The sequence below is a fragment of the Geopseudomonas sagittaria genome (genome assembly GCF_900115715.1).
Lineage (GTDB): Bacteria > Pseudomonadota > Gammaproteobacteria > Pseudomonadales > Pseudomonadaceae > Geopseudomonas > Geopseudomonas sagittaria.
In genome coordinates this window covers 1-54,930 of the sequence record NZ_FOXM01000006.1, presented here as the reverse complement: position 1 = coordinate 54,930, position 54,930 = coordinate 1, and the positions used below count along the sequence as shown (strand labels likewise).

Here is a 54,930-nt window from a genome sequence, read left to right as displayed (position 1 = left end):
GTGCATCGGCGGCGGGCAGGGCATCGCCGCGATCTTCGAGCGTATCTGAGCGAATAGCGGAGAAAAGCAGATGAAAGTATTGGTAACTGTCAAACGCGTGGTCGACTACAACGTCAAGGTGCGGGTCAAGGCGGACAACTCCGGCGTCGATCTGGCCAACGTGAAGATGGCGATGAACCCGTTCTGCGAGATCGCCGTGGAAGAGGCGGTGCGCCTCAAGGAAAAGGGCATCGCCAGCGAGATCGTGGTGGTCTCCATCGGTCCGGGCGTCGCCCAGGAGCAGTTGCGTACCGCCCTGGCCCTCGGCGCCGACCGCGCCGTGCTGGTCGAAAGCAACGAGGAACTCGGTTCGCTGGCGGTGGCCAAGCTGCTCAAGGCCGTGGTCGACCAGGAACAGCCGCAGCTGGTGATCCTCGGCAAGCAGGCCATCGACAGCGACAACAACCAGACCGGGCAGATGCTCGCCGCGCTGACCGGTTTCGCCCAGGGCACCTTCGCCTCCAAGGTCGAGGTGAATGGCGACAAGGTGAACGTCACCCGCGAGATCGACGGCGGCCTGCAGACCGTGGCCCTCAAGCTCCCGGCCATCGTCACCACCGACCTGCGCCTCAACGAGCCGCGCTACGCCTCCTTGCCCAACATCATGAAGGCCAAGAAGAAGCCGCTCGACGTACTGACTCCGGACGCGCTTGGCGTATCCACCGCCTCGACGGTGAAGACCCTCAAGGTCGAAGCACCGGCCGCGCGCAGCGCCGGCATCAAGGTGGGCTCGGTTGCCGAGCTGGTGGAAAAACTGAAGAACGAAGCGAAGGTGATCTGATGGCAATCCTGGTACTCGCAGAGCACAACAACGCCGCCCTTGCCGCGGCGACCCTCAACACCGTGGCCGCCGCCCAGGCCATCGGTGGCGACATCCACCTGCTGGTCGCCGGTTCCGGTTGCGCCGCCGTGGCCGAAGCCGCCGCCCAAGTGGCCGGCGTCGGCAAGGTGCTGGTCGCCGACCAGGCTGCCTACGCCAACCAACTGCCGGAAAACCTCGCGCCGCTGATCGCGCAACTGGCTCAGGAGCCGGGCAACGGTTATCGCCACGTGCTGGCCGCCGCGACCACCACCGGCAAGAACGTGCTGCCGCGCGTGGCCGCGCTGCTCGACGTCGACCAGATCTCCGAGATCGTCAAGGTGATCGACGCCGACACCTTCCAGCGGCCGATCTACGCCGGCAACGCCATCGCCACCGTGCAGTCCAGTGCGGCGATCAAGGTGATCACCGTGCGCGGCACCGGCTTCGACGCCGTGGCGGCCGAGGGCGGCAGCGCCGCCATCGAGAGCATCGCCAGCATCACTGACGCCGGAATCTCCGCCTTCGTCGGCGAGGAACTGGCCAAGTCCGAACGCCCGGAGCTGACCGCGGCGAAGATCATCGTCTCCGGCGGCCGCGGCATGCAGAACGGCGACAACTTCGCCCTGCTCTACGGCGTGGCCGACAAGCTTGGCGCTGCGGTCGGCGCCTCGCGCGCGGCGGTGGACGCCGGCTTCGTACCCAACGACATGCAGGTCGGCCAGACTGGCAAGATCGTCGCGCCGCAGCTGTACGTGGCCGTGGGCATCAGCGGCGCCATCCAGCACCTGGCCGGCATGAAGGACTCCAAGGTCATCGTCGCGATCAACAAGGACGAGGAGGCGCCGATCTTCCAGGTGGCCGACTACGGCCTGGTCGCCGACCTGTTCGAGGCCGTGCCGGAGCTGTCTAGTCTGCTTGGCTGATTCGCCAGGCGGCAGCAGGCGCTATTGTTGGCGCCGGCACTCCGCGTGCGCTCGAGGCAATGGGCAACCCATCGGTTGCCCATTTTCCTGTCTGCCGGTTTTCTGCGAAGAAATTTGAGGTCTAGCAATGCAACGCGAATACATGGAATTCGACGTGGTCATCGTCGGCGCCGGCCCTGCCGGACTGTCGGCCGCCTGCCGTCTGAAGCAGAAAGCCGCCGAAGCCGGCCAGGAGCTCAGCGTCTGCGTGGTGGAGAAAGGCTCCGAGGTCGGCGCCCACATTCTCTCCGGCGCCGTCTTCGAACCGCGCGCGCTCAACGAACTGTTTCCCGACTGGAAGGCCCAGGGCGCGCCGCTGCACACCCCGGTCAAGCGCGACGACATCTACCTGCTCAAAAGCGGCGACGCCGCCAGCAAGATCCCCGACTTCGCCGTGCCGAAAACCATGCACAACGAAGGCAACTACATCATCTCGCTGGGCAACCTGTGCCGCTGGCTGGCCCAGCAGGCCGAGAATCTGGGCGTCGAGATCTACCCGGGCTTCGCCGCTCAGGAAGCGCTGATCGACGACAAGGGCGTGGTGCGCGGCATCGTCACCGGCGATCTGGGCGTCGATCACGAGGGCAACCCGAAGGAGGGTTACTACACCCCCGGGATGGAGCTGCGCGCCAAGTACACCCTGTTCGCCGAAGGCTGCCGCGGCCACCTCGGCAAGCAGCTGATCGGGAAGTACAAGCTGGACAGCCAGGCCGACGCCCAGCACTACGGCATCGGCATCAAGGAGCTGTGGGAAATCGATCCGGCCAAGCACGAGCAGGGCCTGGTGGTGCACACCGCCGGCTGGCCGCTGAACGATGAGAACCCGGGCGGCTCCTTCCTCTACCACCTGGAAAACAACCAGGTGGTGGTCGGTCTGATCGTCGACCTGTCCTACAGCAACCCGTACCTGTCGCCGTTCGACGAGTTCCAGCGCTACAAGCACCATCCGGTGGTCAGGCAGTACCTGGAGGGCGGCAAGCGCATCGCCTACGGCGCCCGCGCCATCTGCAAGGGCGGCCTCAACTCGCTGCCGAAGATGGTCTTCCCCGGCGGCGCGCTGATCGGCTGCGATCTGGGCACCCTCAACTTCGCCAAGATCAAGGGCAGCCACACCGCGATGAAGTCCGGCATGCTGGCCGCCGAGGCGATCGTCGAGGCGCTGGGCGCCGGCCGCGAGGGCGGCGACGAGCTGAACAACTACGTCAAGGCCTTCGAGGACAGCTGGCTGTACGACGAACTGTACCGCAGCCGCAACTTCGGTCCGGCGATGCACAAGTTCGGCGCCATCCTCGGCGGCGCGTTCAACTTCGTCGACCAGAACCTGTTCGGCGGCAAGATCCCGCTGACCCTGCACGACAACAAGCCGGACCATGCCTGCCTGAAGCCGGCCGCGCAGTCGCAGCGCATCGAGTATCCGAAGCCGGACGGCAAACTGAGCTTCGACAAGCTGTCCTCGGTATTCCTCTCCAACACCAACCACGAGGAAGACCAGCCCTGCCACCTGAAGCTGGCCGACGCCTCGATCCCGCTGGCGAAGAACCTGCCGCTGTACGACGAGCCGGCGCAGCGCTATTGCCCGGCCGGGGTGTACGAGATCGTCACCCTGGAAAGCGGCGAGAAGAAGTTCCAGATCAACGCGCAGAACTGCGTGCACTGCAAGACCTGCGACATCAAGGACCCGGCGCAGAACATCACTTGGGTGACCCCGGAAGGCACCGGCGGGCCGAACTACCCCAACATGTGATCCGCCCCGCCATCCTCAGCCGCTCCCCTGGCAGCATGCGGTCTCATTGACTGCATGTGCCTGGCCGGTGGCCCGTTCGAGAGGCCCGAGCGGTCGCGGAGCTGCGCGATCCGCAGCCTGCCTCAGCCGTGAATCGCCATGAAAGCCGCCATGACCCGGCGAGCGTGCTGCCTGCGCTCATCCTCGCTGCGCCGTTCGTGCGGCACGCGGTATAGCCCGCGCAGCAGATCGAGCCCCATCACCATCCCCATCAGCATTTCCGCGCTTGCCGCCGGCTCCGGGCAGCGGATCAGGCCACCCTGCGCCGCCGCCTGCAGATAGTCGGCCAGCACCCGATGGGTGTTAGCCGGGCCGTTGCGGTACACCTCGGTCAGATCCTGGGTGTTCTGCGGTATCGAGCCCAGCGCCTGCATCAGGCGTTGGTGATGGTCGCTGCCGATGAAGGCAGTGATCGCTTCGAGCAGCGCACCCAGGTCGGCAAGCAGCTCCTCGCGGCTGGCGGGGAGGCGTCCGAGCGTCTGGTGGATGGTGAACGCCTCGCTGCACACCACGGCCTGCAACAGCTCGTAGCGATTGGCGTAGCGGGCATACAGGGTGACCTTGGAGATACCCGCCAGGCTGGCCACCTTGTCCATGGTCAGGGCCTGCGGCCCCTCGGTGAACACCAGTTCCCGGGCGGCGTGAAGGATGTCGCGGTCTTTCTGCTGATCGGTGGGCCGGCCGGCTTTTGCTGACATGGTTTGCGCCTGTTTCGGATGCTGGATGGGTAAAAATGATTACTGTACATTCGCGTACATTAATCCAGGAAACGGACTCCACATGCGTGTCTCGCCGCTTTTGCTCGCTGTCTGCGTGCTGCTCCTCACCGCCTGCAATGATACCGCCGAGCCGGGTGCGACTGCCGCCCTGCCGCCGCTGGTCAAGACCGTGGCGGTACGCGGCGGCGCGGCGACCACGCTCGGCTTGTCGGGCACGGTGCGCGCGCGGGTCGAGTCGCCGCTGGCCTTCCAGGTCGGCGGGCGCATTGCCCGGCGCCTGAGCGATGCCGGCGAGGCGGTGCGCGCCGGACAGGTGCTGTTCGAGCTGGATACCCGCGACCTCGCGCAGTCGGTCAGCGCGGCTGAAGCGGACCTGGCCGCCGCCAACGCGGCGCTGGCTACCGCCGAGGCCGATCTGGCCCGTCATCGCCAGCTCGAGACGCAGAACTTCGTCAGTGCCCAGGCCCTGGAGCGCGCCGAGCTCGCCCGGCGCGAAGCGCAGACCCGCCGCGACGCCGCCAGCGCCCGCCTGGCCCAGGCGCGCAATGCCCTCGGCTACGGCCGCTTGCAGGCGCCGGCCGCCGGCGTGCTGATCGACGTGACCGGCGAGGCCGGCCAGGTGGTCGCCGCCGGCCAGGCCGTGGCCCTGCTCGCCCAGGCCGAGGCGCGCGAGATCGAGGTGTACTTTCCCGAAGACGTGACACCGCCCGAACACGGCGAGGTCGTGGCCGCCGACGGGGCAAACCTGCCGCTGCGCCTGCGCGAAACGGCCGGCGCGGTCGATCCGCAGGGGCGCACCCGGCGCGCCCGCTATACGGTTCAGGAGCCGTCGGCGGCCCTGGTGCTCGGCGCGGTGCTGCGTACCCGCTTCGCCGCCCAGGACGCCAGCGCCAGCGACTTCGTGGTGCCGATCGGCGCCCTCGACGAGCGCGGCCATGGCCCGCGGGTCTGGCGGCTGCGCGAAGGGCGCGTCGAGCCGGTCGCCATCACGGTGCTGGCGCTGGATGGCGAAACCGCGCGCATCCGCGGCCCGCTGACAACCGGTGACCGCGTGGTGGCGCTGGGCGCCCATCTGCTCAGCGAGAACATGGCCGTGCGGGAACTCGACCGATGAGCTTCCCCAACCTCTCGGCGCTGGCCGTGCGCGAGCGCTCGCTGACGCTGTTCCTGCTGATCCTCGCAGTACTCTCCGGCATCTATGCCTTCCTCGCCCTCGGCCGCGCGGAAGACCCCGCCTTCAGCGTGCGGGCCACGGTGGTCACCGCGGTGTGGCCCGGCGCCACGCCCGAGGAACTGCAGACCCAGGTGGTCGACCGCCTGGAGAAGCGCATCCAGGAGGTGGAGTACCTCTACCGGATCGAAACCACCATCCGCCCGGGGCAAGCCACCCTGCAGATCGAGTTCCACGACTACTCGCCGCAGGCCAAAATCCCCGACCTGCTGTACCAGGTGCGCAAGCGCATGCAGGAAGAGGCCGGCAACCTGCCGCCCGGGGTGATCGGCCCGATCGTCAACGACGACTTCGCCGATGTGTACTTCAGCCTGATCGCCGTCACCGCCCCGGGCCTGCCGATGCGCGAGCTGACCCGCGACGCCGAGGCGATCCGCGACCGCCTGCAGCGCGTCGCCGGCGTGCACAAGGCCATGCTGCTAGGCGAGCGCACCGAGCGGGTGTACCTCGAGTTCGACAATGCGCGGCTGATCAACCTGGGGATTGCCCCGCAGGCGGTGTTCGACGCCATCGACGCCAGCAACCGCCTGCTGCCGGCGGGACGCATGGAGACCGACGGCCCGCGCCTGCATCTGCGCCTGGACGCCGACCTGTCCGACCCCGAGCAACTGGCCGCGGTGCCGGTGCGCATCGGCGAGCGGGTGCTCAAGCTCGCCGACATCGCCACCATCCGCCGCGGCTACGAGGACCCGCCCAGCTACCTGGTGCGCTCGCGCGGGCAGGATGCCCTGCTGCTCGGCGTGGTCATGGCCAAGGGCGAAAACGGTCTGGAACTGGGCGAGCGGCTCGCCGCCTTCCTCGACGCCGAACGCCAGCGGCTGCCGCTGGGCATGGCGCTCGACGTGCTGACCAACCAGGCCGACGCCATCAGCGGGGCGGTCAACCTGTTCCAGATCAAGTTCCTGGTGGCCGTGGCGGTGGTGGTGGCGGTCAGCATGCTGGCCATCGGCCTGCGCGCCGGGCTGATCGTCGGCATCGCCGTACCGCTGACCCTGGGCCTCACCTTCCTGGTGATGATGCTGATGGACATCAATCTGGACCGCATCACCCTGGGCGCACTGATCATCGCCCTCGGCCTGCTGGTCGACGACGCCATCATCGCGGTGGAAATGATGCTGGTGAAGATGGAGGAAGGCTGGGACCGCGTGCGCGCCGCCGCCCATGCCTGGTCGGTCACCGCCGCACCCATGCTCTACGGCACCCTGGTGACGGTGGCCGGCTTCTTCCCCATCGGCTTCGCCCGCTCGAGCGTCGGCGAATACGCCGGCAACATCTTCTGGGTGCTGGCCATCGCGCTGCTGGTGTCCTGGCTGGTCGCGGTGGTGTTCGCGCCCTGGCTGGGCGTGCGGATGCTGCCGGATTTCCCCAAGGCGGATGGCCACGGCCATGCCGGCCTCTATCAGACCCCGCTGTACCGGCGCCTGCGCCGCGTGGTGAGCTGGTGCGTGACCCGGCGCAAGACGGTGGTCGGCGCGACCATCGCGCTGCTGGTGCTGGCCATCGCCGGCATGGCCGTGCTGGTGCAGAAGCAGTTCTTCCCCAGTTCGGACCGCCCGGAAGTGCTGGTCGCCGTCTACCTGCCCCAGGGCAGCAGCGTCGATGCCACCGATCGCACGATCAAGAAGCTCGAAGCCATCCTCGCGCCGCTGCCCGAGATCAAGAGCCTGTCCGCCTACGTCGGGGCCGGGGCGCCGCGCTTCTTCATCAGCGCCAACCCCGAGCCGCCCTCGCCGGCCTTCGCCAAGATCGTCGCCGTGGCGCAGAATCCCAAGGCGCGGGACAAGGTCATGGCCACCCTGCAGCAGCACATCGAGCGGGGCGAGTTCCCCGAGGCGCGGGTGCGGGTCTACCAGCTGCTGTTCGGCCCGCCGGTGATCTGGCCGGTCGCCTTCCGCGTCATCGGCTCCGATCCGCTGGTGCTGCGCGATATCGCCCATCGGGTCCGCACCGTGATGGCGGCCGATCCCCATGTGGTCGATCCGCACCTGGAATGGGACGAGCGCGCCCCGGCGCTACATCTGGCCATGGACGAGGAACGCCTGCGCCTGCTGGGGCTCACCCCGCAGGAAGTGGCGCAGCAGCTGCAGTTCCAGCTCGACGGCGTGCCGGTCACCCAGCTGCGCCAGGACATCCGCAGCGTCGAGGTGATCGCCCGCGGCAGCAGCGGCGGCCGCCGGCTCGACGCCGACAGCCTCGACACCCTGGAAGTGCTGACCCGCGACGGCCGCAAGCTGCCGTTCAGCCAGCTGGGGCAGGTCGAGGTGCGTTTCGAGGACCCGGTGATCAAGCGCTACAACCGCGAGCCGTTCCTGACCGTGCAGGGCGACGTCCAGGGCGCCCAGCCCAACGACGTGACCGCCGCCGTATGGCAGGCGCTGCAAGAGGTGCGCGACCAGTTGCCCGCCGGTTACCGCATCGACACCGCCGGCGCGGTCGAGGAGTCGGGCAAGGCCGATGCCTCGATCCAGAAGCTGCAGCCGGCGATGGTGGCCTTCATGCTGATCCTCATCATGCTGCAGATGCGCTCCTTCTCCGGCACCTTCATCGTCGTGGCGACCGCCCCGCTGGGCCTGATCGGCGCGGTCATCGCCCTGCTGCTGTTCAACCAGCCGTTCGGTTTCGTCGCCCTGCTCGGCCTGACCGGTCTGGCCGGCATCCTGATGCGCAACACCCTGATCCTCACCCAGCAGGTGGCCGACAACTTCGAGGCGGGGATGCCGGCGTTCGAGGGGGTGGTGGAAGCGGCGGTACAGCGCGCCCGCCCGGTGATGCTGACCGCGCTGGCCGCGGTGTTCGCCTTCGTGCCGCTCACCCAGGACAGTTTCTGGGGGCCGCTGGCCTACGTGCTGATCGGCGGCGTGGCGGTCGGCACGGCAATCACCCTGCTGTTCGTGCCGGCGCTGTATGCGCTGTGGTTCCGGCTGAAGCCCGCAGCAGAGGCCTCGCCATGAACGACGGCGCGCTGGCCAGGCGGGCGGCGGTTCCGTAACATCGCCGCCCCCTTACTGCCGCCGGCGGCGCCGGCCCTCACCCCAGGTAAGCCATGAAACCGCAACGTCTGCGTGCCGATGTCCTGGCCGGACTCACCACCTCCTTCGCCCTGGTGCCCGAGTGCATCGCCTTCGCCCTGGTTGCCCAGCTCAATCCGCTGATGGGGCTGTACGGCGCCTTCATCATCTGCACCCTCACCGCGCTGTTCGGCGGCCGGCCGGGCATGGTCTCCGGCGCCGCCGGCTCGATGGCCGTGGTCATCGTCGCCCTGGTGGTACAGCACGGCGCCCAGTACCTGCTGGCCACCGTGCTGCTCGGCGGCCTGCTGATGATCGCCTTCGGCCTGCTGCGTCTCGGCAAGCTGATCCGCATGGTGCCGCATCCGGTGATGCTCGGCTTCGTCAACGGCCTGGCGATCGTCATCGCCCTATCCCAGCAGGAGCACTTCAGGGACGGCGAGGCTTGGCTGAGCGGCACGCCGCTGTACCTGATGCTCGGGCTGGTGGCCGTTACCATGGCCATCGTCTACCTGCTGCCGCGCCTGACCCGCGCGGTGCCGCCGGCGCTGGTGGCGATCCTCAGTGTCGGTGCGGCGGTCTACCTGCTCGACCTGCCGACCCACACCCTCGGCGACATGGCCAATATCGCCGGCGGTCTGCCCGCCTTCGCCCTGCCGGACATCCCCTGGAACCTGGAAACCCTGGGCATCATCGCCCCCTACGCCGTGCTGATGGCCCTGGTCGGCCTGCTGGAAACCCTGCTGACCCTCAATCTGACCGACGAGATCACCGAGAGCCGTGGCTACCCGGACCGCGAGTGCGTGACCCTCGGCGCGGCCAACATGGTGTCCGGTGTGTTCGGCGGCATGGGCGGTTGCGCGATGATCGGCCAGACCATGATCAACCTCAGCTCCGGCGGGCGCGGACGGCTCTCCGGCGTGGTCGCCGGGGTGATGATCCTGTTGTTCGTGCTGTTCCTCTCGCCGCTGATCGAGCGCATCCCGCTCGCCGCGCTGGTTGGGGTGATGTTCGTGGTGGCCCAGCAGACCTTCGCCTGGGCCTCGCTGCGGGTGCTCAACAAGGTGCCGCTGCACGATGCGCTGGTGATAGCCGCGGTAACCATCGTCACCGTGTTCACCGACCTGGCCACCGCCGTGCTGTGCGGCATTTTCATCGCCGCGCTGAACTTCGCCTGGCAGCAGGCCCGCGAGCTGTACGCCGACAGCGATGTCCAGGCCGACGGCAGCAAGCTGTACCGGGTACACGGCACGCTGTTCTTCGCCTCGAGCACGCCGTTCCTCAACCACTTCGATGTGGCGGGCGATCCGGCCCAGGTGACCCTCGACTGCCGCCACCTGAGCTTCGTCGACTACTCGGCGATCGCCGCGCTGAAGACCTTGCGCGAGCGCTATGCCCGCGCCGGCAAGCACCTGCGCGTGCTGCATCTGTCCGAGCGCTGCAAGCAGCTGCTCAAGCGCGCGGGCGTGCAGCACGATTGAAGCGTCTGGCCCGCAGCGGGCCAGACCTTGGGATCAGGCAATGCTCTCGACGATCCCGCCATCGACCCGCAGCGCCGCGCCGGTGGTGGCGCTGGCCTGCGGGGAGGCGGCGTAGACGCACAGGCTGGCCACCTCCTCCGGACTGGCGAAGCGGCGGATCAGCGAGGAGGGACGGTTTTCCTTGAGGAACAGCCCCTCCATCTCCTCCAGCGACACGCCGCGCTCCTTGGCCATCTGCGTGAAGAACGTGGTCACCCCCTCGGTGCGGGTCGGCCCGGGCAGGATGGTGTTGACGGTCACCCCGCTGCCGGCCAGCACCTTGGCCAGGCCGCGTGAAACGCCCTGCAGCGCCGCCTTGCTGACCCCGTAGTGGACCATCTCGGCGGGGATGTTCAGCGCCGACTCGCTGGAGATGAACTGGATGCGTCCCCAGCCGCGCTCCTGCATGCCGCGGGCGTAATGGCGCGACAAGCGCACGCCGCTCATCACGTTGATCTGGAAGATCTCCTCCCAATCGGCATCGCTGATGTCGCTGAACGCCTTGACCCCGTAGATGCCTAGGTTGTTGACCAGGATGTCGGCCTCGGGCTCGGCGGCAATCAGTGCCCGGCAGCCTTCGGCGTTGCCGGCATCGGCCACCACGCCGCGGGCCAAGCTGCCGGCGCGGGTGTCGCGCAGGCTGGCCAGGGCGGCGTCGACCCGGCCCGCCTCGCGGCCGCAGACCACCACGGTCGCTCCGGCATCGGCCAGCCCCCTGGCGATGGCCAGGCCGATGCCGCCGGTGGAGCCGGTAACGATGGCGGTCTTGCCGGAAAGGTCGATGATCATGGATGAACTCCTGTAATTGTGGGTGAGTGAACGGCTTCAGCGCGCCAGCGGCATCAGCCGGTCGTCATAGTCGCCAAGGCTGGGGAAGCGCAGCGGTTCGAGGTTGTCGAGTGTATCGAGATGGCGCCGGTAGTCGGCGAGGATCTGCCCCCGCGCCTCGGTGCTGACGTAAGGCACGTGGTAGCCGATGAAGGGTGGCAGTACCGCGAAGCCGCAGTAGCCGAGGCTGCCCTGCAGCAGCGGGCGCAGCAGGGTGTGGATCTCGCCGTGGATGGCCTGCGGACCGAACATATGCTCGCGCCCGCCCAGGGTCAGCGCCACCAGGGCGCGCTTGCCGCACATGCCGCCGCGGTCGTAGATGCGCTTGCCGCCGTAGAACACCCCGGAAATCATCACCCGGTCGATCCAGCCCTTGAGGATCGCCGGCATGGAGAACCAGTACAGCGGGAAGTTGAGGATCAGCAGGTCGCACCACTGCACCTTGGCGATCTCGGCGGCGATGTCCGCCGCCAGGGTGCCGGCCTCGTAGTTGTGGCGCTGCTCGAGGGCGTAGACCAGGTAGTCCGGGTTGGCCCGGCAGCCGAAGTCGGCAGCGCTGGCCACCGGGTTCCAGTCCATCGCATGCAGGTCGGAGACCTGCACCTCATGGCCCGCACCGCTCAGCTGCTCGACGGCGCAGTCCTTGAGCGCGCTGTTGAAAGAGCGCGGCTCGTTATGGGCGTGGACGATCAGTACCTTCATGGGCGCTTCTCTCCTTGATCCTGTTGGGGCGAATTCATTCGCCAAACTACCTCGGAAAGGCGAATGAATTCACCCCTGCAGGGCCAGGTGATTCCCCGGCGCTTGTGTCGGCGCCAGCGGCATCAGCCCCCGGCACATCGCCTTGTGCAGCTTGCCGACCACCTTGAGGCTCAGGCTGCTCTGTGCCTGGACGCAGCAGGCCAGCACGATGCCGTGCTCCTGCTCGTCGAGCGTGACGTGCTGGCGGCTCATGGTGCGGGTGGTGCGGTAGTCGCCGCTGGTGACCTGCACCTTGCACACCCCGCAGCCGCCGCCGCGGCAGCCGACCGGAATGCCCTTGCGGCCGAGCTTGGCCATGCCGTTGAGCACGGTTTCCTGCTCGTCGCAGGCGTAGCGCTCGCCGGTGTCCTCGATATGGATCTCGTGTTTCATGCGGCGCCCTCCCCGGCTGCAGCGCGGGCGCGCGCGGCCACTTCCCCGGCGCGCAGTACGCTGGCCGGCGCGCCACCAATGGACCAGTCCTCCGGCGCTACCCGCTGGCAGCGGCCGCGCACCAGCTCGCGGCGCACGCCGAGCACCTCAACCAGCAGCTCGGTGAAACCCTGCGACAGGCGCTGGCGATCCTCCAGCGAGCGGCCGTCGAGGACGATGAACTCGAAGAAAGGGGCGTGCAGACCGTTGCTGCTGCACGGCGCACCGGCGACAGCGCACTGGCTGGCAGGATAGGTAGTGATGAAGGCCCGCACCCGCTCCATGGGCGCCTTGAGCACTTCGCTGTAGAGGCGCGAGGCCTCCACGAGCAGGCGTTCGTCCTGCTCCGGGGTGCTATGCCCCGCGAGCAGATGGAAGTTCACGACAGGCATGGCGCATCTCCAATTATTTTTATGTGCGCAGTCGGTTAAGGCTGGCCGTCAAGGTAAGCCACGGCGCCTTCCCGAATCCAGCATCAGGGTCGAGCCGGTCATCGCATCGGCTTCCGGCGCCAGCAGCAGCGATACCGCCCAGGCCACCTGCTCCGGGGTGGTCAGCGCGCCGATGGACGATTCGGCGCACATCTCGGCCAGCACGACTTGGGTATCGATGCCGCGCAGCGCGGCACGGTCGGCCGCCACCCGGTGCAGACGCTCGGTGTCGGCCGGACCAGGGGCGATCAGGTGCGCGGTGATCCCACGCGCGCCGTAGGCCAGGCTGATCTGGCGCGTGGCATTGGCTAGCGCGGCGTTGGCCACACCGGGCGCGGCCGCGTAGGCAGTGGGTTCAAAGCCATAGTGGCCGCCGATGGCGACCAGCCGCGAGCCCTTGACCAGCTGGCCGTCCACCGCACGCACCAGGCGCAGCAGGCCGCCGACCTTGATGTTGACGGCATCCACCAGCGCCGAAGTCGGCGCATCGAGGATGCCGCCGGCCACCGCCACGCCCGGCCCGTGCACGATCATGCGCACAGGGCGGTCAAGGACGGCGCGAATCTGTTCGATGGCTGCATCGCTGGCAATGTCGGCCACGCAGGCGACCACGCCGGAATGGCGGCTGGCCAGCGCGTCGATGGCCGCCGCGCTGCGCGCCACCGCCACCACGTCCAGGCCGCTGGCGCACAGCTTGGCGACAATCGCCTGGCCGAAGGCACCGGTGGCGCCTACCACCACGGCCAGTTCCCTGTTCGCACTCATGGTCACCTCCTTAAACAGGAACGCCGGACGGGGCAACCCGTCCGGCGTTGTGTCAGGCGCTCTTCAGCAGCCCGCGTTCCTTGGCCATGGTCATCGCGGTGTCGAGGATCATGTCCTCCTGGCCGCCGATCATCTTCTTGCGGCCCAGCTCGACCAGGATGTCGCGCGCCGGCACGCCGAAGCGCTCGGAGGCGCGCTTGGAGTGCAGCAGGAAGGTCGAGTAGACGCCGGCGTAGCCGAGGGTCAGCGACTCGCGGTCGACGCGCACCACGTGCTCCATCATCGGCACGATGATGTCCTCGGCGACGTCCATCAGCTTGAACAAGTCGACGCCGGTCTCGATGCCCATGCGCTCGCACACCGCGGCGAACACTTCCAGCGGGGTGTTGCCGGCACCGGCGCCGAGGCCCGCCGCCGAGCCGTCGATGCGGCTGGCGCCGGCTTCGATGGCGGCGATGGAGTTGGCGATGCCCATGCCCAGGTTGTGGTGGCCGTGGAAGCCGATCTCGGTTTCCGGGTTGAGCACTTCGCGCAGGGCGCCGATGCGCGCCTTGACGTCTTCCGGCAGCATGTAGCCGGCCGAGTCGGTGACGTACACGGTCTGCGCGCCGTAGGACTCCATCAGCTTGCCCTGCTTGGCGATGCCTGCGGCATCGTTGAGGTGGGCCATCATCAGGAAGCCGCTGGTGTCCATGCCCAGCTTGCGGGCGAAGGCGATGTGCTGCGGCGAGGTGTCCGCCTCGGTGCAGTGGGTGGCCACGTGCACGCTGCGCGCGCCGCAGTCATAGGCCGACTGCAGTTCCTTCATGGTGCCGAGGCCAGGAATCAGCAGCACCGAGACCTTGGCCTGCTTCATCTGCGAAGCGACCGCGGAGATGTATTCCTCGTTGCTGTGCGGGGCGAAGCCGTGCTGCAGCGAGTTGCCGCCCAGGCCCGCGCCGTGGGTGACCTGGATGTAGGGCACGCCGGAAGCGTCGAGCGCGGTGGCGACCTTGACCATCTGCTCGACGCTGATCTGCTCGCGCTTGGCGTGCATGCCGTCGCGCAGGCACATGTCGTGGAGGATGACCTTACGGCCTTGCAGACTGTTGGACTGGTTCATCACGCGACCTCCACGGCTTTCAACTGGATCTTCCCGGCGAGGATCTCCTCGGCGAACATCTCGGCGGTGCGGGTGGCCGCCGCGGTCATGATGTCGAGGTTGCCGGCGTAGGTCGGCAGGTAGTCGCCGAGGCCGGCCACTTCCATGAACACCGCCACCTTGTTGCCGTCGAACAGCGGGCCGTTGACCAAGCGGTAGCCCGGCACGTACTTCTGCACCTCGCCGATCATCTCCATGATCGAAGCGGTGATGCGCTCCTGGTCCGGCTCCTCGTCGGTCAGGCAGGAGATGGTGTTGCGCATGATCATCGGCGGCTCGGCCGGGTTGATGATCGCCAGCGCCTTGCCCTTGCGCGCCCCACCGACCTTCTCGATGGCGTTGGAGGTGGTGTAGGTGAACTCGTCGAGGTTGGCGCGGGTGCCCGGGCCGATGGATTTCGACGCCAGGCTGGCGACGATCTCGGCGTAGCCGACGCTCTGCACGCGCGACACCGCATGGACGATCGGGATGGTCGCCTGGCCGGCGCAGGAGATCATGTTGACGTTCATCTCCAGCTTGTCGGCGTGCTGGCGCAGGTTCACCGGCGGCACGCACAGCTGGCCGATGGCCGCCGGGGTCAGGTCGATCATCAGCACGCCCAGCTCGTTGAGCTTGCGGCTGTTCTCGGCATGCACGTAGGCGCTGGTGGCGTCGAAGGCGATCTGGATGTTGTCTTCCAGCACGTGCGGCAGCAGGCCGTCCACGCCCTCGGCGGTGGTCTTCAGGCCCATCTCGCGGGCGCGCGCCAGACCTTCGGACTCGGGGTCGATGCCGACCATCCAGACCGGTTCCAGCACTTCACTGCGCTGGATCTTGTAGATCAGGTCGGTGCCGATGTTGCCCGAGCCGATCAGTGCGCAACGGATCTTCTTCATTGTCCCTGCTCCTGCAGCGAGGCGCGCTGCGGCTTGCTCAGGCCGGCGACGTAGAACTCGTGCTCGCGGTGTTCGGTGATCAGGATGCGCACGGTTTCCGGGCTGCAATCCAGGCTCTCGGCGACCGCGGCGGTAACGGCAGCGGCAACGCGCTGCTTCTGCTCCACGGTGCGGCCTTCGATCATGTGCATTTCGATGATTGGCATGGCTGTATTCCTTGTTGTTATTCGACGAAGCGCATGGAGACCGAACCGAGCTCCTGGAAACGCGCGACGATGCTGTCGCCCGGCTTGACCGGGATGGCCTCGGTGATGCCGCCGCTCATGACGAAGCTGCCGGCCGGCAGGTTCTCGCCCAGGTCGGCAAGGATGTTCACCAGCATCGCCACCGCCTCGGCCGGATGGCCGAGCACCGCGGCGCTGGCGGCCATGCCGACCAGCTCGCCGTTCTTCTCCATGACCACGCCGAGGGTGCGCAGGTCGAGGTCCTCGACGTAGCGGGCGCGGCCGCCGCCGACGAAGCGCGCCGAGGAGCCGTTGTCGGCGATCACGCTGGCCAGGTCGAACTTGAAGCCGGAGAAGCGCGAATCGATGATTTCCACCGCCGGCAGCACGTAGTCGGTGGCGGCCAGCACGTCGGCCGCGGTGCAGCCCGGCCCCTGCAGGGTTTCCTTCATCACGAAGGCCACTTCGCACTCGACGCGCGGGTGCACCAGGTCGGACGTGGAGATCGCCGAGTTCTCCGGCCGCGCCATGCGGTCGGTGAGGAAGCCGATGGAGGGCACGCTAACGCCCATCTGCTGCATCTTGGCCTTGGAGGTCAGTCCGGCCTTCCAGCCGACCAGCTTGTGGCCCTTGGCGATGAAGCGGCGGCGCAGCTCGCTCTGCACGGCGTAGCCGTCGGCGATGGTCATGTCCGGGTATTCGTCGGTCAGCTTGGGGATCGCGTAGGCGCGGGTCTGCGCCCCTTCGACGCGCTCGCACAGGCGCACGATGTCCTCGCGGGACAGGGTGATGTTGTTGCTCATGCTGCGCTCCTCCCGGAAAACTTCACCCGGCAGCTACCGAGGCCGCCGACCGTGCACACCAGCTCGTCGCCATCGACCACCGGCACCAGTGCCGATTGCGAACCGGAGAGGATCACCTCGCCAGCCTTGAAGGGGATACCCAGTTCGCCGAGGGTGTTGGCCAGCCAGGCCACCGCGTTGGCCGGCGAGCCCTGTACTGCGGCGCCGACGCCGGTGGAGAAGATCTCGCCGTTCTTTTCCAGCACCATGCCGGCCAGGGTCAGGTCCAGCTTGCGCGGGTCGCCCTTGGTCTTGCCCAACACGTACACGCCGCAGGAGGCGTTGTCGGCCACGGTGTCCTGGATCTTGATCTGCCAGTTGGTGATGCGCGAATCGACGATCTCGAAGCACGGCAGCACGTAGTCGGTGGCGCGGATCACGTCCATAGCGGTGATGCCCGGCCCCTTGAGGTCGTGCTTGAGCACAAAGGCCAGCTCCGCCTCGGCCTTGGGCTGGATCAGGTCGCCGAGGTCGATGGTGTCGCCCTCCTGGTAGACCATGCCCGAGGTGAGGATGCCGAAGTCCGGCTGGTAGACGCCGAGAAAGTCCTGCACCGGCTTGCTGGTGGCGCCGATCTTCTTGCCGACCACGGTCTCGCCAGCCTCAAGGCGGCGCGCGACGAAGCGCTGCTGGATGCGGTAGGCGTCCTCGATGGTGATATCCGGCTCGCGACTCAGCAGCGGCGGCACCGCACGGCGGGCGACGAAGGCTTCGTACAGCTCGTCGCCGTATTGCTCGATCTTGTTGTTATCCATGTCTGTGTCCCGTGGGGGCGAATGCATTCGAATGTCCGGGCCAGCTCTCGTAGGGGCGAATTCATTCGCCTTTACGCGATCTCTTGGCGAATGAATTCGCCCCTACAGGCCCTTGGCGCGGCTTACAGCTTCACGCAGACGTTGCGCGTCTCGGTGTAGAACTCCAGCGAGTGCACACCGCCCTCGCGGCCGATGCCGGACTGCTTGGAGCCGCCGAACGGGGTACGCAGGTCACGCAGGAACCAGCTGTTGATCCAGGTGATGCCCACCTCGACGCGCGCAGCCATGCGGTGGGCGCGGGCCAGGTCGTTGGTCCAGATGGTGGTGGACAGGCCGTAGACGTTGTCGTTGGCCAGCGCGACCACTTCGTTCTCGCTATCGAACGGACGGATGTGGCAGCACGGGCCGAAGATTTCCTCGCGCACCACTGCCGCGTCGTCCGCCAGGCCGGTCCAGATGGTCGGCTGCACCCAGGCGCCTTCGGCCAGCTCGCCCGGCATCTCCGGCACACCGCCGCCGGTGACCACGGTGGCGCCCTCTTCCACCGCCTTGCGGTAGTAGGACAGCACCTTGTCGCGGTGCTCCTGGCTGATCAGCGGGCCGTAGTTGGCGTTGTGATCGTCCGGGCGACCGAACTTGACGCCCTCGGCCTTGACCTTCAGCGCCTGCACGAAGCGCTCGAAGATCGGCCGCTCGACGTAGACGCGCTCGGTGCCCAGGCACACCTGCCCGGAGTTGAGGAAGGCGGAGCGGAAGATGCCGTCCACCGCCGCGTCGAAATCGGCGTCGGCGAACACGATGCCGGCGTTCTTGCCGCCCAGCTCGAAGGACACGTCGCGCATGCCTTCCGAGGCGGCCTTCATGATCGCCGCCCCGGTGCGGGTCTCGCCGGTGAAGGTGATGGCGTTGACGCCCGGATGCTGGGTGAGGAACTCACCAGCCGAATCCGGACCGAAGCCGTGCACCACGTTGTAGACACCCTTGGGGATGCCCACGGAGTTCATCACCTCGCCGAGCAGCGCGGCGGTCTGCGGCGACTCCTCGGACGGCTTGACGATCACGGTGTTGCCGCAAGCCAGCGCCGGGCCGACCTTCCAGGTCATCAGCATGAACGGCGCGTTCCACGGGCAGATCACACCAACCACGCCCTTGGGCACGCGCATGGAATAGTTGAGCGCGCCGCGACCGTCCGGGGTGGCCATCTGGAATGATTCGCTGGGCACGTTCTTGATCACGTCGGCGAACACCTTGAAGTTCGCCGCGCCGCGCGGGATGAACACATGCTTCATCACGTGCGAGGGCTGGCCGGTGTCGGCCATTTCGGCCTCGACGAAATCGTCGAAACGGCGGGTGATCTCGTTGGCCACGCCGTACAGCAGCTCGACGCGCTGATCGGTAGTCAACCCGCCCCACTCACCGTTGAGCGCGCCACGCGCGGCCTTGACCGCCGCATCCACCTCGGGACGGCCGGCCTCGCTGATCGAAGCGATCACGCGGTTGTCGAGCGGCGAACGCTTGTCGAAACGCTTGCCGCTGGCAGCGGCGACGTACTCGCCGGCGATGAAGTTCTCAATCTTGCGCATGGTCACTCCGCGTTGTTGTTCTGGGGGTGGCCAGCCTGGGCGACCGGGGTGGTGGTCGGAGGGGCTGGGCCTTGGGAGTGAGGATAGGGATGGATCTCCATACCGGATAATACTTTATTTGTTCCCCATCAATACCTTACAGGTATTGATGGGATTGCAAAAGACCTTTATTGATTCAGCAGAACGAAGCCACAGACAAGACACGCACTCTATCTCTGCAACCACCCTTGGCATTGAAGTTTTAATCAAAAAAGTAGATAATTTATTAATTAGTCACATCAATAACAGAAGCGCAAACGCCCCGAAGGGATACAAGATGGCGATCAATTTTCATCCTGATGCAGAACCTCAATTTGAAGCTGCACGTCAGACAACCCAAGAGACAGCAGTCCCTTTTCTCGAATTACTATCATCCTGCTTTCAGATTAACTGGTTTCGTGAAACTGGCCAAAATCTTTGGCTTGCAGTAATCAAGCCATCCCCAGCAATTGCGGAACACTTCGGATTAACTCACGAGTACTTCGTTATCGGAAATGGCTATCCCGATGATTTCCACCAGCGCACTCTTAAGCAAGACCCACCCAGCGCGGTAGTTGACCGACTAGACCTTAGCACTAGATTTGTTGCTTCTAACGCCCCAAGAGCCGATGCATTTAGTGCCGCATGGGCACAAAAAAATAAATCAACTGTTATAGTATTGAAAACTCTTGAGAGATGCGAGACAACGGCAGCAGACCAGTTGTACAAGATCCTCAGCGGCTCTCTATGGCGGCGCGATTTCTTTGCAGAGTCAGAGCCGGTTCGTGACCCTTCAGAATTTTTTGGCCGTGAGGTCATAGTGAATGAGCTACACGCAAAAATTATATTCGGATCGCCAATTGCAATTTTCGGACTTCGCAAAATAGGAAAAAGCTCCGTCCTCGGGCGACTTGAAAATCTCATAGAGCAAGATGACTCTTCTATTAGCGTAACGGCATCACTGATAGGAAACTCCACCAGACTAAAAAGTGGTAGGTGGTGGGATGCGGCGCAGGATGCGATTTCAGCATGGCAGCTCAAGCTGCAAAGACTCGCCGCAAAATTAGGCTCCAAGGTCCACCCCAAAGCAGAGCGTCTGAGAAAGTCCATTGAGAAGAAAGAAGCAGGAACACGAAATCTCGCGATTGCATTTGAAAGGGATATAATCTCATTACTCAAGGCAGCCAAAGCACTAAAGAACGAAACTGATCGCGACTCTGTCCAGCTAGTTCTATTTCTAGATGAGTGCGATCACTTCTACCCTCACCTCACTGATTCCGGACATTGGAGAACTGACTTTTTTGATTTCTGGAATGCCCTGCAAGGAATCAAGCGAAGCCTCGAATCACCCGAAGAGCTAGTGTATGTGCTTGGAGGAGTAAACCCATCCGGAGTAGAACAAGGTTCTTTGCTAGGACAAGCGAATCCCCTTTATGAGACTCAACGGATTTATCTTGGCCCAATGACAAAACCGGAGGCAGACTCACTCCTTATTGGACTAGGTCGTCGCATGGGACTGGATTTTGATCCGACCGCCCTCGAAGCCTCATATAATTTCGTAGGCGGTCACCCTTTACTCATCAGGCGGCTTGGCTCTGCAGTGCACGAGAACGCACTGAATCGTGCCGAGCGGATAAAAGTAACAGCCAGAGATGTCGACCGCGCATTCAAAAAAAAGAAACGTGATTTATTTAACCAAGTAGCATGGTTTTTGGAACATCTCGCTCGTGTCGCGCCAGACGAGGAGAGACTGCTTCGAGATATTGCACAGGGCGGCTCAAAAACATACTCCGATTTATGGGGGGATGATATCTTCAGGGAAACATATGCATATCATCTTGAGCGATATGGACTTCTAGAGTTCAAATCAGAGCTACCAAAAATATCTCTCTCACTAGTAAAAGATGCACTACAACGCCCCGTTGCCACTGAGTTTACCGAGCAAAAAAAGCAACTTAAGGACGTAGTAGAAGCCATAGAGCAGGCAGTCCGAATTAGATTGCGGATGGATCTTGAAAGAGACAACACACCAGAAGAGGCAGTCCTTCGCGTGGTTAACGCAGTCCCTTCTGACGCTAAAAATAGAGCCATGAGCAGGCAAGACCTTATAGATCTAGGCAGCATTGCGGGCGTCGGAGCAGTTCTAGACTCGCTCAACTGGGGCGATTATGAAATACTCTTCGAGAAGCACTACAATGACATCAATTGGTCTGGGCCCGCCATGGAAAAGACAGAGCGCACATCAAACATTAAAAGTGCCTTTACGGACGCACACCTAGTGCGACACAATAATGATCACCAGCTAAAGTCAATGCTAGACACCGAAGGATTTAACCTTATCTATGAGAGATTTTCCCGAATGAGAGATGCTCTCCGTCTAGTTAAATTTAGGCAGAATGCTGGCTGAATCGAACCACGCATGACACATGCGAATGAAATGTATGGGGAGAATCGAGCAAAAAATGGGCAGATTTATTTTCCAGTCTTCTGACGCACCTACAGCATCAAGCCAACGTCCCGCGGCAACGGCCCAGGCCCACGAGATCGCCTCACGCTGAGCCATGCCCGGTGGGGCTATCATCGGTCTTATCTTGCCGTTTGTGCTGCGCCACGCTTGGCATAGCACATAAAACGTCTGGGGAGGATCCACAGTGGGGAGCACAGGCCTTAATCCCAGCGGCGCCAGTGAGTCGCGTACCGTCCCGACGCTGACCTCTGCTGCCAAGGATCAAGGCCCCGGAGCCACGCTGCGCCCTGAGCACCGTGCGGTAGCCCTCTTCATCGGCGGCGCCGGTGACAAGAAGCCCTATTACCTCGCCGGCCCCTACCGCAACATCTGCTGCGCGCAGGAACCGTTCGACCAGCGCATCGAGGAAGCCGGGCAGGCGGACGGCTACCAGTCGCTCTACCTGGGCTATCACGAGGTGTGGAGCGCGACCGCCATCGGCCGGCTGGTGGCGGCCGAGATCCACGACAAGACCACGCCCATCTATATCGTCGGTCACAGCCTCGGCGCCTGGAGCGGTGCACATCTGTCGCAGCGGCTTAGCGAATGGGGCTATCGGGTGGAGATGCTGGTGACGTTGGACCCAGTGGGTTCGGGTCTGCTGGTGCGGCTGGGTTCGCGGATTCCCTACCACCGGCCGGCGCCGCGCAGTCATTTCTGGATCAACGTGCGCGCCGAGCCGGGGCGGTCGAATGCTTCCGATCTGGTGGCGCAGCTGGGACGCAAGTGGCATGTCGCCGGCGAGCCGGACATCGATGAGGCGCTGGACACCAACCATGCCAATGCCTGCGCGCTGTTCTGCAATCCTCTGCACGATGGCCGCTCGGCCGCCGACTGCATGTTCGAGTCGATTGTCGGCCAGTTGCGTGCCTGATTCTGCAGACAAGGCGGAATCCGTGCGAGCGCAGGGATTTTCGGCGTTCGCGGGCTGAAATGCCTCGGAATCCTTGCGCTCGCAAGGATTTTCAGGCCGCGCTCGACCGACTGTCGCTGGCCCGCTTTCAGCCAGTAGCAGGGTGGCAACGGCTGGCCGAGGTCAGGAGCAGCGCAGACGGTAGGAACAGGCTATAGGTCATCCAAGCTCACCGGCACGGGCTGTTCACCGGCACGGGCGCGGGCGATTTCAGCCAGCTCCAGGTCTTCCAGGCGCTCGATCATCGCCTCGAACATCTCGGCCGGCACCATGTAGCCCATCACCCGGTTGTGGTTCAGTACCGCCACCGGCCCGCCATTGGCGCCGCTGATCACCGCGGAGGGATTCTTCTTCAGCTCGGACACGCTGACGGCCTTGTCGGCCAGTACGCTTTGCATGGTTAGGACTCCTTTTCAGGTCTTTATATTGGTCTTTTTAGCTGAAAGGAGGCAAGGCGGCAGGCTGCCGCTGGTCCGGATGCTGCGTGATCAATTAGCCAAGGCACACTTGTGCTAGGGAAAAAATTTCCCTAGCATCCAAGCCATGGCCACCGTACACAGCGACCGCAACTGGAAGATCAAGATCTACCCGGACGACCATGCGCCGCCGCACTTCCATGTGCAAACACCGGACGGCGAGTCACTGGTGGAGATTGATGGGCTCAAGGTGCTCGGCAAAGGCGCCGAGCCCAAGGCCCTCAAGGCCGCCCTGGCGTGGGCATCGCAACATGCCGCTGAGCTGCAGCAGGTATGGGACGAGCAGAACCGGAGGAACTAGACCATGACCAGCAAAGTCCGTATCCACAGCGTGAAGCCCGTTGCCGGCAAGCATGCCCTGCAGGTCGAGTTCAGTAACGGCAAGTGCTACACCGTCCGGCTGGCCGAGCACATTCGCAGCTTTCCGGTGCTCAAGCCGCTGGAAGACCTGGAGCTGTTCCGTCAGGCCCGGGTCGGCGAATGGGGCTTCGATGTGACCTGGGGCGACGACCTCGAATTGGCCGCCACCACCCTGCACCGCCTGGCACTGGAGCAGGCCGGCGAGGTGATGCCAACCCAGGCCTTCAAGCAGTGGCTGACCGCCAACAAGCTCTCCCTGAGCACGGCTGCCATCGAGCTGGGCTTTAGCCGGCGCACCATCACCGCTTACAGCAGCGGCACGGCGTTGATCCCCAAGCATGTGGCTCTGGCCTGCAAAGGCTGGGAGTACGAACACCAGCTAATGGCCGCCAAGGCCGAAGGCAAGAAGGCGCGCCGCGCCTCCTGCTGAATCCGTGCGTACGCACGGATTTTCTCCATTCGAGCGATGAAATCCCCCGAATCCTTGCGATCACAAGGAATCGGGGGCTGCTCAGGAAGGCATCTTCGCAAAATGCGGCAGGTCGTCCAGGGGCTTGCCCCACGGCTGGGCGCTGTCGCAGTAGATGTGCATGGTGGGGCTGACGGCGGCCGGGTCGTCGAGGCTGGCGGCGCGGACGAACTGCAGGTCGGGCAGCACGCTCACGTCGGAGAACAGCGGCGAGCCGCAGTCGGCGCAGAAGTGGCGGACCACCGGATTGCCGCTGTCGCCGGGAGTGGCGTAGGTGCTGGTCGGCCCCTTGCAGCGGAAGGCGGCGCGGGGTACGGCGAACACGGTTGACATGGCGGCACCGCTGGCGCGCTGGCAGTCGCGGCAATGGCAGTGGGCCACGATGACAGGCTCGGCCGCAGTTTCGTAGCGTACTGCACCGCAGGCGCAGCCGCCGGACAATTGCTTTTCACTCATGCTGTTTCTTCCCTGCTGTGACCATGAAAAAAGCACGCGGCCGCCCGTGTGCGGCCGCGTGCAAGGGCTGCTCAGTCAGATCGCCTTGAACAACGGGCTACGCACCTGCTGCGCATCGGCCGCCGAGATGAACTTCTCGGTGTAGATGTCGCGCTCGAACAGGCGGCCCTGCATCAGGGTGGTGATGCAGGAGTCGATCATCAGCGGCGGACCGCACAGGTAGGCCTTGTGGCCGCGGAAGTCGTTGGCGAAGTACTCCTTGGCCGCCTCGTGGACGAAGCCGCGGAAGCCCTGCCAGTCGCTGCCTTCCGCCTCGTGAGACAGCGCCGGCACGTACTTGAAGTTGGGGTGCTGCTCGGCCAGGGCGAGGAACTCGTCGTGGTAGTACAGCTCGCTCAGGTTGCGCTGGCCGTAGATCAGGGTGATCGGCTTGGCGAAGCCTTCGGCCAGCAGGTCGAGGATCATCGAGCGCGGGCTGGACAGGCCGGAGCCGCCGGCCATGAAGATCACCGGCACGTCGGCGGACTTCTTCACGAAGAAGCGTCCGTAGGGACCGGTCAGGTGTACCCGCTCACCCACCTTCATCTGCTCGTGCACGTAGAGGGTACCGCGCCCGCCGGGCACGACGCGGATGTTCAGTTCCAGCTCGTCGGCGCCCGGCACGCTGGCGATGGAGAACGCCCGGCTGCCGATGCCGTCCGGCAGCATCAGGTTGACGTACTGGCCGGCCTGGAACTGCATGCCTTCGGCGTCTTCGAGCTTGATCCAGAGACCCTTGATGGTCGGCGTCAGCGATTCGATACGGCTGACGGTGCCGTAATAGTCGCGTACCGGCAGGCTCAGCGAATCCGGATCTTCTTCGATCTCGGCTTCGATGGTGATGTCGCCCTGCGCGGTGGCGCAGCACGCGAGGCACTTCTGCTCCTCGCGCTCGAAGTCCATCAGGGCGAAGGTGGAGGCTTCGCCCTGCTCGATCTCGCCGTCGGTGACCTGCACCTTGCAGGTGGCGCATAGGCCATGGCCGCAGGCGTGTGGCAGGTAGATGCCGGCGCGCAGCGCGGCGTCGAGGATGGTCTGACCTTCCTCGATCTCGATGGTCTGGCCAAGCGGCTCAATGGTCAGTTCGTAGCTCATGGCGCGCCCTCCTCTCAGTTCACCGGAACCAGGCTGTTCAGGCCCGGGGTGCGCATGCGCAGCTGTTCCTTGTGGCCGATGCCGTTGGCCTCCAGGCTGGCGGCATAGTCCGGCACCCACGGCTGGTTGCCCTTGAGCCACTGGACCGTGTTCCAGTCAATGGCGGCGGCGTCCGGGTCAGCCTGCAGCAGCGGTTGCAGCTGCTGGTCGATCAGTTCGCCGAGGGTGGTTTGCGGGTCGGCGCGAAGCATGATGGGCGCGCAGATCAGCAGGTGGTGGTCCCAGCTGATGAACAGCAGCTGCTTGCCCTTGTAGTTCTCCAGCGCGTCACGGGAAACGCCTATGTATTCTTTGCGGGAAACGACGGCCATTTTGATCTTCCTTCTTATTTTGTTCGCGGGCAGTGGCCGGAGCGAACCCCGGCCACGCCGTCGGGCGTTACTGGTTGGAGGTGGCCTGGGCGCGCCACTGCTCGAAGTTCTGGCGGTCCTGGGAAGTGACGTAGTCGCCGTTGTCCTGGCCATTTTTGAGGAAGGCCCAGTCCATCCAGGCACCCAGGTCGCCATCGACCGGATCGCGCATCAGCGCCGGCATCGGCAGCCAGGCCTGGATGTACTTCTCCGGCTCGTTGTCGAAGATGTCCTTACAGCCGTCGGAGCAGAAGTGGTACTTCTCGCCCTTGTAGACCGACTCGCGATGGCAGGTCATGGTCGGGTCGCCGGGCTCGGTGAACACGGTGGGCAGCTGGCAGCACTGGCACAGCTTGGACAGGCCGAAGTTGTTGAACGGCGCGCCGGTGGCGGCTTCGTGCTTCTTGATGTGCTCCCAACGCGGACGGTAGTACTTGTCGAAGGTGGTCGGATACTTCTTCGACAGCCAGTCCATGTCCTCGTCGGACGGGATCCACACGTGGAAGGCGGTGCCGAACTTCCACTGGTACAGCGCCAGCATGAACTGGTGGGAAATGTGGTCCACCGCTTCCTCGGCCTGATCCCAGCCCTTCGGCGGACGGATGCCGTAGCGGGCCAGGTCCTTGAACAACGCGCCGCCGTTCTCCACGCCGTAGATGTTCCAAGCCTCGCGCCAGCTCATCACGCGCTTGGGCAGCATGTAGTCCATCATGGTGCTGACCAGGCCCAGCACGCGGAAACCGCGCCAGAACCACTTGTCGATCCAGCCCTGGACGATCGGCAGGTTGTCCGGATCCTGCTCGAGCATGAACTTGATGCACTCGAGGCCCAGGGTCATGTGCCGCGCCTCGTCGGACTGCGACGAGAAGCCGAAGGTGACGGTGGCCATGTCGCCGTTGTAGGCGGCGCCGGACATGAACGGCACGAACAGCAGGTTGGTCAGCACGTATTCGAAGCTGAAACCGATGGCAATCATGAACTCGAACGGGCCGGCGGCCATGGCGTCGTCGAAGAACGAGCGGGCCACCGAGGTGTACCAGATACGGTCACGATGCTCGGCGAAGGCGTGGAAGCCGTTGTAGAACTTGTTGTAGTTGGACAGCGCGTGGATCTGCGTCTGCGCGTGGCGGATCTCGTCGATGGCCTGCATCTGGCAGGCGACCTGGGTGCCGACACCAGGGAACTCGCGACCGACGCGGGCGAAGCCTTTGTGGGCGCTGTACTCGCCGGGGCTGATGGCCTGCAGGAATATCTTCAGCGCCGACAGGTAGCGGGCGTCGGTGATCTGCAGGTGGCCGTTGTTCTGCGCATGGGCATCTATGATGGCGTAGAACTTGCGCTCCTTCTCGGCCTGGTACTTCCAGTAGGAGTCCATGGTCAGGCGGAAGGGGTCTTCCCACTTGTCCCAGTCGTGGATCTTGATGCCTTCATACTGCACGTAGGGGAACACTTCCTCCTTGGTGCGATAAGTTGGCTCCCAGCCCAGATCGCGGGTGAACAGCTTGTACTTGTCTTTCAGGCTCAGCTTCTTGTTGGCAGCTTTCATGTCCATGGCGGAGTCCTCGCTCACTCGTTCCAGGTCAGGGTCAGGGTGTCTTCGTCTTCGTCGACGTTACCGGACAGCGTGATCAGATTGATCTGCAGTTCCTGCAGGTCATAGCTGCGGCCGAGCTGCTCCTCGATGGTGTCCTTGCGGATCACCAGTCGGCCGGGCGCGTTGATCTTGACCATCGCCGGTTCGCGGTTGACCACCGCCTGGGGGTTGTCGAGCTCGATCGCTTCGATGATCGGGCGGGTTTCTTCGTTGGCTTGCAGGGCAATGAATACGGTGGACATGGGTGAGCCTCTCAGAGCGCGATGCCGGTTTTTTCGATGCGCGCCTTGAAGGCGGCCACTTGTTCGCTGACCAGGTCGTCGGCTTCGGCGCCGAATACCTGCTCAACCACCGGCAGCACGGCGGCGGCGGCGCGGTCCTTCCAGGCCGCGGTCCACTCCTGCAGTTGCGCGCGGTTGTGCTCCGACTCGCCGGCGGCGACCTTGAGCACGGCGTCCACCCACTTCCTGGTTTCGTCGAACCAGTCGCTCATGAACTGGGTGAGCATGGCCACGGTGGAGCCGCCCTTGCTCGACAGGTAGTCGTCGACGATGCGCTCGTAGACCAGCGGATAGAGCAGGCCGTCGAGGGCGACGTTCTGCGCCACGAACAGTTCGAACGGATCACGCAGCGCCAGGCAGTCCTCGACATAGCGGCGCAGCGGCTGCCAGGCCTCGCCGTCGAGCCAAGCGGCCTTGCCGGCGTCCAGCGCCTCGGTGCCGCCGAGCAGCAGGCCCAGGCGCGACAGGTACTGGGCGATGCCCAGGTTGTCCATGGCGTGGTAGATGCACGGCTGGGTGAAGGTGGCAGCGTAGCCGTAGCCGCAGATGAAGGTGTTGTGCTGGTTGGCGCCCCAGGCGGCGTGGCGCAGGGGGATCAGCACGTCGAGGGCGAGCTGGCGCAGCTCGGCAGGCAGCAGGTCGGCCAGGCCGCGGCTTTCGACGAAGCTGAAGTTGGCCTCCATGCTGTCCTGCTGGCGGGCGCGGGCCAGGGTGTAGGTGCTGTAGTAGAACTGGCGCGGGTCCTTGAGGGCGTACCAGTCCTGCATGACGATCTTGGTGATCTTGGTGTCGTACAGCTCCTGCTCGGGGTCCCAGGTCGGACGATAGTGCAGGTTCTCGGTGGCCTGGATGTCGTAGCTGCCTTCCTGGTAGCGCGAGGCGGGCTTGTCGCCGAAGCGGCGGGCCAGGTGGTCGTAGGTGTTGCGCAGCGGCTGGATGCTCACCGTGCGAAGGTCGATTTGCATGTGCGTTCTCCTGCCGGCGCTGCGCGGGACGCAGCGCCGTTCTTGTTGTTCTTGTCGTTGCTCAGGCTTTGAAGCGGGTCTGGGTGGCGTCGGCGAGACTCCAGTTCCAGTCGCTCGGCTCGTCCGTCGCGCTTCCCGGCTCCCGCGGCTGCAGCACTTCCACCTGGTTCTGCGCGCAGAATTCGGCGAAGGCCTCGGGGCTGAGGATCATCTCGACGATCAGGTCGGGCTCGCCGATGGCGAAGTCGAACTCGATGAAGCCGCCGGCTCGCTCGCCGGTCACACGAACCCAGCGTTTGCGGGTGTCGAGGGTGGCCGGCACCATTTCCACCGGCTGCTCGGGACGAGTCATGGCCACTCTCCTCAGGTCACTACGGTGAGGAAGGTTTCGTGCAGCTTGCGCTGCGGGTAGTCCAGCCCCTGGCCGAAGTTGTCGAAGGTCCAGGTGATCGGCTCGTAGTCCGGGTACGGCTGGTAGCCGCCCATGAAGGTCTCGAAGCGGTTGCCGGAGGGGTCCCAGGCGTAGATGGTGCAGCCGCGGGTGACGCCGTGGCGGGTCGGGCCGATGTCGACGTTGACCAGGTTCATCGACATGATGTCGCCGGCGCGCAGCACCTGCTCCCAGCTCTCCATCAGGAACGAGCAGTGGTGCAGCTTGCCCGGCTCGGGGTATTCGGCGAAGGCGATGTCGTGGACCTTGTGCGAGCAGGACAGCCAGATCGCGGCGTTGCCCTCACCGTCCGGAGTGAGCACGCGCTCGACCAGGTAGAAGCCCAGTACCTCGGTGAAGATCTTCTGCACCTCGGCGACGTTCGGCCCGTACAGCAGGGTGTGATCGAGACGCACCGGGCCGATGCCATGCTCGCGAGCCTGGGTCCACGGCGCCGGATTGACCAGGCCGGCGCCGTTGCCGACTGCGGTCTTCTCGGCGTACAGCTCGATCAGGTGGCCGGAGGGCAGTTCGAAGCGCACGCGCTCGCCGGTTTCCAGCAGGTCGCCGGCCGGGATGCGGGCGGTGGTCAGGCCGTAGGCCTGCAGGTCGGCATCCAGTTGCTCGAGGGTGGCCTTGTCGAGCACCTTGAAGCCGAAGAAGTCGATGCCGGCTTCGTCGGCCTCGCGGATCACGTAGCTGTGGTGGTCGCGCTCGTCCCAGCACTTGAAGTAGACGCGGCCCTGCGCATCGCGCCCGGTTTCCACCAGGCCCAGCACGTCGCGGTAGAAGCGGACGCTTTCCTCGAGATTCAGCACGCGAACCTGGGCATGGCCCGGCCGCAGCACACCTGTTATCGCCATTTGTTGTCTCCATTATTTGGCTTGATGCGGTTTGGTTGTCTGTCCGGTTGGTGATGCTGTCCGGGCAGACGGTCTTGCTATGGACGCCAGATACATTGCAGGGACAGTGCCAACTTATTTAAGTGATTGTTTTTAAAGGATTTATTAGAAAATAACGGGGTGCTTGGCCAACTCTGCGCATGACGCTTTTGTCCGCAGGCCCCTGGCGCCTTACAAAAACGTAAAGGTGCAGTGCACAAAAGAACTGGCGGCAGCAGGCGCTTGGCGGGGGGCGAGATCGGAAAACACCGGGAGCGCGCGAAGGAAGGTAGGCAAACCCACGATTCGGAGAGGACGCCCCGCAGAAAGGGGGACGCTTGCGGCGTCAGCCGCTGGCCACGAGCACCGCACGGCGCGCACTGTACGTTTTGGTCACTCCAGGAACGTACCTGTTCTGTAGGGGCGAATTCATTCGCCAGCGCGGCCTGGTCAGGCGAATAAATTCGCCCCTACACGGATTGACATGCACTTGCCCTGCCGGTCCGCTGGCCGATCCTCCTACCCTGTAGTAGCTTCGGTTTCCTATCGGATTTCAGGGAGGACAGTCATGGCCAGCAAAGAAGAAATCGCCGCATTCATCGCCGCCGAGTTTCCGCAGACCAAATGCATGGTGGAGGAAGTCGGCAATGGCGGCGCCACGGTGTCGCACCGGATCGGTCACGACGAGCTGCGCCCCGGCGGCACGGTGTCCGGGCCGGTGCTGATGAGCATCGCCGATGTCGCCCTGTACGTGGCGATACTCGGCGAGGTCGGCATGGTGGCGATGGCGGTCACCACCAGTCTGACCGCCAACTTCCTGCGCAAGCCGTCGGCGGAGCGGAGCATCGTCGGGGTCTGCAAGCTGATCAAGGTCGGCCGGTCGCTGGTGGTCGGCGAGGTCTATCTGTATTCGCAAGGCTGCGAGGACGCGGTGGCGCATGTGGTCGGCACCTACTCCATCCCGCCGCGCCGGGGGTAATGGACTGGCGCCTTTCCGGTGCCGGAAAGGCGCGTCGAATCCGTGTCAGCCGCTCGCTTCCTGCACCTCGCCCGCCTGCTTGAGCCGATAGGCCAGTTGCCGACGGGTGATGCCGAGCAGGCGCGCGGCGTGGGTCAGGTTGCCGTTGGCGCGGCGCACGGCCAGCTGGAGCAGGCGGTTCTCGTGGGCCTGCAGGTCGAAATGGTCGTCGAGCAGGGTGTCGTAGAGCTGCTCGCGGCGCGCGTCCTCGGCATTGCCCACCTGGCCCTGGCGGTCGACGGCCACCCCTTGCGGCGCGGCCGGCGCGCTGCCGGCGAACAGGTGCTCGACCTCGATCTGCCCACCCGAAGGCACCAGCAGCACGGCGCGCTCGACCAGGTTCTCCAGCTCGCGCACGTTGCCCGGCCAGTCGTAGACCATCAACGCCTGCATGGCGCGGTCGGTCACGCCGTTCAGGGTCTTGTTGTAGGTCGGCGCGTACTTCTCCAGCAGCGAGCTGACCAGGATCGGGATGTCCGCCTTGCGCTCGCGCAGCGGCGGGATCGCCACCGGGTAGGTGGCCAGCCGGTAGTAGAGGTCGGCGCGGAAGCGCCCATCGGCAATCGCCTGCTGCAGGTTGACGTTGGTCGCCGCGACCAGGCGCACGTTGACCTTGCGGGTCTTGTCGTCGCCGAGGCGCTCGACCTCGCCGGTCTGCAGCACGCGCAGCAGCTTGACCTGGGCGGAGGGCGACAGGTCGCCCAGTTCGTCGAGGAACAGAGTGCCGCCGTCGGCGCGCTCGAAGCGGCCGGGGCGCGACTGCTGGGCGCCGGTGAAGGCGCCCTTCTGCACGCCGAACAGTTCGGATTCGATCAGGTCGTTGGGAATCGCCGCGCAGTTGACCGCCACGAACGGCTGGTTGGCGCGGTCGCTGTTCTCGTGCAGCCACTGGGCGAAGACTTCCTTGCCGACCCCGGTCTCGCCGAGCAGCAGCACGGTGATCGGGCTGCGCGCCGCCTTGCTCAGCAGGTCGAAGGCGGTGCGGAACGCCGGCGAACCGCCGACCAGCTTGCCGCTGGGCATCTGCTCGCGCTGGCGGCCGCGCAGCTGCCAGAGTTCCTGCGTCAGCTCCTGGTAGGCGGTGTCCATCTCCGCCGGGCGGCAGTATTCCAGATAGGCATCGTCGCCCCAGGCCTCGACCGGCTTGCCGACCAGCACGCACTTGTGGTCGCCGCGGCAGGTGCACTGCGTCTCGCGGAACACGATGAAGCGGCGGAAGAAGCGGGTCACGTAGCCGGAGGCATAGCCGGCCAGCGTCCAGCATGCGGTTTCCTCGCCGATGCCGTACTGCTGCAGGTGGGATTCGGCCTCCCAGGAGTTCTCGCAGACCACTTCGCCGAAGAAGGTGCCCTGCTCCCAGTCGATCTGCGCCTCGGTGATGGTCGATTTGACCAGCCCCTCGAAGGCGTGCAGCTCCGGGCCGATCTGGAACACGTCGTAGTTGTCACCCTCGCCGAGCAGCTTGGAGGCGCGCTCGGCGTCCTCCTGGCCGGCGGCGAAGCCCATGCGGAACAGCAGGCCGTGGGCCCGCTTGGCGCCGAGCGAGTCGATCAGCTCGCGGCGCAGGGCGCCGAGGGCCTTGGCGTGGAGCAGCAGCATGCGGCTCTCGTCCAGCCAGATCTGTCCCTCTTCGATGTTGAAGCGCAGTCTCGAGCGCAGGTTGAAGCGCTCGAGCGAGCGTTGTACAGCCATGTCTGTCATCCCCCGACCGGCTCGCGAATGGTCGGGCATGGCATGGCGGAGGGCAGCCCCGCCAGAGGGAAGAAGGCGACCGCGGCCTCCTCCTCTGAGCCTGCCCGGCTCTTGGCCGGCTTTATCTTGGTGGTCCCGTCAGGAAACGGGACAAGCGGCCCGTAACTTACGCTACGGGCCGCCTGTACGCCATCAGCGCTTGGTCAGACCGCCACGGCCTGGGCTTGCGGCCGGGCCTGAACCTGGCGCGGGCGCAGGAGGAAGTGGGCCAGCGCCGGCAACAGGAACAACGCACCGAGCATGTTCCACACGAACATGAAGGCCAGCAGGATGCCCATGTCGGCCTGGAACTTGATCGGCGACCAGGCCCAGGTAGCGACGGCGAGACCCAGGGTGATGCCGGTCAGCACCACCACCTTGCCGGTGGAGATCAGCGCCCGGTAGTAGGCATCGGACAGACTCATGCCCTCGCGCAGGCGCACCAGGGTCACGCTCAGCACGTACAGCGCATAGTCCACACCGATGCCGGCACCAAGGGCGATCACCGGCAGGGTAGCGACCTTGACGCCGATGTTCAGCCAGACCATCAGCGCCTGGCAGAGCAGCGAGGTGATCATCAGCGGCACCACCGCGCAGACCACCGCCTGCCATGAGCGGAAGGTGATGTAGGCGAGGATGATCACCGCGGTGTAGACCAGGATCAGCATGTCGCGGTTGGCCTTCTCCACGACGATGTTGGTCGCCGCCTCGATGCCGGCGTTGCCGGCGGCGTTGAGGATGCGGATCTCGGCGCTGCCGTACTGCGCAGCGAAGGCCTCGACGGTGTTGACCACGCTGGTCAGGGTGTCGGCCTTGTGGTCCTTGAGGTAGGCGTACACGGTGAGCAGGTCGCAGTTCTGGTTGAACATCTCGCGCGGGGCGCGGGTGATGATGGCGTTGAGCATTTCCTGCGAGCGCGGCATCTCGAACCACTTGAGGCTGCCCTCGTTCATCCCGGCGTTGGCCACCTTGGCCAGGCCGGCCAGCGAACTGGTGCCCTCCACCCCCGGCAGCAGCTGCAGCTCGCGCTCCAGGGCGTCCACCGTGCGCAGGGTGCTGTAGTGGGCGCAGGCATACTGCGGGGTCTTCACCATGACGATGAACACGTCGCTGCTGGCCGCGTAGTTGGCGCCCATGAAGGCGTTGTCGAGGTTGTAGCGCGAGTCGGCGCGCAGCTCCGGGGCGCCCGGATCGGTGTCGCCGACGCGCAGCTGGGCACCCACCGTCAGGCCGAGGACGGTCAGGGCCGCACCGACCAGCAGGCCGATGCTGGCCCACTTGCGCTGGGTGAACAGGTCGAGGAACGACCAGAACGGGTGGCGCTTGTGCTCGACGTCACCGGCTTCCAGGCGTTCGGTCTGCTGGCTGCGCTCGGCGGCGCTGGCGCTGACGCCGATGTAGGAGAGCAGGATCGGCAGCATGATCAGGTTGGTGACGATCAGCGTCGCCACGCCGATGCTGGCGGTGACGGCCAGGTCCTGGATGACCGGGATATCGATCACCATCAGTACGGCGAAGCCGATGGCATCGGTGATCAGCGCCACCATGCCGGTCAGGAACAGGCGGCGGAAGGTAAAGCGCGCCGCGACCAGCTTGTGGGTGCCCCGGCCGATCGCCTGCATGATGCCGTTCATCTTCTGCGCGCCGTGGCTCATGCCGATGGCGAACACCACGAAGGGCACCAGGATCGAGTACGGGTCGAGTTCGTAACCGAAGGTCGGCAGCAGGCCGAACAGCCAGACCACCGCAACCAGCGAGCAGAACATCACCAGCAGGGTGCTGCGCAGGCAGCGGGTGTACCAGTACAGCAGCGTGGTGCAGATGGCGATGGCCGCGGCGAAGAACAGCAGCACCTGCTGCAGGCCCTCGATCAGGTCGCCGACCACCTTGGCGAAGCCGGTGACGTGGATGGCGACCTTGTCCGACTCGTACTTGCTGCGCAGCTCTTCGATGCGCTGCGACAGGGCGTGGTAGTCGATGCGCTCGCCGGTTTCGGCGATGCGCTCCTGCAGCGGCACCAGCACGATGCTGGAGCGATAGTTCTCCGCCACCAGCTGGCCGATCTCGCCGGAACGCTCGACGTTGATGCGCACCTGCTCGAGGCTTTGCGGCGAGCCGTCGTAGTCGTCGGGGATCACCGGACCGCCGTCCAGGCCATCCTCGGTGACGCCGGTCCAGCGCACCGCCGGCGCCCACAGCGATTTCATGTACGGGCGGTCGACGCCGGGCAGCAGGAACAGCTCGTCGTTGAGCTTACGCACGGTGTCCAGGTACTCGGCATCGAAGATGCTGCCGTCCTTGGCCTCCACGGCGATGCGCAGGCTGTTGCCCATGCCGGCCAGTTGCTTGCGATTGTCCAGGAAGTTGGCGATGTACGGATGGCCGGTGGGGATCATCTTCTCGAACGCCGCATTGAGCGACAGGCCGAGTGCCTGATAGCCCAGTATCAGCGTGGTGATCAGGCAGAGCAGCAGCACCGCCGGGCGGTTGTTGAACAGCAGTCGCTCGAGGAGCGACCCGGAGCGATGATCGAACGCCTTCACGTCGCTGATGACCGCTTCGGTGGAGGGGGTTTGGACGTTACTCATCATTTGGCTCCCGAAGCGTTGATTCCGGAAATGCGTTCTCCGGTAGTCAGGGCGTCCGGCTCGACGCGGGACAGGCCGTGCGCACTGGACAGGACCAGCGCGCCGTCGGCGGCTTCGGCGATGCCGGTCAGGCCGGTGCCCGGCTGCACAGCCAGGGCAACGAAGCTGCGCGCGCCGTCGGTGCTGCGCAGCAGGCGTCCACCCTCGTCGGCGAGCAGCACGGAACCATCCTGCAGGCGCCGTCCGGCGCTCACCGTCACCGGCTGGCCGAGCTTGACCTGCTGCCAGCTGGCGCCGCCATCCTCGCTGCGCCAGGCGTTGCCGCGCAGGCCGAAGGCCAGCAGCGCATCGCCGTCGAGTTCGAGCGCGCCGAAGAAGGTGCCGCTGTAGGGGGTACGGATCTCGGCGAAGCTGGCGCCAGCGTCGCTGGAGCGGAACAGCGCGCCCTGCTCGCCGGCGATCAGCAGCGTGCTACCCTCGATCTGTACCTGATAGAGGTGTTTGCCGCGCGGGTTGGGAACCTGCCCGACCAGCGACTGCCAGCTCTTGCCACCGTCGGCGGTGTGCAGGGCCAGGCCGTAGGCGCCGACCACGTAGCCATGCAGCTCATCGGCGAAGCGCACGCCCAGGAAGGGCTTGTCCGGGCCGTCGGTTACCAGGTATTCGGCGCTGCGCAACGCGGCAGCGGCGCCCTCCTCGCCGGCTTCGGCACGGCGCTTGGCATCGTCGCGAACCACCACGGCCGCCTGGCTGCCATCAAGCTGGCGCTGCCAGGTTTCGCCGCCATCGGCGCTGTGCAGCACCACGCCGCTGTGACCCACCGCCCAGCCGTGGCTGGCCGAGACAAAGTGCACGTCGGTCAGCGCCACACTCACCGGCACGCTTTTGGCCTGGCGCCACGAGCGGCCGGCGTCGTCTGACAACAGCACGGCACCGCGCTCACCTACCGCCACCAGTCGCTCACCGGCGCGAGCGACGGCGAGCTGCAGGCTATGTTGCGCCCGCGCGCTTTCCCGCGCGGGGAGGTCGAGCAGGTCAGGCACGGTCGGCCCGCTTGCTGCGTGGGAAGGGCCTGCCAGGCAGGCGAGTGAGAGCATGGCGACGGCCAGGGCCGAGCGCCGGCGGAGCGGATTTAGGGCGTGCATGGTGCGTACTCGAATCCGACTCCCCGCCTCCGCTGCGCCGTCAAGCACGGCGCCTGCGGGGTGGGAGAGTCATAAGAGGGAAATCCGGCACCCCGCCTGGGGCTGAAGTGCCGGAACTGCGGCCGGAAGGCGCGTCTCAGCGCACGCCTTCGGCGGCTACCGCATCACCGGTGTAGTGAGTCTCCGGCTTGCGCGCAGCAACCTTGTAGGTGGCCTCGTTGAGCGACTGGCTGGTGCTCATGGTGTTGGCCTGCAGGTTGAAGATGTGCGCCGGCTTGAGGGCCAGCATCGGCGTGGAAGGCAGCACGAACGGGGTGATCTGGGTGGTGCGCCACAGCTTGCCCTCGCTGTCGTAGCCGTCCATCAGCAGGATCATCCAGGAGTCCTCGTCGAAGTAGTACTTGCGCTTGGCTACGGCATGACGCTTGCCGCCCGCCACGGTCGCTTCCACTTCCCAGACGCGGTGCAGTTCCCAACGCACCTTGTCCGGATTCAGGTGGTGCTGACCGTAGGCCTCGTCCAGCTTGGCGGTGACCACCTCGTTGGCGTTGTAGGGCACGTACATTTCCTTCTTGCCGACCAGCTTCCAGTCGAAGCGGTCGATATGGCCCATCAGACCCATCACCTCGTCGAAGTAGTTGGCGCCGGAGGCGACGAAGTCCGGGGTGTCGTAGGCCACGGTCGGTGCACGGCGCACGCGGCGCTGGCCGACCAGGTACTGCCAGGCCTGGCGTGCCTGGGCGACGTCGATGCTGTCGCGGAACACCAGCGACTCGCCAGCCTTGAACGGCGGGGCGATGGTGGCGAAGCGCATCAGGAAGTACTCGCCACTCCACTTATCCGCAGTACCGTCCTTGTAGTAGTAGGGATACTGGTTGGCCTGGTCGTTCTCGGTCGCCAGGGTGCGCGAACCATCGGCGGTCAGCACGATGTTCTTGAAGTTGGTTACATCGGTGGACTCGTTCTCGACCCGTAGCAGGTGGTTCCACACCACCTCGATGCCCGCCTTGGGAATCGGGAACGGGATGCCGCCGTAGCAGCCCTGCAGCGACTTGCCGTCGTCCTTGGTCTGGCAGTTGGTGGCGTTCTTCGCGGTGTTGTCATAGACATACTGCGGCGCCACACCGGTGCGGTGTGTCGGGTAGACGTCGACGCGGAAGCTGTCCGGGTATTTCTTCAGCAGCGCCTGGGTGCCTTCGGAGAGCTTGTCGGCGTACTGCGCCATGTTCTGCGCGGTAATCTGCGCTACCGGCTTCTCGCCCGGGAACGGCTGCACCGGGATGTCGCCGACCTTGGCGCCGGCGGCGGATGCGCCCTGCTGACCGGTCCAGGCCGGGATGCTGCCGTCGGCGTTGGCGGCCATCTCACCACCCAACGGGTTGAGGGTCTTGCCCAGCGCAGCGGCCTCCTCCGGACTTACCGCAGCCTGTACACCCTGTGCGCCCATCAGTACGGCAGCCAGCGCTGCCCACAAAGCCGTTTTCTTGTGCATTTTTGTATTCCTCGACTCAGGGGAGTTTCGACTTAGAAAGTGCGTTGCACGGACAGCGAAACGAAATCGCGGTCACCGTGGAAGTTGTTGTAGGAGAGCTGGGGATCCGCAGTGTCGTACTTGATGATCGAGCCGTCCGGGCCGTAGTAGTGGGTGAAGCCCAGGCTGGCCTGCCAGGTTTTCTGGTACTCGGCCTTGAGGCCGACGCTGATGTTGCCGCCGTGGTTGGCGGGGAACAGCGCCCCGTTGACCGAAGAGCGACCGAACATGCCGTAGCTCACGCCGATCGGCACCTGCAGGTCGAGGCCGGGGGCCACCTGGAAGTACTCGGGGGTGAAGATGAACTGCAGCGCCCCGGCGTCGCGGGTGGCCTCGGGATCGAGCTGATCCTTGTTGTCGGTGACGCTCAGGCGACGGTTGTAGGCGAATTCGCCGATGAACGAGGCGCCATCCCAGAGCGGGGTGGCCGACAGCACGCTGATCGCCGACAGGTTGGCATGCAGGGTGCGGCCTTTCGGGAAGGCGGCATCGTCGTCGCCATCGGCAGTGGTGTTGCCCGGCAGAATGACAGTGTTACCTCGGGCTACCAGCGGCATGTTGTCGCGGAACGACAGTTCGCCGGCGACGTTGGTCTCACCGACCAGGGTGCTGAAGCTGAAGCCAACGGTACGGATGTTCTCAGCGAACACCTGCATGTAATCGCCAATATCTTCTCCGCCAGCTGCATTCACACCCGGCCGCAAATAGAACTGCGGCATCTTGTCGTGGAACTGCGCGGCGTAGATGCCGTATTCGGTATCGCCCGCAGTGAACTTGACCTGCAGACCACCCTGTCCCGAATCCTTCGCATCCATGTCGTCGCCACGATGGACGGATACGTTCGGGCCAAGCAGGACCCTCTCGCCGCCCTCGTCGACGAAGTCGGTGAAGCTGAAGTAGCTGCCGGCGGCCGGCAGGCGGCTCTTGCGCCATTCCAGCTGGTAATAGGCGCCGACCGAGACGTTGGAGTTGATCTGCAGCTGTGCCGCAACCTGGCCGATCGGGCGGAGGATTTCCTTGAACTGCGAGTTGGGCACCGACAGTGCCTTGATCAGGTCCAGCGAGGTCTGAGCCGCGGCGATGCCGTTGGAGCCGAAGAACAGGCTCTCGCCGTACAGCTGGGTGAAGCGGCCGGCCTTGGTGTTGAGGTTCATGTCCGCCGGGGTGAAGCTGCCGTAGACGAAGGCATCCAGCAGCTCGGCCTTGCGCCCGTGCAGCTTCTCGGTGTCGTTGGTGAACTCATCGAAGTCTGCGCTGCTCGAGTTGACCTGGGCGCCTCCCAACGCACCGGGATTGTCGTTCGACTGGTTGTAGACGTCGTCGTACCAGGCGGCGCCGCTGAGCCGCAGGCCGTAGTTGCGCTTGTAGCGCAGGTCGAGTTCGGAGAGCAGGTCGAGGCGGTTGGAGATCAGCCCCTTGTCGAAGTTGAGATCGCCGTCGTTGGTGTTGGCCTGCGGGTAGCCCGAGTTGTCGGCGACGTCGGAGTCGGCATCCTTCACGCGCCAGGCGGCGCTGTACTTGACGGTGTTGTCCCACGACATGCGCAGGTCGGGGTTGCCGGAGTCGATCTGGAAAGCGAACGACGGAGTGGTGGCCGACAGGCCGGCAACGGCTCCGGCTACAGCGAAAAACAGCTTCTTCAGGTGGAACTTCGGCAGACTGGCGCTGTTGCCCATGTCTTCATCCTCGAAAATCATTATTTTTTTTGTGAATTTCGTTCGGTTCTTGCGAGCGCCTTGATCCCCTAGGCGCCCGCCCCGCTGCCTGCGGAGACAGTTCGAAAACTATGGCCCGCGAGGCTTACCGTCCAATACTAAAATCAGGCCTTACCGATACCTTCAGGGTATTGATGCGGGCGCACCTGTTGAGCGGCAGCGCAACACCCGCTCACGCGCCGACAGCGCGTGGCTCGGCAGGCTCCGGGAATCGTGGAAACGGCTGGATCAGCGCACACCTTCGCCGGCCACCGCAGCGCCGGTGAAATAGCTTTCGGGCTTGGGTGACACCACCTTGAAGTCTTCTTCGTTGAGCATCTGCACCACACTCATGGTGTCGGCCTGCAGGTTGAAGACCACTGCGGTGCGCAGCAGGGTCGCCGGGATTGCTGGCACCACGTAGGGAATCCCCTGGCTGGTGCGCCACAGGGAGCCCTGCTTGTCGTAGCCATCCACCAGGGCGATCGACCAGGTGTCCTCGTCGATGTAGTAGCGACGCTTGGGCACCGTGTGCCGCCGCCCTTGCGCAACCGACGCCTCGACTTCCCAGACCCGATGACGCTCCCAGCGCAGGTGATCGGGATTGAGATGGTGCTTGTCCAGCGCCTGCTCGACCGAGACATCGAGCAGGCCGTTGGTGTTGTACGGGATCAGCATTTCCTTCTTGCCGACCAACTTCCAGTCGTAGCGGTCCAGGGCCCCGAAGAACCCCTGCACCTCGTCGAAATAGTTGGCCCCGGACGAGACGAAATCCGGCGTGTCGTAGGACACCGTCGGCGCACGACGTACCCGGCGCTGGCCTACCAGGTATTGCCAGGCCTGGCGCGGATACTTGCCATTGATGCTGTCGCGGACCACCAGCGATTCACCCGCCTTGAATGGCGGTTCGAGGGTGACATAGCGGAACATGGCGTACTCGCCCGACCAATCCTGCGGATTCGCATCCTTGTAATAGGGCGGGTACTGGAAGGCGATCTCGTTGCGGGTAGCCAGGGTATGCGTACCATCGGCGCTGCCGACGATATTCTTGAAGCGATACTCGATCGAGTCGGCCTCGACACGCAGTAGATGGTTCCATATCACTTCGACGCCCCGGCTGGGGATTGGAAAGGGAATACCACCAATACAGCCTTTTATGGTGTCCCAGCCTTCCTTGATACTGCAGTTCAATGCATTTCTGGCAATATTTTCATAGACAACCTGCGGAGCCGCTGCAGTACGGTGACTCGGATATACATCGAGCCGGAAGCTGTCGGGATATTTCTGCAGCAATGCCCTGGTTCCATCGGAAAGCAGGCTGGCGTACTGCACCATATTGCTGGCGGTTACCTGGAACAAGGGTTTCTCATCGGCGAACAGCTGGGTCGGGATGTCTCCCAGCATGTTGCCCGGCTGCGGCCGGGTCATGCCGCCCTCCCAGGATGGAATGCTGCCGTCCGCATTCCCGGCTCTTTCGGCGCCCATCGGGGTGAGCGTGCCGTTGCCCAGCTTGGCCGCCTCCTCCGCACTGACCGCCGCCAGCACACCTTGCGCCCCTGCCATTGCGCTGATCAGCGCAGCCCAGAGTGCCGCTTCCTTGTACATTGCAATATCCTCGACTCGGGGATATTCGACTCGAAACATGCATAGATGCGGCAGTGACACAAAGTCCGGATCGGCGCGGAAGTTCGTGCAGGCGATTTCAGGCGCAGCCATTTACTGCCTGACCGGAAATCCTGTACGACCAACAGAAAACAACTTCATATTCAACAATTAATTCAGCCGACCTATGCTACCCCATGCATTTCCTGTCGAAAATCGCTGTTGTTATTGTAGTTTTCCGTTCATGGTGTGAACTTCATTTTTACCGCAGCAGCTTTTAGCGCTACTCCACCCCAGCCAAAAGAGCGGACCAGAAATCTATTGCCTGAACGGCATTGCGTCCAATACCATCAAACCGTCATCTTGGTACCGAAAAGGTATTGAGCGGCCAGTCCCCTCCTGCAAGGTTGCCAACATGGATCTACGCCATCTCCGGTATTTCATCGCCGTTGCCGAAGAACAGAACATTGGCCGCGCCGCCGCCCGGCTGCACATCTCGCAGCCACCGCTGACCCGGCAGATCCAGCAACTGGAGGAGGAGCTGGGTGTGCAGCTGTTCATCCGCACACCGCGCGGCATGGAGCTGACCCCGGCTGGCGAGCTGCTGCTCGAGGAGGCGCGCAACATCCGCTCGGTGGTCGAGCAGGCCACCGAACGCACCCAGCGCGCCGGCCAGGGCAAGCTCGGCCGCCTCGACATCGGCATCTTCGGTTCGGCGATCATCGACATCATTCCCAAGGTGCTGGCCGAGTTCCGCGCGGCCTATCCGGAGGTCAAGGTCGTTCTGCACAGCATGAACAAGAACGAGCAGATCGAAGCCCTGCGTCAGCGGCGCATCAGCGTCGGTTTCAACCGGATAATCACTCCCCTCCCCGACATCTCATCGGAGCTGGTCGCCACCGAGTCGCTGCTGCTGGCGATCAGCGCCAGCCATCCGCTCGCCCAGCAAGCCGTGGTGCCATTCGCTGCGCTCGCCGAGCATCCCCTCGTCCTCTTCCCTACCGGCAGCCGCCCCAGCTTCATCGACCGGGTGATCGGCCTGTGCCAACAGGCCGGTTTCGTCCCGCAGGTGTCGCAGGAAGTCGGCGATATCGTCACCGCGGTCGCCCTGGTCGCCAGCGGATTCGGGGCCTGCCTGGTATCGGAGTCCACCGCCGTTCTGGCTCTCCCCGGGGTGGTATACCGGCCACTCAGCGGCCTTCCCGACAACGCCCGGATCGACTTGAGCTGCATGTCGCGCAGCGACGATCGCTCGCCGATTCTGGCCGCGTTCATCGGGGTCGTCCGCGCCTATCGCGAGCGGACCGCAGGCGCCGACGCCTGAGCGGCGACCTGCGCACCGCTCAAGACCCACTTCATCGATCGACGGAGTCCCGCGGTTGAGCCAGGATCGCGGCGGCCAATTCTTGGTCGCTTGCCTGCAAGCCGGGGTGCTCGCGACGGATCTGCTGCAGCGCGGCCTCCAGGTAAGCGCCACGGATGGTGCCGCCGCTGGCGATAAAGCTGCTGGCATCGTCCTTGGCAACAACGACGATCTTGTCGTCCTTGAAGGTGGAATACAGCGAGGCGGATATCCCCGCGGAGGTGGCGACATCTTTTGCATCCACGCTGCCAGCCATTGCCGTGGCTACGGGCAGGCAGAGCGCAAGTGAAGCGACAAAAAGCAGTGTTCGGCGCATGGCAAATACCTCTCGTGGCCCAAACGGCCTATTGAGTTAGAGCCACGGCGCGGACTGGAATTCCCCGCAGTTGGTCACCGGTCATCGGTGTCTAGACTCTAGACATAGGGTTGACCTTTGAACCCCCGTGGCAGGCGCTGGAGTCCCGGCATGTCGATGAGCTTCTGCAGCCAGGCGGCGCGCCAGTGGTACGCGGCGTGAGCAGCCTTTGCGGCTTGCCGAGCGGCTCTGCGCACAGCGTTCCGCTCGAGTCTGCGCGCCTCGCGGAACGCCTCGGTGCCACGGCAGTTGCGGCATTTCACCCGCGCCACGTCCGTGGTGGAAACCAGCGTGTCGCCGTGGCGGCCGCAGGCGAGATGCCCGGCGACCATGAAGTGGGTAACGTGAATGACCATCTGTGAATCTCCTGCGCAGAGCGTGGGGTAGCCGCGAAGGCCTACCACAGCTCACGGTTGAAAATGCCGTATCCCTGGCCGCGGAAACGCACGCTCAAGGCGTCAACAGAGCAGAGGCCTTGAAAGAGCTGGCTTTCAGCGCTTGATCAGGGAAATCTTGGTGCCCTCGATGCTGACCCCAGCCATCAAACCTTGCTGGTCGAAGATGAACGCGTAGGCATCGTCCTTCAGCGACGAGCTCGACAGGTTCTTGGCCACCCCTTCGTCAACCACGACCACGGTCGGACCCACGCCGATTTCCCAGCCCTTGGTATCGCGCACATAGTTCACGGCGCTTTCGGTCATCAGGAACACTACATACGCATACGACTGGGCGCCCGCCTGCAGCCCCCAGGAGCCGGTCACGGAGTTGTAGTAACCGTCCACCTTGGAGCCGCGCATCAATACGCCTTCGCCATAGCTGCCACCAAAAACCAGCCCCGCCTTGATGATCTTCGGGAAGACCAGCACCGCCTTGGCGTTGCGCGAAATGGTCTCGGCAAACGGATGGGCCTTGTAGAGGATCTGCAACGCCTGCTTGGAGTCGGCATTAAGATCCTCGGCGGTTGCGGCCCTGGCGTTGTTCAGCAGGCTCGCCGACGCCAGTGCCACGGTCGCGAGGATGATCGCGAGAAAGGATCTCAGTGATTGGGTCATTGTCGTACTCCGATAGCAGTGATGGATCGCATGTGACGAGCCACCGAGCAGTAGCCCGCGCATGCATCGAGCAGAATCCGCTCCCTGCGAGAAACCATCCGGCACTTCAAGGGATGCCCGCATCAGCCCCTGCGCCCTTGAATGAACTGGACCAGGATCACCACGATCGCTACGACCAGCAGAATGTGAATGAACCCGCCCATGGTGTAGGTCGAAACCAGACCCAAAACCCACAGGACTAGCAGGATTATCGCGATCGTCATGAGCATGTCGGTATCTCCGATCAGTATCTGGCAGCCATCTGCCTGTCGCCAGAGTGAGCGTAGTCGCCGGGACGGGTCTGTTCGGTAGCAAACACAGCGTCGGCCGCCGCAGCGGTGCAGGCCGAGCCATGGCGCGGGAGTGCTGCTGGACTATCCTTCCTTGCGACGAACGGAAAAGACGTTCCCAGCCAGGTCCCCTCCATGACAGAGATGATCACGCCGCCACAGAACCACCTTCTGGCTGCCCTCTCCGCCGAGGTGCGCAGCCGCCTGCAGCCCGATCTCAAACGGGTGCCCATGCCGCTCGGCAAGGCCCTCTACGAGTCCGGGGACCTCATGCGTCACGTCTATTTCCCGATCGACTGCATCGTGTCGATGCTCTACGTGATGGAAAGCGGCGCCTCGGCGGAAATCTCCATGGTAGGCAACGAAGGCTTCGTCGGCGTCGCCATGCTCATGGGTGGCGGCGGCACCACGGGGCGGGCGGTGGTACAGAGCGCCGGTCACGCCTGGCGGCTGCCGGCCTCGCGATTGCGCGAGGAGTTCGAACGCCACGGCGAGTTGCAGCAGCTGGTGCTGCTCTATACCCAATCGCTGATCACCCAGATGGCCCAGACGGCGGCCTGCAACCGTCACCACACGATCGACCAACAGTTGTGCCGCTGGCTGCTACTGTCGCTGGACCGCCTGCCGGACAACCACCTGACCATGACCCAGGAACTGATCGCCAACATGCTCGGCGTGCGCCGCGAAGGCGTCACCGAGGCGGCCTGCAAGCTGCAGAAGCTCGGCGTGATCGAGTACAGCCGCGGGCATATCACGGTACTGGACCGGCACATGCTCGAGCAGCTGAGTTGCGAGTGCTATGCCGTGGTCAAGCAGGAGACCGATCGCCTGCTGCCCTGGGTTCCCGCGCCCCGAGAGGGGAACGACCTACGGGACATGCGGGCTTCACAGCCGCCCCAGCAGCACCAGGATGAGGACGATGATCAGCACCAGCCCCAGACCGCCCATGGGCGCGTAACCCCAGTTGCGGCTGTGCGGCCAGGTCGGCAGAACACCGAGCAGCATCAGGATCAGGATGATTAGCAGGATGGTACCCAGGCTCATGGCATTCTCCGGGACTCGTTGAGGCAGACTCGCTGCACTGGGGCCACAAGCCAAACTCGGCTAGCAGCATGCCTGCAGAATGGGCGCATGTGCCGGCCTGGCTCTGTTCGTCAGCACACACAGGGTGGACCGTCAGCGGGTCAGCGGATAGATCCTAGCGGACCTTCTGCGCCGGCTCCTGCAATTGCAATTGCAACGGATAGCACCGGCCGCTGGCGTGCCAGAGCTGGCGCAGACCAGCGGCACGACCAGCAGGGGGCTGGAGCACGACGGCGCGCAGCAGCCCGCAACTTCTAACACGGCCCATGATGGCCCTTAAGGAGGGTCGAGCCCACCGTGGACCACACGCCGTCGATCACTGGCGCCACCACTTGCGGCCTCTGGCTAGCCAAGCTGATCGATCATGACCGCGTTGCTGTAGATCAGGCTGCCATCGCTCGCCCGGTGGCCGACAAGATGGAACTGACCGCGCTGGTCTTCTCCACCCAGATAGACGCGGAACTGACAATCGGACAAGGGGCCGCAGCCCTCCGGCAGGACCAGGTCCAGCGTGGCCATATCGACATCGACCATGACTTCGGTCTCATCCTTGTTCTTGTTCAGGTGTTCTTCGGCCTTCTCCATCAGCAGATGGGTGGGCTCGCTGACGTAGAACTGGATGTTGCCCACCGGGGTGGACTTTTCATCGTCGCTGCGTTTGCACCAACCTTCGATGCTCAGGGTATTCATGGCGAAACCTCCTGAAATGGACGCTGGGTTCTGTGACGCGCGTGCGTACAGTTTCAGACCACGAGCAAGGGACTTTGCTCAACCACGACTACCTCCGTGACTGCTACTGCCGGCATGAATGTGGCCGGGCTGGCTACCGTTGCGGCCGCGACCGCACGGCAGGCATCCCGAGCAACCGCGCTACTTGATTTTGTCGAGGAAATCCTTGACCTGTTTTTCTGCTTCCTCGCGGGCAATGGCGTAGCGTTCCTGAATCAGGCCGGCGAGCTTGTCCTCGCGGCCCTCGGCCTGTAGCAGCTCATCTTCGGTCAACTTGCCCCAAGCGAGCTTGGCGGCGCCGACCTGCTGTTTCCACTTGCCCTTGAGTTCGTCTGCACTGGGTAGGCTCATGACTATTCCTCCTCCGGGCCGGCGACCTCGCGAAATTGCGCAGCGCCGGAATCAGGACAGTGGCACTAAACAAAGCCTGCATCGGTGCGCTGGCCCACTTATGCCATTCGGTTTCAGGCATGGCGCGGAACTGCGAACGCACGCCTGAACAGGTCAGCGGTTCGCGTCATCGAGGAATGGGTACGGATTAATCGCCTCGCCTTTCCACCACTCCCTGTCGGGCTCCAAGCGAAAGATCGCAAAATGCAGATGCGGCATACCGCCCGCAGCATTGCCGGTGGTACCGACGTAGCCGAGCAGATCCCCGCGCTCCAGCTTCACGCCCTCGCGCAATCCGGAGGCATACGCATCAAGGTGCGCGTAGTAGTAGGCGAACGTCTCATCGGGATCGAACTGGTAGACCGTGAGCCCTCCGGGCACGCTGTCGAATAGCTTGACGACCTGTCCAGCGCCAGCGGCGATGACCGGAGTGCCGAAGGGCGCCGCAATATCGATTCCTTCGTGTCGGTGCATGCCGCGGCACTCGTTGAAGGAGTCGCGAAGGTCCACGCACGAGACACCCTCGACCGGGATGGTCAAACGCGCAGCGGTGAGCAACCGCGCACTCTCCTCTGCTGTCATACCTTCCGTGGCGTGTTCAGGACTGGCCATTTCGGCAGAATCTTGTTCATCGCAGCCATCGGCAATGCCAGCTTCACGGTCTGCCGCTCGGCCATGTGGTAGGGATAGCGTCAACGCGACGGCCAACACCAGTGCGCAAGGCGCCGAGGCGAATCGGCGAATGAGCGCAGGCAGGGCTGAGCGAGGCGTCTTCATGGGGACAGAATCTGTGCAGGTGACAGATGAACTGTAGATTTGGCTGGGCAATCACGCACCGGCGCCCGGGCAGAACGCCAAAACTCGTTGCCCGCCAAGTCGAAGTCACCCCCGCTGGCTGGCCCGCGCGGCCAGTACCTGGGTCGCCCCCTGGGTCCTCTGGGTGAACCACAGCACCCGGCTGACGCCCCGGGTGATCGCCACGTAGGCCAGGCGCAAACTCTCGTCCTGCATCGCCTGGTCGTAGCTGTTGCGGAAGAACCCCGAATGGGCGTACAGCGCATTGCGCAGCGGGTGCCGTTCCGGCGGCGAGCAGTCGTCGACGATGATCGCGACTTCGGCCTGCAGCCCCTTGGCGCGGTGGATGGTGTAGGCCTTGACCGGCAGCTTCCTGTCCAACTGGGCCTGGATGTGCTGCAGGGGCTCGTTGCGCCGGCTGAGGACCAGCACCGCGGTGCGGTCGGCGTTCGGGCGGCTGGCGACGTGCTCGCACTGGGCGTGGATTTCCTTGAGCAGCTCCGGCAGGCGGGCCTTCACATCGAAGCGTGACACCAGTTTGACGCCGTGATCGCCCGGTTGCATGGCCTTGCAGGCCTGACTGGTCTTGGCCTGCTTGAACGCGACGCCCGCGAGCACCGCCTCGCCATCGCGGATCACCGGCTCGATGGAGCGGTAGTTGGTCGCCAGCATCAGCACGGCGCTTTTCTTCGCCTTGCCCTTGCCCGGGAAGTACTTGTCGAAGTCCATGAACAGCTCGGGAGAGCTGCCACGCCAGCCATAGATGGACTGCCAGTCGTCGCCGATCGCCATCAGGCTGACCGCCTCGCCCTGGCGCGCCAGGGCGCGGTGCAGCGCCTGCAGCCACTGGACGATCTGCGGGGAGATGTCCTGGAACTCGTCGATCAGCAGATGACTGAACGGCGCCAGCGCCTGGGCCGGGACTCCCTTGCCCGTGGCGGACAGGCTCTCGGTCAGCTTCTGGAAGGCGCCGTTGAAGGTCATCAGGCCCTGCTCGTGCAGGCCGGCTTCGAAGTACTTCCAGAACATGGCCAGGGCTTCGATGAACACCCGTTCGCCGGCGGGACAGGCCAGCGTCTGCGCATCGATCTGCTCGATACGGATGCCGATGCTCTCCATGAAGCCCGCCTGGGCATGGAAGGCCTCGAACAGCGGCAGCGGGGTGAACTCCCCGGCCAGCTTGAAGCCATCCAGGGGCGCCTTGGGCACTTTGCCGGGCTTGCCCTCGCCGTCGCTGGCCGGTGGCGGCAGGCCCAGCAGGCTGTGCACCCGCGCGCGAAAGTCCGCCTGCTCGGCGTAGCACTGCTGGTAGGCCTGCTTGAGCAGGCGCTGCTGGGCGGGCTTGAGACGCGCGGAAGTCAGCGGATTATCCAGCTCGGTGGCCGAGGCGTTGCGCTCGTCGAGTTGTTCGAACCACTGAGGATGGTTCAGCAGCTCCTTGGCCAGCACGGCCATGGCCGAATGGAAGGTGCGCACGCATTGCCGGGCCGTGGCGGCGTCGAAGGGGTACTGCCAGAAGCCCAGCACCTTGATCAGTTGCTCGCGCAGCTGCGCGCAGGAGGCATTGGTGAAGGAAATCACCGTCAGGCGCTCGGGCTGGACGCCCATGTGACAGAGCATGAACACCACGCGCAGCACCAGGGTGGTGGACTTGCCCGAGCCGGCCCCGGCGAACACGCGGGTGACCGGATGGCCACTCAGGATCATCGCCCACTGCTCGTCCGAAGGCGGGCTGATCACCCCGGCCTGCACCGCCTGGCCGACGCGCTCGCGCATGGCCTGGATCTGCGCGGCGTCGACCGCCAGCAGCGCCGGCCCGTAGATGCCTTCGCCGGCGCGCTGGGCACGGGGTTTGGCCGGCTGCTTGGCTTTGGCCGGCTTGTTCGCGCTGGCCGCCCTGCCCTTGCCGGCCGCCGCGGTGGCCTTGCCGGCCCGCGACCTGGGCTTGGGGTGACGCAAGGCCGCGACGCCTTCGCCGCGCAGGTACTCGGTAGTGCGCGGGAAATAGCGCGCCAGCGCCGCGGAGAGGAGCAGTTTGTATCGCTTTACGGCAGACAGCATTCGGCCAGTCCCACCCAGATCCTAATGTCGCCGGCATGATAAATGTTTCCGGGCAAGGCCAGGCAACGGCACGGGGCTTCCAATCGACGCCAGGGCCACGGTGCCCTCGGCAAAGGCGGCTTCAGCTGCCCCGGTAGGTCGAATAACTGTACGGCGACACCAGCAGCGGCACGTGATAGTGGCCGTCGCCACTCAGGCCGACGCGCAGCACCACCACGTCGAGGAACGCCGGCTCGGCCAGGGCGACGCCGCGCCGGCGGTAGTAGTCGCCGATCTGGAAGTGCAGCTCATAAACCCCCGCGGCCAGGCTCGCGCCCTGCAGCAGCGGCTCGTCGCAACGGCCGTCGGCATTGGTCGCCACCTCGCGCAGCAGGCGCCGCTGTTCGCCGTCCAGTCGATACAGCGCCAGCGCGATGCCGGCCCCGGGGCAGCCATGGGTCGCATCCAGAACGTGTGTCGTCAGTTTGCCCATCTTGCCTGGCGCCGCGCGGGCTTGCGCTCCGGCGCCATCCTCCTTGCTCAGAAATGTGGCCGATTGCCGGCAGGAAAATACCGACCTTTCAGTGATCTCGACGCAGCAACCAGACCCGCGCGCGCAAAAACCCGGCCGAGCGGTCAGGCTTTTGCTAAACAACGTATATGGCCAGCCTCTTTCATCCTAGACCGGTGCGTGCCAATGACCGCGTTTGCCAGCATCAAGCCCTCGGCCCTGTCGCGTGAAGCCTTCGTCGCCGCCTTCGCCGACATCTACGAGCACTCGCCCTGGGTTGCCGAAAGCGTCTTCGCCCAGGGCATCGGTCCCGAAGACGACGTCATCGAGCACCTGCACGGGCGCATGGCGCGCGCGCTGCTGAACGCCGGGCGCGAGGCACAGCTGGCGCTGATCAACGCCCACCCGGACCTGGCCGGCAAGGCGGCAATGCGCGGCGAACTGACCGCCGCCTCCAGCGCGGAACAGGCCGGTGCCGGCATTCACGCCTGCAGCGCCGAGGAATTCGCCCGCTTCGGCGAACTCAACGCGGCCTACAAGGCACGCTTCGGCTTCCCCTTCATCATGGCGGTGCAGGGCCGCGACCGGCAGCAGATCCTCGACGCATTCGCGCAGCGCCTGCACAACACGCCCGAGCAGGAATTCGCCCGCGCCCTGGCGGAAATCAACCGGATCGCGCTGCTGCGCCTGCAGGCGCTGTAGCCGCGCGCCCAGCCGCCGAACCCCGGGCCTACACTCGAGCGGAGAAAGCGCGCCCGCGCGCCGTTGCCACCCGAACGACAGGCCCGCGCGGCGGGCAAGGGGTACTTGGCGTGGAAGCACATCTGACCGAATGGCTGAACCTGAGCGTGCGCTGGATACACATGATCGTCGGCATCGCCTGGATCGGCGCGTCCTTCTACTTCAACTGGCTGGAGAACAACCTCGAGCGCAGCAATCCCCGCGAGGGGCTGTCCGGCGACCTCTGGGCGATCCATGGCGGCGGCATCTACCACCTGGAAAAATACCAACTGGCGCCGCCGCAGATGCCGGAAAAACTGCACTGGTTCAAGTGGGAGGCCTACAGCACCTGGCTGTCCGGCGTCGCCCTGCTCACGGTGATCTACTACCTCAACCCCGGCCTGTACCTGATCGCCCCCGGCAGCGAGCTCGCTCCGGCTGCCGGCGTGGCCATCGGCCTGGGCTCGCTGATCGTCGGCTGGCTCATCTACGACCGGCTGTGCGACTCGCCGCTGGGCCGGCGGCCCGCCCTGCTCGGCGCGGTGCTGTTCGCCCTGATGGTGCTCGCCGCCTGGGCCTATACGCAGGTGTTCAACGGCCGCGGCGCCTACATCCATACCGGCGCACTGATCGGCACCCTCATGGTCGGCAACGTGTTTCGCATCATAATCCCGGCCCAGCGCGCGCTGTTGAAAGCCATCGCCGCAGGTGCCCAGCCCGACCCTCGCCTGCCGGCCAAGGGCCTGCTGCGCTCGCGCCATAACAACTACTTAACTCTGCCGGTGCTGTTCATCATGATCAGCAGCCACTTCCCGAGCACCTACGGCAGCCAGTACAACTGGCTGATCCTCGCCGCCCTGGCTGCGCTCTCGGTGCTGGTGCGCCACTACTTCAACACCCGCCAGCGCAGCCAGAAGTTCGCCTGGACCCTGCCGGCCGCCGCCCTGGGCCTGATCTGCCTGGCCTTCGTCAGCGCCCCCCGGCAAGCCGCCGCACCGGCCACCAGCGCCTCCGCGGCGGCCGGCACGGCAGGCAGCCAGTTCACCGCCGTGCGCGCCGTGATCCAGGCGCGCTGCAGCACCTGTCATTCCGCCCAGCCGAGCAGCACGCTGTTCAGCAGCGCCCCGGCCGGCGTGATGTTCGACAGCGCCGAGCAAATCCGCCAGCTGGCCCCGAAGATCCACGCCCAGGCCGTGGCCAGCCAGATCATGCCGCTCGGCAACATCACCCAGATGACCGAACAGGAGCGCGAGTTGCTCGGCGCCTGGATCGCCAGCGGCGCGCCGATCGACTGACCTCCCGTCCAACCCACCGCGAGTACCGCCATGCAAGCAGGCCAATCCTACCCCCGCGACCTGATCGGCTACGGCCGCAAGCCGCCCTTCGCCAACTGGCCCGGGCGCGCGCGGGTCGCCGTGCAGTTCGTGCTCAACTACGAGGAAGGCGGCGAGAACTGCGTGCTGCACGGCGATCCCGGCAGCGAGCAGTTCCTCTCCGAGATGTACAACCCGCCGAGCTTCGCCGACCGCCACCTTTCGATGGAGTCGATCTACGAGTACGGCTCGCGGGTCGGCGTCTGGCGCCTGCTGCGCGAGTTCGAGCGCCGCGGCCTGCCGCTGACCGTGTTCGGCGTGGCCATGGCGCTGGAGCGCCACCCCGAGCTGACCGCCGCCTTCGGCGAGCTCGGCCACGAGATCGCCTGCCACGGCTGGCGCTGGATCAGCTACCAGAACGTCGCCGAGGACGTCGAGCGCGCCCATCTGCAGCAGGCCATGGCCAGCATCCAGCGGCTCACCGGCCAGCGCCCGCTGGGCTGGTACACCGGCCGCGATTCGCCGAACACCCGCCGCCTGCTGGTCGATCACGGCGGCTTCCTCTACGACTCCGACTACTACGGCGACGACCTGCCGTTCTGGACCCAGGTCACCGCCAGCGACGGTCGCCAGCTGCCGCACCTGATCGTGCCCTACACCCTGGACTGCAACGACATGCGCTTCGCCCTGCCGCAGGGCTTCTCCCACGGCGACGAGTTCTTCAATTACCTGCGCGACAGTTTCGACGTGCTGTATGCCGAGGGCGACGTACGCCCGGCGATGCTCAGCATCGGCATGCACTGCCGCCTGCTCGGCCGCCCGGGGCGCTTCCGCGCCCTGCAGCGCTTTCTCGACTACCTCGAACAGCACGAGCGGGTCTGGGTCTGCCGGCGGGTGGACATCGCCCGCCACTGGATCGCCGAGCACCCCTACCAGTCTTGCCAGCGTTGAATCAGGAGATATCTGCCATGGCCCTCCCCGGCACCCCCGTGATCGCCCCGCCCGCCCAGCTGCCCGAGTGGGCCGCCAGGGCGGTCGACCTCGCCAGCCCGCGCCTCGGCGCCCAGGCGCTGTTCGCCTCCGACGCCTTCTTCGCCCCGCTCGAGCGCATGCTCGACCCGTCCCCGGCAGTGTTTTACCCGGGCCGTTACGACGACAACGGCAAGTGGATGGACGGTTGGGAGTCGCGGCGCAAGCGCCATGCCGGCCACGACTGGGCGCTGATCCGTCTCGGCGTGCGCGGCGTGATCCGCGGCTTCGACGTCGACACCAGCCACTTCACCGGCAACTACCCGCCGGCGGTGTCCATCGAGGCCTGCGTCTGTGGCAGTGACGCGCTCGACGCCCTGCAGGCTGCCAGCTGGAGCGAGATCCTGCCGCCCAGCGCGCTGGGACCGAACAGCCACCATTTGCTGCAGTCGACCAGCAGTGAAGCCTGGACCCACCTGCGCGTGAACATCTTTCCGGACGGCGGCATCGCCCGCCTGCGCGTGTACGGCCAGCCGGTCGGCGGCCTCGACAGCGCCGGCGATGGCCTGGTCGACCTGCTCGCCATGACCAACGGCGGCCGCGCGGTGAGCTGGAACGACGCCAGCTTCGGCTCCTCGGTCAGCAACCTGCTGCTGCCCGGCCGCGGCCTGAGCATGGGCGACGGCTGGGAAACCCGCCGCCGCCGCGAGCCCGGCAACGACTGGTGCGTGCTGCAGCTGGGCGCCCCCGGCAGCGTCGAGCGCATCGAGGTGGATACCGCCTTCTTCAAGGGCAACTACCCCGACCGCTGCTCGCTGCAGGCCGCCTGCGTCAACGGCGGCACCGACCCGTCGATCACCACCCAGAGCATGTTCTGGCCGCTGCTGCTGCCCGAGCAGCCACTGTCGATGGACGCGCGGCACGAGTTCGCCGAGCAGGTCCTGCCGCTTGGCCCGATCAGCCACGTGCGCTTCAACATCTTCCCCGACGGCGGCGTGTCGCGCCTGCGCCTGTGGGGCAGGGTCGCCAAATGAACACGCCGGCAGCACTGCCGCGGCTCGTCCCGCGGCCGCTGGAGCGCGCGGCTTTCGCGCCGTTCGGCGAGGTGATCGAGGCCAGCGACGCGGTGCGCCACTTCACCATCAACGCCGGCAACACCGAGCGCTACCACGACCTGGCCACCATCGAACCGGGCGCGGACGGCCGGGCGATCGTCTCGATCTTCCGCGCCCAGCCGCGCTCGTTGCCCTTTGCGGTGACGATGATGGAGCGCCACCCGCTGGGCAGCCAGGCGTTCATGCCGTTGTCCGGGCGGCCCTGGCTGGTGGTGGTGGCGCCGGCCGGCCCGCCGCCCAAGGTCGAGGATCTGCGCGTGTTCCTCGCCCGCGGCGACCAGGGCGTCAACTACGCCCCCGGCGTCTGGCACCACCCGCTGCTGGCGCTGGGCGAGGTCTCGGACTTCCTGGTCATCGACCGCAGCGGCCCCGGCGCCAACTGCGACGAGGCGGTGCTGACACCGGCCGGGCTGATCCCGGCCTGAGCCCCGTGCTCGACGGGCTGGGCCTCAATCGTCGCGGGTCAGCACTTCCAGCAGTTCGATCTCGAAGATCAGGTTGGAGTTGGGCTTGATGTGCGCGCCGATCTGCCGCTCGCCGTAGGCCAGGTGGGCGGGGACGAACAGCTTGCGCTTACCGCCGACCTGCATGCCCATCAGGCCCTGGTCCCAGCCCTTGATCACCCGTCCGGTGCCGATCACGCACTGGAAGGGTCGGCCCTTGTCATGGGAGGAGTCGAAGACCGTGCCATCCTCCAGCCAGCCGGTGTACTGGGTGGTGATCAGCGCGCCCTTGACGCAGGCCTTGCCCTCGCCAATGACGATGTCCTCGATCTGCAGTTCGTTGTTCATTGCGGTGTCCTGTACTGGCGGCAGCGCCTGACGGCTGCCCGGCGGGCTTTTTCGCAGGAAATGCGCAGCCTGGCAAGTTGGCAGCCGGGTGGACTTGCCAGGCTGCGCACTCCTCAGGCCTCGACCGCCTTGAGCATGTCCTCGATGACCTTCTTGGCGTCGCCGAACACCATCATCGACTTGTCCATGTAGAACAGCTCGTTGTCCAGGCCCGCGTAGCCGCTGGCCATCGAGCGCTTGTTGACGATCACGGTGCGCGCCTTGTACGCCTCGAGGATCGGCATGCCGGCGATCGGCGAGTGCGGGTCGGTCTTCGCCGCCGGGTTGACCACGTCGTTGGCGCCGAGCACCAGCACCACGTCGGTCTGGCCGAACTCGGCGTTGATGTCGTCCATCTCGAACACCTGCTCGTAGGGCACCTCGGCCTCGGCGAGCAGCACGTTCATGTGTCCCGGCATGCGCCCGGCCACCGGGTGGATGGCGTACTTCACG

At 65.1% G+C, this 54,930-nt stretch carries 57 protein-coding genes and 1 pseudogene (1 of these 58 only partly in view); 19 read left to right on the top strand and 39 right to left on the bottom strand.

What is annotated here, in order from left to right; genetic code table 11:
• From BM297_RS09160 to BM297_RS09145, 4 genes are all read left to right on the top strand, one after another.
• Nucleotides 1-49 carry the 3' end of an acetyl-CoA C-acyltransferase family protein gene (locus tag BM297_RS09160; protein WP_092430488.1) on the top strand. The gene continues 1,139 nt to the left of window position 1, outside the view, so 49 of the gene's 1,188 nt are visible here — the last part of the coding sequence; the start codon falls outside the window, past its left edge; the stop codon is at nt 47-49.
• Between the two features lie 21 nt (nt 50-70).
• Nucleotides 71-820 (top strand): electron transfer flavoprotein subunit beta/FixA family protein, encoded by a 750-nt coding sequence (locus BM297_RS09155; protein ID WP_092430486.1) that lies wholly within the window; start codon nt 71-73, stop codon nt 818-820.
• Nucleotides 820-1,764, top strand: a complete 945-nt coding sequence (locus tag BM297_RS09150; RefSeq protein WP_092430484.1) for an electron transfer flavoprotein subunit alpha/FixB family protein — start codon at nt 820-822, stop codon at nt 1,762-1,764. The genes BM297_RS09155 and BM297_RS09150 overlap by 1 nt, the downstream gene beginning before the upstream one ends.
• A 127-nt stretch (nt 1,765-1,891) precedes the next feature.
• Nucleotides 1,892-3,547, top strand: a complete 1,656-nt coding sequence (locus BM297_RS09145) for an electron transfer flavoprotein-ubiquinone oxidoreductase (RefSeq protein ID WP_092430482.1) — start codon at nt 1,892-1,894, stop codon at nt 3,545-3,547.
• A 122-nt stretch (nt 3,548-3,669) separates the two neighbouring features.
• Here BM297_RS09145 and BM297_RS09140 read toward each other — a convergent pair whose 3' ends face one another.
• The gene (locus BM297_RS09140) at nt 3,670-4,284 is read right to left on the bottom strand and encodes a TetR/AcrR family transcriptional regulator (protein ID WP_092430480.1); all 615 of its coding nucleotides are present in this window, start codon (nt 4,282-4,284) and stop codon (nt 3,670-3,672) included.
• 82 nt (nt 4,285-4,366) lie between these two features.
• On the opposite strand from BM297_RS09140, the gene BM297_RS09135 reads away from it, so the two are divergent.
• The 3 genes from BM297_RS09135 to BM297_RS09125 all read left to right on the top strand — a co-directional run bounded on the left by BM297_RS09135 (nt 4,367) and on the right by BM297_RS09125 (nt 10,025).
• Entirely contained in the window at nt 4,367-5,419 is a 1,053-nt protein-coding gene (locus BM297_RS09135; protein WP_092430478.1) for an efflux RND transporter periplasmic adaptor subunit, read from the top strand.
• A complete protein-coding gene (locus tag BM297_RS09130) occupies nt 5,416-8,487 on the top strand; it encodes an efflux RND transporter permease subunit (RefSeq protein ID WP_092430476.1) in 3,072 nt (1,023 codons plus the stop codon). The genes BM297_RS09135 and BM297_RS09130 overlap by 4 nt, the downstream gene beginning before the upstream one ends.
• Before the next feature lie 92 nt (nt 8,488-8,579).
• Nucleotides 8,580-10,025: a SulP family inorganic anion transporter gene (locus BM297_RS09125; protein ID WP_092430474.1), complete on the top strand. Its 1,446-nt coding sequence runs from the start codon at nt 8,580-8,582 to the stop codon at nt 10,023-10,025.
• A gap of 33 nt (nt 10,026-10,058) precedes the next feature.
• On the opposite strand, the gene BM297_RS09120 is transcribed toward BM297_RS09125, so the two are convergent.
• The 11 genes from BM297_RS09120 to BM297_RS09070 form a co-directional block, all read right to left on the bottom strand.
• On the bottom strand, nt 10,059-10,853 hold the full coding sequence (locus tag BM297_RS09120) for an SDR family NAD(P)-dependent oxidoreductase (RefSeq protein WP_092430472.1): 795 nt from the start codon (nt 10,851-10,853) through the stop codon (nt 10,059-10,061).
• Between the two features lie 36 nt (nt 10,854-10,889).
• On the bottom strand, nt 10,890-11,594 hold the full coding sequence (locus BM297_RS09115) for an NAD(P)H-dependent oxidoreductase (protein WP_092430470.1): 705 nt from the start codon (nt 11,592-11,594) through the stop codon (nt 10,890-10,892).
• Between the two features lie 69 nt (nt 11,595-11,663).
• Complete coding sequence (locus BM297_RS09110) at nt 11,664-12,026, bottom strand: 2Fe-2S iron-sulfur cluster-binding protein (RefSeq protein ID WP_092430468.1); 363 nt, start codon at nt 12,024-12,026, stop codon at nt 11,664-11,666.
• The gene (locus BM297_RS09105; protein ID WP_092430467.1) at nt 12,023-12,457 is read right to left on the bottom strand and encodes a tautomerase family protein; all 435 of its coding nucleotides are present in this window, start codon (nt 12,455-12,457) and stop codon (nt 12,023-12,025) included. The genes BM297_RS09110 and BM297_RS09105 overlap by 4 nt, the downstream gene beginning before the upstream one ends.
• A gap of 48 nt (nt 12,458-12,505) precedes the next feature.
• On the bottom strand, nt 12,506-13,261 hold the full coding sequence (locus BM297_RS09100) for an SDR family oxidoreductase (RefSeq protein WP_092430465.1): 756 nt from the start codon (nt 13,259-13,261) through the stop codon (nt 12,506-12,508).
• A gap of 52 nt (nt 13,262-13,313) precedes the next feature.
• Nucleotides 13,314-14,366, bottom strand: a complete 1,053-nt coding sequence (dmpG, locus tag BM297_RS09095) for a 4-hydroxy-2-oxovalerate aldolase (RefSeq protein WP_175526624.1) — start codon at nt 14,364-14,366, stop codon at nt 13,314-13,316.
• Nucleotides 14,363-15,277 carry an acetaldehyde dehydrogenase (acetylating) gene (locus tag BM297_RS09090; RefSeq protein ID WP_092430461.1) on the bottom strand — a complete coding sequence of 305 codons (915 nt, stop codon included), beginning with the start codon at nt 15,275-15,277 and terminating at the stop codon, nt 14,363-14,365. The genes dmpG and BM297_RS09090 overlap by 4 nt, the downstream gene beginning before the upstream one ends.
• Nucleotides 15,274-15,504 (bottom strand): tautomerase family protein, encoded by a 231-nt coding sequence (locus tag BM297_RS09085; RefSeq protein ID WP_281250243.1) that lies wholly within the window; start codon nt 15,502-15,504, stop codon nt 15,274-15,276. The genes BM297_RS09090 and BM297_RS09085 overlap by 4 nt, the downstream gene beginning before the upstream one ends.
• A complete protein-coding gene (gene dmpH / locus BM297_RS09080) occupies nt 15,501-16,304 on the bottom strand; it encodes a 2-oxo-3-hexenedioate decarboxylase (protein ID WP_092430457.1) in 804 nt (267 codons plus the stop codon). The genes BM297_RS09085 and dmpH overlap by 4 nt, the downstream gene beginning before the upstream one ends.
• Nucleotides 16,301-17,098, bottom strand: coding sequence for a 2-oxopent-4-enoate hydratase (dmpE, locus tag BM297_RS09075; RefSeq protein ID WP_090311150.1), 798 nt, complete (start codon nt 17,096-17,098; stop codon nt 16,301-16,303). Before dmpE ends, dmpH begins: the two co-directional genes overlap by 4 nt.
• 122 nt (nt 17,099-17,220) lie before the next feature.
• A complete protein-coding gene (locus tag BM297_RS09070) occupies nt 17,221-18,681 on the bottom strand; it encodes a 2-hydroxymuconic semialdehyde dehydrogenase (protein ID WP_092430455.1) in 1,461 nt (486 codons plus the stop codon).
• 118 nt (nt 18,682-18,799) lie between these two features.
• Here BM297_RS09070 and BM297_RS21550 point away from each other — a divergent pair, with 118 nt between their 5' ends.
• Entirely contained in the window at nt 18,800-21,106 is a 2,307-nt protein-coding gene (locus BM297_RS21550) for an ATP-binding protein (RefSeq protein ID WP_139231043.1), read from the top strand.
• A 244-nt stretch (nt 21,107-21,350) separates the two neighbouring features.
• A complete protein-coding gene (locus BM297_RS09065) occupies nt 21,351-22,079 on the top strand; it encodes an alpha/beta fold hydrolase (RefSeq protein WP_092430453.1) in 729 nt (242 codons plus the stop codon).
• Nucleotides 22,080-22,270: 191 nt separating this feature from the next.
• On the opposite strand, the gene BM297_RS09060 is transcribed toward BM297_RS09065, so the two are convergent.
• Nucleotides 22,271-22,516, bottom strand: a complete 246-nt coding sequence (locus tag BM297_RS09060) for a type II toxin-antitoxin system Phd/YefM family antitoxin (protein WP_092430451.1) — start codon at nt 22,514-22,516, stop codon at nt 22,271-22,273.
• Nucleotides 22,517-22,661: 145 nt separating this feature from the next.
• Here BM297_RS09060 and BM297_RS09055 point away from each other — a divergent pair, with 145 nt between their 5' ends.
• Nucleotides 22,662-22,895 carry a DUF4160 domain-containing protein gene (locus tag BM297_RS09055; protein WP_092430449.1) on the top strand — a complete coding sequence of 78 codons (234 nt, stop codon included), beginning with the start codon at nt 22,662-22,664 and terminating at the stop codon, nt 22,893-22,895.
• Nucleotides 22,896-22,898: 3 nt separating this feature from the next.
• Nucleotides 22,899-23,384, top strand: a complete 486-nt coding sequence (locus tag BM297_RS09050; protein ID WP_092430447.1) for a DUF2442 domain-containing protein — start codon at nt 22,899-22,901, stop codon at nt 23,382-23,384.
• Between the two features lie 81 nt (nt 23,385-23,465).
• Here the strand turns inward: BM297_RS09050 and BM297_RS09045 are convergent, their stop codons facing one another.
• The 8 genes from BM297_RS09045 to BM297_RS09010 form a co-directional block, all read right to left on the bottom strand.
• A complete protein-coding gene (locus BM297_RS09045; RefSeq protein WP_092430445.1) occupies nt 23,466-23,879 on the bottom strand; it encodes a GFA family protein in 414 nt (137 codons plus the stop codon).
• Between the two features lie 75 nt (nt 23,880-23,954).
• Nucleotides 23,955-25,013 carry an NADH:ubiquinone reductase (Na(+)-transporting) subunit F gene (locus BM297_RS09040; protein ID WP_092430443.1) on the bottom strand — a complete coding sequence of 353 codons (1,059 nt, stop codon included), beginning with the start codon at nt 25,011-25,013 and terminating at the stop codon, nt 23,955-23,957.
• Between the two features lie 14 nt (nt 25,014-25,027).
• On the bottom strand, nt 25,028-25,384 hold the full coding sequence (locus BM297_RS09035; RefSeq protein ID WP_092430441.1) for a phenol hydroxylase subunit P4: 357 nt from the start codon (nt 25,382-25,384) through the stop codon (nt 25,028-25,030).
• Between the two features lie 67 nt (nt 25,385-25,451).
• Entirely contained in the window at nt 25,452-26,975 is a 1,524-nt protein-coding gene (locus BM297_RS09030; protein WP_092430841.1) for a YHS domain-containing protein, read from the bottom strand.
• A 14-nt stretch (nt 26,976-26,989) separates the two neighbouring features.
• Nucleotides 26,990-27,259: an MmoB/DmpM family protein gene (locus BM297_RS09025; protein ID WP_090311120.1), complete on the bottom strand. Its 270-nt coding sequence runs from the start codon at nt 27,257-27,259 to the stop codon at nt 26,990-26,992.
• A gap of 11 nt (nt 27,260-27,270) precedes the next feature.
• Nucleotides 27,271-28,263, bottom strand: coding sequence for a ferritin family protein (locus tag BM297_RS09020; protein ID WP_092430439.1), 993 nt, complete (start codon nt 28,261-28,263; stop codon nt 27,271-27,273).
• A 61-nt stretch (nt 28,264-28,324) separates the two neighbouring features.
• The gene (locus BM297_RS09015) at nt 28,325-28,615 is read right to left on the bottom strand and encodes a phenol hydroxylase subunit (RefSeq protein ID WP_175526623.1); all 291 of its coding nucleotides are present in this window, start codon (nt 28,613-28,615) and stop codon (nt 28,325-28,327) included.
• An 11-nt stretch (nt 28,616-28,626) separates the two neighbouring features.
• A complete protein-coding gene (locus tag BM297_RS09010; RefSeq protein ID WP_092430437.1) occupies nt 28,627-29,556 on the bottom strand; it encodes a catechol 2,3-dioxygenase in 930 nt (309 codons plus the stop codon).
• Nucleotides 29,557-30,142: 586 nt separating this feature from the next.
• On the opposite strand from BM297_RS09010, the gene BM297_RS09005 reads away from it, so the two are divergent.
• Nucleotides 30,143-30,553, top strand: coding sequence for a PaaI family thioesterase (locus tag BM297_RS09005; protein ID WP_092430435.1), 411 nt, complete (start codon nt 30,143-30,145; stop codon nt 30,551-30,553).
• 45 nt (nt 30,554-30,598) lie between these two features.
• Here the strand turns inward: BM297_RS09005 and BM297_RS09000 are convergent, their stop codons facing one another.
• From BM297_RS09000 to BM297_RS08975, 6 genes are all read right to left on the bottom strand, one after another.
• A complete protein-coding gene (locus tag BM297_RS09000; protein WP_092430433.1) occupies nt 30,599-32,284 on the bottom strand; it encodes a sigma-54-dependent Fis family transcriptional regulator in 1,686 nt (561 codons plus the stop codon).
• Nucleotides 32,285-32,487: 203 nt separating this feature from the next.
• Nucleotides 32,488-34,911, bottom strand: a complete 2,424-nt coding sequence (locus BM297_RS08995) for an efflux RND transporter permease subunit (RefSeq protein WP_092430431.1) — start codon at nt 34,909-34,911, stop codon at nt 32,488-32,490.
• Nucleotides 34,911-36,056, bottom strand: a complete 1,146-nt coding sequence (locus tag BM297_RS08990; RefSeq protein ID WP_092430429.1) for a WD40/YVTN/BNR-like repeat-containing protein — start codon at nt 36,054-36,056, stop codon at nt 34,911-34,913. Before BM297_RS08990 ends, BM297_RS08995 begins: the two co-directional genes overlap by 1 nt.
• Nucleotides 36,057-36,192: 136 nt before the next feature.
• On the bottom strand, nt 36,193-37,548 hold the full coding sequence (locus tag BM297_RS08985; RefSeq protein ID WP_092430427.1) for a DUF1329 domain-containing protein: 1,356 nt from the start codon (nt 37,546-37,548) through the stop codon (nt 36,193-36,195).
• Between the two features lie 32 nt (nt 37,549-37,580).
• The gene (locus tag BM297_RS08980) at nt 37,581-39,263 is read right to left on the bottom strand and encodes a DUF1302 domain-containing protein (RefSeq protein ID WP_092430837.1); all 1,683 of its coding nucleotides are present in this window, start codon (nt 39,261-39,263) and stop codon (nt 37,581-37,583) included.
• Nucleotides 39,264-39,530: 267 nt separating this feature from the next.
• Entirely contained in the window at nt 39,531-40,886 is a 1,356-nt protein-coding gene (locus BM297_RS08975; RefSeq protein ID WP_092430425.1) for a DUF1329 domain-containing protein, read from the bottom strand.
• Nucleotides 40,887-41,298: 412 nt separating this feature from the next.
• Between BM297_RS08975 and BM297_RS08970 the strand changes: the two genes are divergently transcribed.
• Nucleotides 41,299-42,207, top strand: coding sequence for a LysR family transcriptional regulator (locus tag BM297_RS08970; RefSeq protein WP_092430423.1), 909 nt, complete (start codon nt 41,299-41,301; stop codon nt 42,205-42,207).
• Nucleotides 42,208-42,238: 31 nt separating this feature from the next.
• Here the strand turns inward: BM297_RS08970 and BM297_RS08965 are convergent, their stop codons facing one another.
• The 4 genes from BM297_RS08965 to BM297_RS21545 all read right to left on the bottom strand — a co-directional run bounded on the left by BM297_RS08965 (nt 42,239) and on the right by BM297_RS21545 (nt 43,922).
• Nucleotides 42,239-42,562 carry a DUF2388 domain-containing protein gene (locus tag BM297_RS08965; protein WP_092430421.1) on the bottom strand — a complete coding sequence of 108 codons (324 nt, stop codon included), beginning with the start codon at nt 42,560-42,562 and terminating at the stop codon, nt 42,239-42,241.
• 98 nt (nt 42,563-42,660) lie between these two features.
• Complete coding sequence (locus BM297_RS08960) at nt 42,661-42,957, bottom strand: hypothetical protein (RefSeq protein WP_092430419.1); 297 nt, start codon at nt 42,955-42,957, stop codon at nt 42,661-42,663.
• Between the two features lie 135 nt (nt 42,958-43,092).
• Entirely contained in the window at nt 43,093-43,653 is a 561-nt protein-coding gene (locus tag BM297_RS08955; protein WP_092430417.1) for a lipid-binding SYLF domain-containing protein, read from the bottom strand.
• A gap of 122 nt (nt 43,654-43,775) precedes the next feature.
• Nucleotides 43,776-43,922: a lmo0937 family membrane protein gene (locus BM297_RS21545; protein ID WP_139231042.1), complete on the bottom strand. Its 147-nt coding sequence runs from the start codon at nt 43,920-43,922 to the stop codon at nt 43,776-43,778.
• A gap of 195 nt (nt 43,923-44,117) precedes the next feature.
• On the opposite strand from BM297_RS21545, the pseudogene BM297_RS08950 reads away from it, so the two are divergent.
• Nucleotides 44,118-44,828: pseudogene (locus BM297_RS08950) on the top strand (Crp/Fnr family transcriptional regulator); the annotation flags it as partial.
• Nucleotides 44,829-44,867: 39 nt separating this feature from the next.
• On the opposite strand, the gene BM297_RS08945 reads toward BM297_RS08950, so the two are convergent.
• The 6 genes from BM297_RS08945 to uraH form a co-directional block, all read right to left on the bottom strand.
• Nucleotides 44,868-45,026: a DUF3309 family protein gene (locus tag BM297_RS08945; RefSeq protein WP_092430415.1), complete on the bottom strand. Its 159-nt coding sequence runs from the start codon at nt 45,024-45,026 to the stop codon at nt 44,868-44,870.
• 384 nt (nt 45,027-45,410) lie between these two features.
• A complete protein-coding gene (locus BM297_RS08940) occupies nt 45,411-45,755 on the bottom strand; it encodes a hypothetical protein (protein WP_092430413.1) in 345 nt (114 codons plus the stop codon).
• A 180-nt stretch (nt 45,756-45,935) separates the two neighbouring features.
• On the bottom strand, nt 45,936-46,145 hold the full coding sequence (locus BM297_RS08935; RefSeq protein WP_092430411.1) for a CsbD family protein: 210 nt from the start codon (nt 46,143-46,145) through the stop codon (nt 45,936-45,938).
• A 153-nt stretch (nt 46,146-46,298) separates the two neighbouring features.
• A complete protein-coding gene (locus BM297_RS08930; RefSeq protein WP_092430409.1) occupies nt 46,299-46,961 on the bottom strand; it encodes a M23 family metallopeptidase in 663 nt (220 codons plus the stop codon).
• Nucleotides 46,962-47,066: 105 nt separating this feature from the next.
• Nucleotides 47,067-49,040 carry a DEAD/DEAH box helicase gene (locus tag BM297_RS08925; RefSeq protein WP_092430406.1) on the bottom strand — a complete coding sequence of 658 codons (1,974 nt, stop codon included), beginning with the start codon at nt 49,038-49,040 and terminating at the stop codon, nt 47,067-47,069.
• Nucleotides 49,041-49,161: 121 nt separating this feature from the next.
• Nucleotides 49,162-49,512, bottom strand: coding sequence for a hydroxyisourate hydrolase (gene uraH, locus BM297_RS08920; protein WP_092430403.1), 351 nt, complete (start codon nt 49,510-49,512; stop codon nt 49,162-49,164).
• Between the two features lie 204 nt (nt 49,513-49,716).
• Between uraH and uraD the strand changes: the two genes are divergently transcribed.
• The 5 genes from uraD to BM297_RS08895 all read left to right on the top strand — a co-directional run bounded on the left by uraD (nt 49,717) and on the right by BM297_RS08895 (nt 54,072).
• Entirely contained in the window at nt 49,717-50,232 is a 516-nt protein-coding gene (gene uraD / locus BM297_RS08915; protein WP_092430400.1) for a 2-oxo-4-hydroxy-4-carboxy-5-ureidoimidazoline decarboxylase, read from the top strand.
• 110 nt (nt 50,233-50,342) lie between these two features.
• Nucleotides 50,343-51,545, top strand: a complete 1,203-nt coding sequence (locus BM297_RS08910) for a urate hydroxylase PuuD (RefSeq protein ID WP_092430398.1) — start codon at nt 50,343-50,345, stop codon at nt 51,543-51,545.
• 30 nt (nt 51,546-51,575) lie between these two features.
• The gene (gene puuE, locus BM297_RS08905) at nt 51,576-52,514 is read left to right on the top strand and encodes an allantoinase PuuE (RefSeq protein ID WP_092430396.1); all 939 of its coding nucleotides are present in this window, start codon (nt 51,576-51,578) and stop codon (nt 52,512-52,514) included.
• A gap of 17 nt (nt 52,515-52,531) precedes the next feature.
• Nucleotides 52,532-53,566, top strand: a complete 1,035-nt coding sequence (gene alc, locus BM297_RS08900; RefSeq protein ID WP_092430394.1) for an allantoicase — start codon at nt 52,532-52,534, stop codon at nt 53,564-53,566.
• 14 nt (nt 53,567-53,580) lie between these two features.
• On the top strand, nt 53,581-54,072 hold the full coding sequence (locus BM297_RS08895) for an ureidoglycolate lyase (protein ID WP_394328014.1): 492 nt from the start codon (nt 53,581-53,583) through the stop codon (nt 54,070-54,072).
• Nucleotides 54,073-54,096: 24 nt separating this feature from the next.
• Here BM297_RS08895 and BM297_RS08890 read toward each other — a convergent pair whose 3' ends face one another.
• Both BM297_RS08890 and BM297_RS08885 read right to left on the bottom strand, forming a co-directional pair.
• Nucleotides 54,097-54,438, bottom strand: coding sequence for an FKBP-type peptidyl-prolyl cis-trans isomerase (locus tag BM297_RS08890; protein ID WP_092430389.1), 342 nt, complete (start codon nt 54,436-54,438; stop codon nt 54,097-54,099).
• 113 nt (nt 54,439-54,551) lie between these two features.
• Nucleotides 54,552-54,930, bottom strand: a 379-nt coding sequence (locus BM297_RS08885) for an NAD(P)(+) transhydrogenase (Re/Si-specific) subunit beta (RefSeq protein WP_139231041.1), incomplete at its 5' end; no start/stop codon positions are given.

Bases quoted from the DNA above. Each gene is read 5' to 3' on its own strand.
- BM297_RS09115 (WP_092430470.1), bottom strand. From the start codon at position 11,594: ATGAAGGTACTGATCGTCCACGCCCATAACGAGCCGCGCTCTTTCAAC.
- BM297_RS09060 (WP_092430451.1), bottom strand. From the start codon at position 22,516: ATGCAAAGCGTACTGGCCGACAAGGCCGTCAGCGTGTCCGAGCTGAAG.
- BM297_RS09145 (WP_092430482.1), top strand. From the start codon at position 1,892: ATGCAACGCGAATACATGGAATTCGACGTGGTCATCGTCGGCGCCGGC.
- BM297_RS09035 (WP_092430441.1), bottom strand. From the start codon at position 25,384: ATGGCCGTCGTTTCCCGCAAAGAATACATAGGCGTTTCCCGTGACGCG.
- BM297_RS21545 (WP_139231042.1), bottom strand. From the start codon at position 43,922: ATGCTCATGACGATCGCGATAATCCTGCTAGTCCTGTGGGTTTTGGGT.
- BM297_RS09155 (WP_092430486.1), top strand. From the start codon at position 71: ATGAAAGTATTGGTAACTGTCAAACGCGTGGTCGACTACAACGTCAAG.
- BM297_RS09105 (WP_092430467.1), bottom strand. From the start codon at position 12,457: ATGCCTGTCGTGAACTTCCATCTGCTCGCGGGGCATAGCACCCCGGAG.
- BM297_RS09020 (WP_092430439.1), bottom strand. From the start codon at position 28,263: ATGCAAATCGACCTTCGCACGGTGAGCATCCAGCCGCTGCGCAACACC.
- BM297_RS08925 (WP_092430406.1), bottom strand. From the start codon at position 49,040: ATGCTGTCTGCCGTAAAGCGATACAAACTGCTCCTCTCCGCGGCGCTG.
- BM297_RS09005 (WP_092430435.1), top strand. From the start codon at position 30,143: ATGGCCAGCAAAGAAGAAATCGCCGCATTCATCGCCGCCGAGTTTCCG.
- uraD (WP_092430400.1), top strand. From the start codon at position 49,717: ATGACCGCGTTTGCCAGCATCAAGCCCTCGGCCCTGTCGCGTGAAGCC.
- BM297_RS08930 (WP_092430409.1), bottom strand. From the start codon at position 46,961: ATGAAGACGCCTCGCTCAGCCCTGCCTGCGCTCATTCGCCGATTCGCC.
- BM297_RS08995 (WP_092430431.1), bottom strand. From the start codon at position 34,911: ATGAGTAACGTCCAAACCCCCTCCACCGAAGCGGTCATCAGCGACGTG.
- dmpE (WP_090311150.1), bottom strand. From the start codon at position 17,098: ATGGATAACAACAAGATCGAGCAATACGGCGACGAGCTGTACGAAGCC.
- BM297_RS09135 (WP_092430478.1), top strand. From the start codon at position 4,367: ATGCGTGTCTCGCCGCTTTTGCTCGCTGTCTGCGTGCTGCTCCTCACC.
- BM297_RS09055 (WP_092430449.1), top strand. From the start codon at position 22,662: ATGGCCACCGTACACAGCGACCGCAACTGGAAGATCAAGATCTACCCG.
- BM297_RS09050 (WP_092430447.1), top strand. From the start codon at position 22,899: ATGACCAGCAAAGTCCGTATCCACAGCGTGAAGCCCGTTGCCGGCAAG.
- BM297_RS09100 (WP_092430465.1), bottom strand. From the start codon at position 13,261: ATGAGTGCGAACAGGGAACTGGCCGTGGTGGTAGGCGCCACCGGTGCC.
- BM297_RS08980 (WP_092430837.1), bottom strand. From the start codon at position 39,263: ATGGGCAACAGCGCCAGTCTGCCGAAGTTCCACCTGAAGAAGCTGTTT.
- BM297_RS09090 (WP_092430461.1), bottom strand. From the start codon at position 15,277: ATGAAGAAGATCCGTTGCGCACTGATCGGCTCGGGCAACATCGGCACC.
- dmpH (WP_092430457.1), bottom strand. From the start codon at position 16,304: ATGAGCAACAACATCACCCTGTCCCGCGAGGACATCGTGCGCCTGTGC.
- BM297_RS09030 (WP_092430841.1), bottom strand. From the start codon at position 26,975: ATGGACATGAAAGCTGCCAACAAGAAGCTGAGCCTGAAAGACAAGTAC.
- BM297_RS08975 (WP_092430425.1), bottom strand. From the start codon at position 40,886: ATGTACAAGGAAGCGGCACTCTGGGCTGCGCTGATCAGCGCAATGGCA.
- BM297_RS09125 (WP_092430474.1), top strand. From the start codon at position 8,580: ATGAAACCGCAACGTCTGCGTGCCGATGTCCTGGCCGGACTCACCACC.
- BM297_RS09120 (WP_092430472.1), bottom strand. From the start codon at position 10,853: ATGATCATCGACCTTTCCGGCAAGACCGCCATCGTTACCGGCTCCACC.
- BM297_RS09045 (WP_092430445.1), bottom strand. From the start codon at position 23,879: ATGAGTGAAAAGCAATTGTCCGGCGGCTGCGCCTGCGGTGCAGTACGC.
- puuE (WP_092430396.1), top strand. From the start codon at position 51,576: ATGCAAGCAGGCCAATCCTACCCCCGCGACCTGATCGGCTACGGCCGC.
- BM297_RS08985 (WP_092430427.1), bottom strand. From the start codon at position 37,548: ATGCACAAGAAAACGGCTTTGTGGGCAGCGCTGGCTGCCGTACTGATG.
- BM297_RS08990 (WP_092430429.1), bottom strand. From the start codon at position 36,056: ATGCACGCCCTAAATCCGCTCCGCCGGCGCTCGGCCCTGGCCGTCGCC.
- BM297_RS09015 (WP_175526623.1), bottom strand. From the start codon at position 28,615: ATGACTCGTCCCGAGCAGCCGGTGGAAATGGTGCCGGCCACCCTCGAC.
- BM297_RS09000 (WP_092430433.1), bottom strand. From the start codon at position 32,284: ATGGCTGTACAACGCTCGCTCGAGCGCTTCAACCTGCGCTCGAGACTG.
- BM297_RS08945 (WP_092430415.1), bottom strand. From the start codon at position 45,026: ATGAGCCTGGGTACCATCCTGCTAATCATCCTGATCCTGATGCTGCTC.
- BM297_RS08935 (WP_092430411.1), bottom strand. From the start codon at position 46,145: ATGAGCCTACCCAGTGCAGACGAACTCAAGGGCAAGTGGAAACAGCAG.
- BM297_RS08970 (WP_092430423.1), top strand. From the start codon at position 41,299: ATGGATCTACGCCATCTCCGGTATTTCATCGCCGTTGCCGAAGAACAG.
- BM297_RS09150 (WP_092430484.1), top strand. From the start codon at position 820: ATGGCAATCCTGGTACTCGCAGAGCACAACAACGCCGCCCTTGCCGCG.
- BM297_RS08890 (WP_092430389.1), bottom strand. From the start codon at position 54,438: ATGAACAACGAACTGCAGATCGAGGACATCGTCATTGGCGAGGGCAAG.
- BM297_RS09070 (WP_092430455.1), bottom strand. From the start codon at position 18,681: ATGCGCAAGATTGAGAACTTCATCGCCGGCGAGTACGTCGCCGCTGCC.
- BM297_RS08960 (WP_092430419.1), bottom strand. From the start codon at position 42,957: ATGGTCATTCACGTTACCCACTTCATGGTCGCCGGGCATCTCGCCTGC.
- BM297_RS08965 (WP_092430421.1), bottom strand. From the start codon at position 42,562: ATGCGCCGAACACTGCTTTTTGTCGCTTCACTTGCGCTCTGCCTGCCC.
- BM297_RS09040 (WP_092430443.1), bottom strand. From the start codon at position 25,013: ATGAGCTACGAACTGACCATTGAGCCGCTTGGCCAGACCATCGAGATC.
- BM297_RS09025 (WP_090311120.1), bottom strand. From the start codon at position 27,259: ATGTCCACCGTATTCATTGCCCTGCAAGCCAACGAAGAAACCCGCCCG.
- BM297_RS09140 (WP_092430480.1), bottom strand. From the start codon at position 4,284: ATGTCAGCAAAAGCCGGCCGGCCCACCGATCAGCAGAAAGACCGCGAC.
- BM297_RS09130 (WP_092430476.1), top strand. From the start codon at position 5,416: ATGAGCTTCCCCAACCTCTCGGCGCTGGCCGTGCGCGAGCGCTCGCTG.
- BM297_RS08940 (WP_092430413.1), bottom strand. From the start codon at position 45,755: ATGAATACCCTGAGCATCGAAGGTTGGTGCAAACGCAGCGACGATGAA.
- BM297_RS08955 (WP_092430417.1), bottom strand. From the start codon at position 43,653: ATGACCCAATCACTGAGATCCTTTCTCGCGATCATCCTCGCGACCGTG.
- uraH (WP_092430403.1), bottom strand. From the start codon at position 49,512: ATGGGCAAACTGACGACACACGTTCTGGATGCGACCCATGGCTGCCCC.
- alc (WP_092430394.1), top strand. From the start codon at position 52,532: ATGGCCCTCCCCGGCACCCCCGTGATCGCCCCGCCCGCCCAGCTGCCC.
- BM297_RS09110 (WP_092430468.1), bottom strand. From the start codon at position 12,026: ATGAAACACGAGATCCATATCGAGGACACCGGCGAGCGCTACGCCTGC.
- BM297_RS09010 (WP_092430437.1), bottom strand. From the start codon at position 29,556: ATGGCGATAACAGGTGTGCTGCGGCCGGGCCATGCCCAGGTTCGCGTG.